We start from the raw sequence: 55,011 nt of genomic DNA on the forward strand, positions 1-55,011 counted from the left end.
GCCGCAACCGCCCACGCCGCCAGGACGGCAAGTCCGGTCCAGGGGCCGAGAGTTCCCGACGGATTCTCGTGGAGCACCAGCTGTCCCGCCCGGTCCGGCAGGAACTCCGCGGCGCCGCTCGCGACGTCCCCGACCACGAAGGACACGATGAGCGTGAACGGGACGAGGATGCTCAGTACGGCGATCCCGCTGCGCAGCACCATGGTCAGGCCCGCGGCGAGCAGCGCCATGAGCGCGAGGTAGACACCGCCGCCGACGCACGCCCGTACGGCACCGTCATGGCCGAGGCCGATGGCGTAGTCCCCCATGAAGGCCTGACCGGCCAGGAAGCCCACGAAGCTGGTGAGGATCCCCACGCCGAGCGCCAGGGCGCCCACCACCGCGACCTTGGCCCCGTAGAAGAGCCCTCTGCGCGGCACCGCGGAGAGCGAGATCCGCAGCGCGCCGTTCAGGTACTCGGACGACATCGCCGTCGTACCGAAGCTGATGGCGGCGATCTGGCCGAAGTTGAGGGCGTAGAAGGCGCCGAAGAGCGGTTCGTAGTCGGCGTTGTCCGCCTCCGCCGTGCCGACCGCGGCGAACGCGAGCACGGTGATGGCGACGGTGGCCACGAAGACGGCGATGAGCGAACCGAGGCTCGCGCGCACCGACTTGACCTTGATCCACTCCGAGCGGAGTACGGCAGCTGTCGACATGGTCAGGCCTCCTGGCGGGACGTCGGGGTGACGGCGGCGAACTCGGTTTCGTCGGCCGTGAGGGCGAGATAGGCCTGCTCCAGGGAGGCCTGCTCGTCGGAGAGTTCGAGAAGTGGGATGCCGTGACCTGCGGCGATGGGCCCGATCTCGTCGGCCTGCGCGCCGTCCACCGTCCAGCGGCCGTCGTCCCCCGCGGCCATCGCGTACCCCTTGTCCGTCAAGAGGGCCCGCAGCCGACCGCTCTCCGGTGTGCGCAGCCGGACGCGCGGACTGCTGTGCGCCGCGATGAAGTCCGGCATCGAGGTGTCCGCGAGCAGCCTGCCCCGGCCGAGGACCACCAAGTGGTCGGCGAACGTTGCCGTCTCGGTCATGAGGTGGCTGGACACGAGGACCGTCCGGCCCTCGCGGGCGAGGCGCCGAAGGAGTTCGCGGATCCAGATGATGCCTTCGGGGTCGAGGCCGTTGGACGGCTCGTCCAGCATGACGACGCGCGGGTCACCGAGCAGCGCCGCCGCGATTCCCAGGCGCTGCCGCATGCCGAGCGAGAACGTCTTGATCCGGCGCCCCGCGACTGAGGCGAGCCCGGCCTCTTCGAGGACCTCGTCCACGCGGCGCGCGGGGATACGGTTGCTGACGGCGAGGGCCAGGAGGTGGTTCCGTGCGGTACGCGAACCGTGCGCGGCCTGGGCGTCGAGCAGGGCTCCCACGTGGCGCAGGGGTTCGTCGATGGCCGCGTAGGGCCTGCCGCCCACCGTCGCGGTGCCGGAAGTGGGCCGGTCGAGGCCGAGCACGAGCCGCATGGTGGTGGACTTGCCGGCGCCGTTGGGGCCGAGGAACCCGGTGACCTTCCCCGGGCGGACGGTGAAGGTCAGTCCGTCCACCGCGCGGGTGGTGCCGTACTCCTTGGTGAGGTCTTGCACGTCGATGCTGGTCATGGGTTCAGCCTCGCGGCCAGGGGTGCGGTGGGTCTTCCCCCGCCCGGGGAGTCCCTCTCCCCCTCACGGGGGAGCCGTGCGGGCCCGCCCTGCTGGCACGATGACGTGATGCCCCGCTTCCTCCGGCCGCTGACGCACGCGGTGACCTATACGCGTTGGCTTCACATGCTCATAGGCGTGGTCGTCGCGTTGGTCGTCGCGTCGGTCTACCCCGGGCTGTACAAGCCGTCGTTCACCGACTGGGTACTGGTGTTGATCATGCCCATTCCCTTGGTGGTGGCCGCGGCCATGCTGCCGTCCATGCGCCGGGCGGAAGGGCTGCAGGCACGGCTGATGCTGTTTCCCGGGCGGCACGCGCGCGTGCCGGGCCACGACGAGGACCCCGGCATCTCCGTCGCGCCCTCCGCGTCGTGGCGGGACCGGGGCAGGACCGCCGTGTGGTTGGTGCTCCGCCTTGAGGTCGGCTGCGCGGCGGCCTTCGTGTCGGTTCAGTGCCTGGGCACCGCGCTCGCCCTGGTGGGAGCGGCGTCGTCGGACGGTGAGGAACCCGGACTGCTTCTTCCCCTGCCGGGGCCGAACCCTGCGAACGCGCTGCTCGTGCCGATCCCCATCCTGATACTCCTGGGGGTGATGGTGGTCGGGGGTCAGCTGATGACCTCGGCCGCCCGGCATCTGCTCGGCCCCTCCCCCAAAGAACGCCTGGCCGCCCTGGAGGAGCGCACCGAGCAACTCCTCGAACGCACCCGCATCGCGCGGGAACTGCACGACTCCATAGGGCACGCGCTGACAGTGGCCGTCGTCCAGGCGGGCGCCGCCCGTGCCGTGGCCGACGCGGAGTTCACCGACCGCGCCCTGGGAGCCATCGAGGAGACCGGCAGGGCCGCCCTCGAAGACCTGGAGCGTGTGCTGCGGGTGCTGCGCGAGGACGAGCGGCCCGCGAGCCGTCGCCCTACTCTCGCCGATGCCGACCGCCTCCTGGAGTCCGCGCGCGCGTCGGGAGCGAAGGTCGACACCGAGGTGACGGGCCCTCTGGAGAGCCTCCCGGGACCGGTGTCCCGCGAGGGCTACCGCATGCTCCAGGAGTCGCTCACCAATGTGCTGCGCCACTCCGGGCCGGTCCCGGTGCGGGTGCGGATCACGGTCGGCGACGGCCTGCTCGGCATGGAGGTGCGCAACCCCCTGCCCCAGGGGACGCAGCCGACCAGTCGCGGCGGCAGCGGCCTGCGCGGCATCCGGGAACGGGCCACGCTGCTCGGCGGCCGGGCCTCCACGGGGCCGCGCGACGGCGAGTGGCGGGTGCACGTCGAGCTGCCCCTGGGGTGATCCCCTGGGGTGATCTACGCTGACCGGATGCCGGTCACTGTCCTGCTCGTCGACGACGAACCCCTCGTACGCGCCGGTCTGCGCGCCGTCCTTGAGGCGCAGCCCGACATCGAGGTGGTCGGCGAGGCGGCCGACGGCGCCGCCGTCATTCCGCTCGTGCGCCAACTGCGGCCCGACGTGGTCGCGATGGACGTACGCATGCCCCTCCTCGACGGCATCGAGGCCACGCGTGCCGTCCTGCGCACCGTGCAGGACCCGCCGAAGATCGTCGTTGTGACGACCTTCGAGAACGACGAGTACGTGTACGAGGCGCTGCGCGCGGGTGCCGACGGTTTCTTGCTGAAGCGCGCCCGTCCCGCGGAGATCGTGAACGCCGTGCGCCTTGTCGCGGAGGGCGAGTCGCTGCTGTTCCCCGCGGCGGTACGGCAGCTGGCGGGCGCGTACGGGCGCCAGCCGGGCAACGCGGAGGCCAGGGCCGCCCTCGACCGGGCCGCCCTCACCGAGCGTGAGGCGGACGTGCTGCGCCTCATGACGCGCGGTCTGTCGAATGCGGAGATCGCGGCAGAGCTGATCGTCGGCGCCGAGACCGTCAAATCCCATGTGAGTGCCGTGCTCGCGAAGCTGGGGGCCCGCGACCGGACGCAGGCGGTGATCGCCGCGTACGAATCCGGTTTCGTCGCTCCGGGATGAGCGCGGCCGATCGGCACTCTGCGTCACAGGTGGGCCCGGCACTCGCAGCGATCGGCCGCTGCGAGTACGATCCGCCCATCATGCGCACGAGCTGGGAGGACGGACGTTGGGGCGGCTGACCGGCGGGGATCCCTCTCTGCTGCGGCGGATCAACTCCGCTGTGGTGCTGCACGCTCTGCGTGGGGCGGACTTCGCGACACTCACCGAGGTCACCCGGGTGACCGGGCTCTCACGGCCGACCGTCGAGGGCGTGGTCGAGGGGCTCATCGATGCCGGACTCGTGGTGGAGACCGCCGCCGAGGAGGGCGCGGCAAGACGCCAGGGACGGCCCGCCCGGAGGTTCCGTTTCCGGGCCGAGGCGGGGCATCTGCTCGGCCTGGAGATCGGCCCGCACCGGGTGGCGGCCGTGCTCTCGGACCTGGACGGCCGGGTGCTCGGCACGACGGCCAAGGACGTGTCCGAGACTGCACCTGCCGACGAACGCATCGAGCGCCTTCGCACGGCGGTCGCCGATCTGCTGCGCCGTGGCGGGATCGCCCGCAGCTCACTGCGCGCGGTCGGTGTCGGCAGCCCCGGCATCGTGGAGGCGGACGGCACGGTCCGGCTCGGGACCGCACTGCCGGAGTGGACGGGGCTGCCGCTCGGCGAGCGCCTGCGCAGGTCCTTCAAGTGCCCGGTCCTGGTGGAGAACGACGCGAACACGGCGGCCGTGGCCGAGCACTGGAAGGGCGCAGCGACCGACTCGGACGACGTGGTGATGGTCCTCGCCGGGCTCAGCCCGGGGGCCGGGGCGCTGATCGGCGGGCGGCTGCACCGTGGCTACGGCGGCGCCGCCGGGGAGATCGGCGCCCTGCATCTCCTTGGCCGTGACGTGACCCCCGAGACGCTCCTTTCGACCACGGACGAGCCGCTGCACCCGCTGGACGAGCAGGCGGTGGCGGAGGTGTTCGCCCATGCGCGCGAGGGCGACGAGCGGGCGCGGCAGGCCGTCGAGCGGTTCATTCAGCGCCTGGTGCACGACGTGGCGGCGCTGGTTCTCGCCCTGGACCCCGAGCTGGTCGTCGTGGGCGGCTGGGCGGCCGGTCTGGACGGCGTACTGGAGCCGCTGCGCCGCGAGTTGGCCCGTTACTGCCTGCGGCCGCCCCGGGTGGCCCTGTCGGTGCTCGGCGAGGCGGCCATCGCGACGGGCGCGCTGCGTCTTGCCCTCGACCACGTCGAGGAGCAGCTGTTCGCGGTCGAGGGAACGGTGACGGCCCGGCGCTGAGGCGCCGGGCCGGACATGGGATCAGGAAGCGGTTGTCCTGCGGGAAGCGGGTGTCAGGAGGCCTGGCGCTCCGGGCCGTGGTGGATCTCGACGCCGCCCGCGTCACCGAACGTGAGGCGGCAGGTGTCCGCGCGATACGTCGCCACGGACACCGCGACGGTGCGTCCCTCGGCGAAGAAGCGGGTCGTCACGACGAGGACCGGGGCTCCGGGGAGCCGGTCGAGCGCCTTGGCGTCGTCCGCGCGGGCCGAGCCGAGCTCGACGGCGCGGTCCTGTCCTTCGAGGCCGAGCCGGTGCAGCTCGCGCAGCACGCCACGCGCGCGTGAGGCTCCGGACGGGGCGTCGATCGCGGAGAGTTCGGAGACGGCCGACATCGCCACGTACAGCAGCTCGGCGGCCACGGGCTGGCCGTGCGAGACGCGTGTGCGGCGCACCACGTGCACCTGCTCGCCGGGGTCGGCCGCCAGCATGCGGGCCACCTCGGCGGGCGGTTGCGCCGGTGCGCAGTCGACGGGCTGCCATGCGTCGCCGACCTCGCCGGGCCATGTGCCCTGCTCGGATCCGACGGCCACGCCCATCCGCGGCGGGGCGACGGTCGTGCCGACCCCGCGGCGGCGCTGCAGCCTGCCTTCCAGCTCCAGCTGCTCGAGTGCCTGACGGAGCGTGGCACGGGCCACACCGAAGCGGGCCGCGAGATCACGCTCGTTGGGCAGGATCTCGCCGACGGCGAACTCTGAATCGAGTGCCTCGCTGAGCACGGTCTTGAGGTGCCAGTACTTCGGCTCCGGTGCCGCTTCCAGCTGCGTGGTCCCCACCCTGTCCTCCGCAATCGCCGTGTGCCGGCGGCTTTTCAGCGCCTTGTTTATTAAAGGTCCTTGCACTATCTCTGCGACGATAGAGCGGCGCCCAACCTTGGTCAAGACCAATCCTCGATCCGTTACAGCCCGCACAGGGACGATGCCACAGAGCATTCACGTGTTGTTGGCGTCGGTCCACGCGCGCGTAGCGAACAAGACAGAACCCCCGCCCTGGGTGGACGGGGGTCTGTCATCTGGGGTCTAGGAGGCGAACCCGATCAGCTTGTCCGGGTTGCGGATGATGTAGACGTCGGTGATCCGTCCGTCGACGACGGCCAGTTGGAAGAGGGAGTCCGGCTTGCCGTCGACCAGGACAAGGACGGAGTCGGCGCCGTTGATCTCCAGGAACCGGACCCCGAGCTCCGCTCCCTCCGGTACGCCCGCGCGGGCCGCGCCGATGAGGAAACGGCCCACCTTGTCCGCCGCCTCGATGACGCGCAGCGGCGCCTTGGCCTTGCCGCCGCTGTCGCCGACCAGGCGTACGTCCGGGGCGAGCAGGGACATCAGACCGTCCAGGTCACCGCTGGTGGCCGCGGCGAGGAACCGCTCGGTCAGGTCGCGGCGCTCGCCCGGATCCACCGCGTAGCGCGGCCTTTTCTCGTCCACGTGCTTGCGGGCCCGCGCCGCGAGCTGCCGCACGGCCGGTTCGCCGCGGTCCAGCGTGAGGGCGATGTCCGAGAACGGGAACCCGAAGGCTTCCCGCAGCACGAACACCGCGCGCTCCAGGGGCGAGAGGGACTCCAGGACGACCAGGACCGCGAAGGACACGGAGTCGGCGAGCACGGCCTGCTCGGCGGTGTCGGGGACGGTCGGCCCGTAGTCGGTGACCAGTGGTTCGGGCAGCCACGGTCCTACGTAGGACTCGCGGCGTGACTGCACGTGGCGCAGCCGGTCGATGGCGAGGCGCGTGGTGACGCGCACCAGGTAGGCGCGCGGTTCGCGCACGCGCTCCTGGTCGGCCGCCGACCAGCGCAGCCAGGACTCCTGCACGACGTCCTCCGCGTCGGCCACCCGGCCGAGCATGCGGTAGGCCACGCCCATCAGGACGGCCCTGTGCTCTTCGAAGACGTCGGTCACGGAGTCGTTCGCCACTCCTCCATCCCAGCCGACGGATCACCCGCTGTCCAGGCGAAGCAGGTGCGTCACACCCCACAGCGGCCAGGAGGCGGCCCCGTCCACCCTCTTGAACTGGAGGCTACTGAGCGGTAATTGTTGCTGACAAGGTGTCTAAGGTGTCTGAAGACCGTCGCCAGGCGGCGGGGACTGGAGCAGCAATGGCCGCAGAGGTGTCCTTCAGCGTCGAATCGCCCGGCGGTCCGCGATCGATGTCACTCACGTACGAACGCGCGGGCGAGGGGGAGCCGCTGCTCCTGCTCCACGGCATCGGCCACCACCGCCAGGCGTGGGACCCGGTGTTCGCCATCCTGGCCACCGAGTACGACGTGATAGCCGTGGACCTGCCGGGCTTCGGGGAGTCCCCCGCGCTCCCCGACGGGCTGCCCTACGACATCACCACGGTGGTCTCCGTGCTCGGCGCGCTGTGCGAGGCCCTGGAGATCGAACGTCCGCACGTGGCGGGCAACTCGCTGGGCGGTCTGCTCGCCCTGGAGCTGGGCCGGGAGAAGCTCGTGCGCTCGGTCACCGCCCTGTCCCCGGCGGGCTTCTGGACGCCCGGGGAGCGGCGGTACGCGTTCAACACGCTGCTCGCGATGCGGCACGGCGCACGGCTCCTTCCCTTGCCGCTGATCGAGCGGCTCTCCCGGACCGCCGCGGGGCGCGCGGCGCTCACCAGCACCATCTACGCCCACCCCGGCCGCCGTTCACCCGAGGCCGTCGTCGCCGAGACCCTCGCGCTGCGCGACGCCAAGGGGTTCGAGCAGACCCTCGCCGCCGGGCGTGACGTGCTCTTCAGTGACGACGTGCCCGGACTCGCGGTCACCGTCGCGTGGGGCGCGCGCGACCGCATCCTGCTGCGCCGCCAGGGGATCCGCGCCAAGCACGCCGTCCCCGAGGCCCGTCTGGTGCGCCTTCCCGGCTGCGGGCACGTCCCGATGAACGACGATCCGGCGCTCGTCTCGCGCGTCGTCCTCGACACGTGCCGCCGTGCGCCCGCCGCCTAGCACGCCGGAGCCCAGGGCCACCCCGGCACCGACGAGCGCACTGCCCACGGCCTGCGGGGCTCCGTAGGCGCCCGTGCCGACCAAGGGCGCGGTGAAGGCCGCCGCGACGGGAATGAGACCGGAGAAGAGGGTGGCGCGCTCGGCGCCGATGCGCTGGATGCCCGAGTACCAGCAGACGAACCCGATGACGGTGACGATCGCCGCCTGCCACAACAGGGCCGCCGCCTCGGTGGTGTCGGGCGCCCGCAGCCAGTCCCCGCCGTCGGCCACCGCGCCGATGGCGGCGGACTCGACGGCGGCGATCCCGCACACCGTGGCGGAGAGCAGCTTCGGACCGAGCGGCCGCAGCACGGGAACGGCGACGACCGCGAACCCGACCTCGCCCGCGAGCGCGCACACGGAGTAGAGGATGCCGATCGCGTCCGTACGGCCCCATCCCTGCACGGTGAAGGCTCCGGCGGCGACGATCAACGCCCCGTACAGGACGCGTCGCTGCGGCTTCCGCCCCTCGATCAGCGGCACGACGACCGCCACGATCACCGGGGCACATCCTACGAAGACACCCGGTACGGCAGGTTCCGCCGTACGTTCGGCGGCGAGGATCGCCAGGTTGAAGCCGACCATGCCGACGGCGGCGAGGACCGCGAGGCGCCCCCACTGGCGCCGTGTCAGGCGACGGAGCGGTGCCGTGCCGCCCCGCCCGAGCAGCGGCAGGAGCAGCAGGCAGGCCAGGCCGTAGCGCAGGAACTGGCCGCCCGCGTACGGGTAGTCGCCGAGGAGACTGTTGGCGGTGAAGGAGCCGCCGACGAGGAGGCAGGCGAGGGCGGCGAGCAGGGACCCGCGTGTGAGGTTCGCGTTCATGCCCCTGACGCTAGGAAGAGACGCGGACCGGTTTAAGGTCCACTTCCAGGGCTGGTTCGGGGACCACTTCCTCCCTTCTCAGGAGGCGCGTCCGGTGACATCTCAGGAGGCGGGTCCGGTGGCATCAGGATCCGGGCAAGGATCGGGGCACGGATCGGGGCAAGGGTCGGGACAGGCACCCGGCACCGCCGCCTGGGAGCTGCTGCTCCCCGCCGTGTCCGCCCCCGCCCGCAGCCGTGGCCGCAGCCTCAGGTCGGCGCTGCGCGATGCGGTCAGGTCAGGGCGCCTCGCGCCGGGGACGCGGCTGCCGTCAAGCCGTGAGCTCGCCGCCGATCTGGGTGTCTCGCGGGGGCTCGTCACGGAGGCGTACGAGCAGTTGACCGCCGAGGGCTATCTGCGCAGCGACCGGGGCGCGGGGACCTGGGTGGGCGGCGCGGCCCGGACGGCCGCACGAGGAACACATGACCTGGCGCCGCGTCCCGTGCACGCGCGCGTGGACTTCATCGCGGGAACGCCCGACCTCTCCCTGTTCCCGCGCGCCGCGTGGGCGGCGGCGCACCGCGGCGTCCTGGCCGAACTGCCCCACCATGTACTCGGCTACCCGGATCCGCGGGGCCTGCCCCGGCTGCGTACCGCCCTCGCCGAACTGCTCGTACGCCGCCGGGGCGTCGTCGCGGACCCGGAGGGCGTCGTCGTCTGCTCCGGAGTGGCGCAGGCCATGGCGCTCGTCGGCTTCGTGCTCCACGCGCGCGGGGTGCGTGCCGTCGGCGTCGAGGACCCCGGAAGCCCCCAGCACAGCGAGTTGTTCGCATCGGCCGATGTCGCCACGGTGCCGGTCCCCCTCGACGACGAGGGCGTCGTCACCGGCGTACTGAAGGAACGGGATCTGCGGGCGGTCGTCACCACGCCCGCCCATCAGTTCCCCCTGGGCATCGGCTATTCACCGCGAAGGCGCACCGAACTCCTCGACTGGGCCCGGTCCGTGGACGGTCTGATCATCGAGGACGACTACGACGGCGACTTCCGCTACGACCGTGCCCCGGTGGGCGCACTGCAAGGACTCGACCCCGAACACGTCGCTTACACGGGATCGGTCAGCAAGTCGCTCGCTCCGGGCCTTCGCCTGGGCTGGCTGCTCGTGCCGGAGTCGATGACCGATGAGGTCGTCGCCCGCAAGCGCATGATGGACCTGGGCAATCCGGCGCTGGATCAGGCGCTGCTCGCGCGCTTCGTCGAACGCGGTGACTACGACCGCCAGTTGCGCCGCTGCCAGCGCGCCTACCGTGAGCGCAGGGACGCGCTCGCCGCCGCGCTCGACGAGCACTTTCCCGGTACGGAGGTGACCGGTATCGCGGCCGGGCTGCATGTCATCGCGCGGCTGCCCGGCCGATGGGGGCCGCAGGATTCCTTCCTGCGGCGGGCATCGGCGGCCGGGGTGGCGGTCCGGCCGCTGAGCGACTACAGACTGAGCGACCACGGCTCGGCGGCAGGCCCGGGCGTGCGCCTTGTGCTCGGTTACGCCCATCTGACGCCCGCGAAGATCGCCGAGGGGGTGCGGCTCCTCGCCGAGGCGGCTCAGGAGGTCGAGAAGGCTCAGGATTTGGACCACGCGCGCGTGCGGAGCACCAGGCGGTAGCCGTCGGGGTCCTCGACGGTGACGCCCCACTCGTTCCAGTACGGGTGCGGGCCTGCGTCCCGAGACGTACATCAGACGTACATCTCGGGGCCGGTGACCGGGCATCCAGGGGCCGGTGACCGGGGATGTGGACGACATACCGTTCGCACACCGGTTCCCCTGAAGGCGTGGGCAGTTGTTCACTTGTGGTTTGTGTGTGCGCCGCCGCGCACTACTAGTTGTAGCCCTGCACACTGGTCCGACCTGTCACTGGAGGCGCATTCATGTCACACCCTCAGCCGAGCTCGTCCCCTCGCCGCCGCAGTGTGCTGCGCGGCTCGCTCGCCGTCCCGGCGGCGCTCGCCGTGCCGGCTCTCTCCGGGGCCGCTCCGGCGCTCGCCCTCTCGGGGCGCCCGCGGGCCGAGTGGGGCGTGCAGGCCGGTGACGTGACGGCGCACGCGGGCCTGGTGTGGGTGCGCTCCGACCGTCCCGCCCGCATGATCGTGGAGACGTCCGCCACGGAGTCGTTCCGCGATCCCACCCGCTGGAAAGGCCCGCTGCTCGGCCCGGACACCGACTTCACGGGGACGACACGGCTGCGCGGGCTGCCCGCGGGCGAGCAGATCCACTACCGCGTGCTCCTGGCCGACCCCGACGACCCCCGACGGGCGGGTGAGCCGGTCACCGGAACGTTCCGTACGAGCCCGAAGGGGCGCAGGGAAGGCGTACGTTTCCTGTGGTCGGGCGATATCGCGGGCCAGGGGTGGGGCATCAACCCGGACCGCGGCGGTTGGCGGATCTTCGACGAGATGCGCCGCAGGGACCCGGACTTCTTCCTGTGCAGCGGCGACAACATCTACGCCGACGGGCCCATCCTGCCGAGCGTCACCCTGCCCGACGGCAGCGTGTGGCGGAACGTGACCACGGAGGAGAAGTCGAAGGTCGCCGAGACGCTCGCGGAGTTCCGCGGCGCCTTCCGCTACAACCTCCTCGACGAGAACCTGCGGCGCTTCAACGCGCAGGTGCCCTCCATCGTCCAGTGGGACGACCACGAGGTGAAGAACAACTGGTATCCGGGGCAGATCCTGACCGACGCCCGCTACACGGAGAAGAACGTGGACGTCCTCGCCGGGCGCTCCCTGCGGGCGTTCAGCGAGTACTTCCCGGTCTCCACGCTCCCGCCGGGCGACGAGGACGGGCGGGTGTACCGCGTCCTGCGGCACGGACCGCTCCTCGACGTGTTCGTCCTGGACATGCGCTCCTACCGCAACGCCAACTCCCCCGGCAAGCAGCCCGACGACACCACCGGCATCCTGGGCGCCCGGCAGCTGAGCTGGCTCAAGCGCGAGCTGTCGCGTTCGCGTGCCACCTGGAAGGTCATCGCGTCCGACATGCCGCTCGGCCTCGTCGTACCCGACGGCTCGGCGAACTTCGAGGCCGTCGCGCAGGGTGATCCCGGCGCACCGCTGGGCCGCGAACTGCAGATCGCCGAACTGCTGCGGCACATCAAGCACCGCAAGGTCACCGGAACGGTGTGGCTGACCACCGACGTGCACTACACGTCCGCGCAGCACTACGACCCCTCACGCGCGGCGTTCAAGGACTTCGCGCCGTTCTACGAGTTCATCTCGGGTCCACTTGCCGCCGGCGGCTTCCAGGCCCTCAAGCTCGACGGCACGTTCGGCCCCGAGCAGCGCTTCATCAAGGCGCCGAACCGCGCCAACACCTCACCGGCCGAAACTCCGCAGTACTTCGGAGAGGTCGACATCGACGGTGACAGCGGCGAGCTGACCGTGCGGCTGCGGCAGGAGGGTGGCGGGGTGCTGTTCACGCAGGTCCTGCAGCCGGGCCGGGTGGGACAGCAGTGATTCGGCCACCGAACGCTCAGCGAGCTGTCACGCCCGGATACCAAGAGCAGGCAAAGAGGAATTAAACGGGCAGAAGGTATCTTAACTCGTCAGTCACAGAACGTTCGTGATCACGCAACACCCTTCCTCCACAGTGGCTGTATGAGTGCTGACATGTCTGATGTGACGCGAACCAAACATGGCCGTCCCGTTCACCACTGGCGGCGGGATCTGGTGGAGCTCGCCGCCCTCTTCACGGCTGTGGCCGTGGCGGACGCGGTGGCGAACATGATCGGGCACGGCCCCGACGGTCCCGCCCTCCTGGTGATCTCGGCCGTGGCACTGCTCGCCACGGTCGGGTTCCACACATGGTGGGCACGCCGCCACGAGCACGCACCGCCGACGGTGGACGATACCGGCGCCCGGCCACTCGCCGCCGGGCAGCGGACCGGGCTCCGGACCGGGCAGCAGACCGGCCCCATGACGGCCATGGAGCAGGCCGGGGCCACCGCCACGGAGTCGTCCGCAGGGGCGACGACGCTGTGGCGGATGCGCACCACGGTGCGGGACGAGCCGGGATCGCTCGCCGCCCTGTGCACGACGCTCGCCCACGGCAAGGTCGACATCCTGAGCCTCCAGGCGCACCCGCTGGCCGAAGGCACCGTCGACGAGTTCCTGCTGCGCGCCCCCGCCGATCTGCCCGCGGCCGAGATCACCCGCGGCGTCTCGCACGCGGGCGGCTCGGGCACCTGGATCGAGCGGGCCGACGCCCACGACCTGGTGGACGCCCCCACCCGCATCCTGGGCCTTGCCACCCGCACCGCCCTCGACGCCGCCGAACTGCCGCTCGCGCTGCGCCAGTTGCTGGGTCGCTGCACCATCCGTTCGCTGCCCGCGAAGACACAGACCGCGTCCGGAACCCTGGCGGACCAGCCCGTCGAGGGCGCGCTGGAAGGGACCGTACTGCGACTGCAGGCACCGGAGGGTGAAGTGATCACCGTGGAGCGGCCGTATCTGCCGTTCACGCCCACCGAGTTCGCCCGCGCGCGTGCCCTGGTCGAGCTCGACACCCGGCTCGGCCCGCGCATCCCGCACAGCAAGGACGTACTGACGCTCGCCGAGGGCAGCTCCATCACCGTGCGCCGGGCCGACACCACCGACGTGGACGCGGCCAAGGCCATGCACGAGCGCTGCTCACAGCGCACCCTGGGCATGCGCTACCACGGCCCGGTGCGGGACGCCGACCGGTATCTGGGCCACCTGCTCAGCCCGCGGTTCGGCCGGACCCTCGCGGTGCAGACCGCCTCCGGGCGCATCGTCGGCATCGGCCATCTGCTCTGGGACGGCGACGAGACGGAGATCGCGCTGCTCGTCGAGGACGACTGGCAGCGCCGCGGCATCGGCGGTGAACTCCTCGGCCGCCTCGTGACGATGGCGGTCGAGGCGGGCTGCGAGAGCGTGTACGCCGTGACGCAGGCGTCCAACACGGGCATGGTCGCGGCGATGCGCGGCCTGGGGCTCCCCCTCGACTACCAGATCGAGGAGGGCACGCTGGTCATCACCGCCCGGCTTGAAGCCACGCCGGTGAGCTCGCAACTGCCGTACGACCAGCCGCAGGGACGGGCGGAGCAGCACTGATCCGGGGCACCGCGGCGACCTCGGTGCCCGACGGCTGAGGGCCGAGGGCTTGGTCGAGGTCCTGCCACAGGTCCTCGACGTCCTCAAGCCCGGCCGAAAGACGCAGCAGGCTGTCGCTCACGCCGGACGAGCGCCGGTCCGCCGCGTCCACGACGCGGTGGCTGATGGACGCCGGATGCTGGATGAGGGTGTCGACGCTGCCGAGGCTGACCGCCGGGGTGATCAACCGCACCCCGGCGGTCACCGCGTGCGGATCCCCCCTGACCTCGAAGGCGACCATCGCGCCGCCGAGCCGCGGATAGTGCACGCGGCGCACCCGCGGGTCGGCTGCCAGGCGCCGCGCCAGTTCCGCCGCGTTAGCGGAGGCCGCCCGTACGCGCACCGGCAGGGTGGACAGGCCCCGCAGGAGCAGATATCCGGCCAGCGGATGCAGCACCCCGCCGGTGGCGAAGCGGACCTTCCGCAGCTGCCGTGCGAACTCCTCGTCGCACGCGACGACTCCGCCGAGGACGTCCCCGTGCCCGCCCAGGTACTTGGTGGCGCTGTGCAGCACGAGCCGCGCCCCGCTCTCGACCGGCCGTTGCAGGACGGGCGTCGCGAAGGTGTTGTCGGCCAGGAGCGGCACCGTGCCGCAGGCGTGGGCCACCGCGCGCAGATCCAGTTCGGCGAGAGTCGGATTGGCGGGCGACTCGACGAGGACCAGGCCCGTGTCGTGGCGGATGGCGTCCGCGATCCCGGCCGGGTCGACCCAGGTGACCTCGGAGCCGAGCAGCCCCGCCGTCAGCAGGTGGTCGCTGCACCCGTACAGCGGGCGCACCGCCACGACATGGCGCAGACCGGCCGCTCCTCGTGCGAGAAGGACCGCGGTCAGCGCCGCCATGCCGCTCGCGAACGCGACCGCGCTCTCCGTTCCTTCGAGCCGGGCCAGGGCGGTCTCGAAACGGGCGACGGTCGGGTTCGCGAGGCGGGCGTAGACGGGCGGTCCGTCATCGAGGGCGCCGTCGGCGGCGAAGGCGTCGATGCGCGCCGCCTCGCCACGGGTGTCGTGGGAGGGGTAGGTGGTGGACAGGTCGATCGGCGCGGCGTGCAGGCCGAGCCCGGCGAGGTCGTCACGTCCGGCGTGCACGGCCTCCGTGGCGAGGGCGCGCGGTACTGGTGTGCGGGCCGGGTGGCCGGATCCGGTGCGGGATTCCGTGTTCGTGTCCATGCCCGACAGCCTGAACAAAGGCCCGTGTCCAGTGGTTGAACCCCGTGCTACGTTCGGCGGGTGGCTGAATCTGTCGTACTGGACCCGGTGGATCTCCGAATACTGCGGCTGCTGCAGAACGATGCCCGGATCACCTACCGCGATCTCGCGGCCCAGGTGGGCGTCGCGCCGTCGACCTGTCTGGACCGGATCACCCGGCTCCGCCGCTCCGGCGTGATCCTCGGGCACCAGCTGCGGCTCGATCCGGCGAAGCTCGGGCGCGGTCTGGAAGCGCTGCTCTCCGTGCAGGTGCGGCCGCACCGTCGGGAGCTCGTCGGGCCGTTCGTGGAACGGATCAGGGTGCTGCCGGAGTCCCGGTCGGTGTTTCATCTGGCGGGGCCCGACGACTATCTGGTGCATGTGGCGGTGGCCGACACGGCGGACCTCCAGCGGCTCGTCCTCGACGAGTTCACGTCGCGGCGCGAAGTGGCACGCGTGGAGACCCGGTTGATCTTCCAGCAGTGGGAGTGCGGACCGCTCCTGCCGCCGGGCCCGGGGGCCGATGACCAAGGGGAGAGCTCCGGCCAATCCTGATGACGCGGGTGTGTCCCGCGTACGAGGATGTCCGCATGTCAGACACGAAGATCCCGAACCCGGACACGGGCGGGAGCAGCGGCCCGCTGCCTCGCCAGGTCGCCGATACCTACGTCGACGAGCTCATCGCCCTCGACCCCATCAACGGCACGTATCTCGGCGTCAAGGAGAGCCACAGCAAGCTCCCCGACACCTCACCGGCGGGCCAGGACGCCGTCGCGGAGCTTGCCCGCACGACGCTCGCCCGGCTCGACGCCGCGGAGCGTCTGCCCGGCGCCGACAGCGACGCCGAGCGCCGGTGCGGGCGGCTCCTGCGGGAGCGGCTCACCGCCGAACTCGCCGTGCACGAGGCCGATGAGGGGCTGCGCTCGGTCGGCAACCTGCACACGATCCCGCACGCGGTGCGCGAGATCTTCACGGTCACGCCGGCGGAGACGGCCGAGGACTGGGCCGCGATCGCCGAACGGCTGCGGGCCGTGCCCGCCGCGTACGAGGGGTATCGCGCCTCGCTCGAACTCGGCCTGGAACGCAAGCTGTTCGCGCCTCCCCGCCCGACGGCCACCTTCATCGACCAGCTCGGCGAGTGGGCGGGGCCCGGCGGCGGCGAGGGCCGCGGCTGGTTCGAGGAGTTCGCGTCGGAAGGGCCTGACGCACTCCGTGCCGAACTGGACGCCGCGGCACGCGCCGCCACCGCGTCGGTCGTGGCGCTGCGCGACTGGATGCGGGACGTGTACGCGCCCGCGATCGAGGGCGCTCCCGACACGGTGGGGCGCGAGCGCTACGCCCGTTGGTCGCGCTACTTCAACGGCGCCGATCTGGACCTCGACGAGGCGTACGCGTACGGCTGGTCCGAGTTCCACCGGCTGCTCGGCGAGATGCGCGCCGAGGCCGAGAAGATCCTGCCCGGCGCGGCCACGCCGTGGGTGGCGCTCGCCCACCTCGACGAGCACGGCACGCACATCGAGGGCGTGGAAGAGGTGCGGGTCTGGCTCCAGGAGCTGATGGACGAGGCGATCGAGGCGCTTGACGGCACGCACTTCGAACTCGCCGAGCGGGTACGCGTGGTGGAGTCCCGCATCGCCCCGCCGGGCGGCGCCGCGGCCCCGTACTACACGGGCCCTTCGGAGGACTTCTCGCGCCCGGGACGGACCTGGCTGCCGACGATGGGCGAGACCCGTTTCCCGGTGTACGACCTGGTCTCGACCTGGTACCACGAGGGCGTGCCCGGTCATCACCTCCAGCTGGCGCAGTGGGCGCACGTCGCGGAGAACCTCTCCCGCTACCAGGCGACGATCGGCATCGTCAGCGCCAACGCGGAGGGCTGGGCGCTGTACGCGGAGCGGCTCATGGACGAGCTCGGCTTCCTCACGGACGCCGAGCGCAGGCTCGGCTATCTGGACGCTCAGATGATGCGGGCGCTGCGCGTCATCGTCGACATCGGCATGCACCTGGAACTGGAGATCCCGGCGGACGCGCCCTTCCACCCGGGCGAGCGCTGGACCCCTGACCTGGCGCAGGAGTTCTACGACGCGCACTGCAGCCGTCCCACGGAGTACGTGGCGAGCGAGATGACCCGCTACCTCTCCATCCCCGGCCAGGCCATCGGCTACAAGCTGGGCGAGCGGGCCTGGCTGCTCGGCCGCGAGAACGCACAGCGCCGTCTCGGCGCGGCCTTCGACGCGAAGGCGTGGCACATGGCCGCGTTGTCACAGGGATCGCTGGGGCTCGACGATCTGGTGGACGAGTTGTCGGCACTCTGAGGGTGGGGGCGGGCCCGCATCACTTGCGGGACCCGCCCGCGTCGCCGGCGGCAGCCGCAGGGCTCATGACGGTCATCGCTTCTGTGTTCCTCGCTGTGTTCCTCGCTGTGTTCCTCGCTGTGCTCATGGCCAGAAATCCACGGGCGGAGCCGCGCCCCCTGAAGAGCCGATCACCGGCGTACCCCTTGATCAGCCGGGGATTCCCCTGTTACCTCTCATGGATGACCGGTTATTCCACGGACGCCACCGACTGGCGCATCCTCGATGTCCTCCAGCGTGAGGGCCGCGCCAGCTACGCCGAGCTGGCGCGCGCCGTCGCCATGTCCCCGAGCGCCGTCACCGAGCGGGTCCGCCGCCTGGAGGAGGCGGGCGTGATCCAGGGGTACGCGGCCGTGGTCGATCCGGACCGGCTCGGTCTGCCCATCCTGGCGTTCGTGCGGCTGCGCTACCCGAACGGCCATGACAAGCCGTTCCACGATCTGGTCGAGACGACCCCCGAGATGCTCGAAGCGCATCACGTCACCGGCGACGACTGCTTCGTGATCAAGGTGGCGGCGCGTTCGATGAGTCACCTGGAGGAGGTCGCGGGGAAGATCGGCGCGCTGGGGTCCGTGACGACGAGCATCGTCTACTCCTCTCCCCTGCCGAGGCGCCCGTTGGGCCGCTGACCCCGGCTGCCCCTCACACTCCGCCCCGCTGCCGTACGACCGAGCCCGCACGGCCCTTCTCGACCTCGAGCTGAGCGTGGACGCGGCGCCGCAGATCCGCGACGTGGCTCACGATGCCGACGCTGCGGTCCCGCTCGCGCAGCGAGTCCAGGACGTCGAGCACCTCGTCGAGCGTCTGGTCGTCGAGGCTGCCGAAGCCCTCGTCGATGAAGAGCGTGTCGAGCCGTACGCCGCCGGCCTCGTCGGTGACGACGTCCGCGAGGCCGAGCGCGAGGGCGAGGGAGGCGAAGAAGGTCTCGCCGCCCGAGAGCGTGGACGTGTCGCGCTCGCGGCCCGTCCACGCGTCGACCACGTGCAGGCCCAGGCCCGAACGGCCGCGCCCCGTACGGTCGTCGGAGTGGACCAGGGTGTAGCGGCCTGACGACATGCGCCGCAGCCGTGCGGTCGCGGCGGCCGCGACCTGTTCGAGCCGGGCGGCGAGGACGTAGGACTCCAGGCGCATCCTGCGTTCGTTGTCAGCCGATGTCCCCGCGGCGAGTCCCGCGAGGCGCGCCACGCGGTCGTACTCGTCACGCAGGGGCGCGAGCCGCCTGGCTCCGGCGGCCGACCGGTCGGAGAGCCGGTCGAGTTCGGCGCAGCGCCGCGTGGCCGCGTCGAGTGCGGAGGCACTGGCACGGGCCTGCCGGTCGGCGTCTTCGGCGGCTTCCTGGGCGGCTCGCAGGTCGGCCCGCGGCTGCTCGGCGGCGGCAGCCGCGTCCGGCTCGGCGAGGAGGGAACGTACCGCCGCCTCCTCGTTCTGCCACTCGTCGATACGGTGCTGCAACTCCCGGTGGCGGGCGTCGTCGAGCAGGGCTTCGGCCGCGTCCCCCGGCGTGTCGAACCCGGCGCGGAAGGCGGCGTCGGCGAGTCGCGCGTCGGCGTCCTTGAGCCGCTGGGCGGTGTCGGCGGCGACGCGTGCGGCTTCCGCCGCCTCGGTCAGGAGCGCGGCCTGCCGCTCCAGCTGGGCGGCGCGCGCCGCGACGCTTTCGCTCGCACCCCGCGCGCGGGCCAACTCGACGTCCAGACCTGCCTGTTCGCGGTCGAGACTGTCCCGCATGGTCGTACGCGACGCGGCCCGCACTGCCGCCTCCTGCCGGACGGCGACCCTGCGGTCGTGCTCGCGCTCGGCCTGGGCAAGGGCTTCCCTGGCAGCGTGCAGACCGGAGGCACAGCCGCGCGCCTCGGCGTGTTCACCGCGCAGCTTCTCGACAATTGCGGCGAGTTGCTCGACGGACGGCCCCTCCGGGACGGCCTCCGCGTCTTCGGAGGCGGTGTCCCCGGCGGGCGACCCGAGCGCCGCCGCCCCAGCCACCGCCAACGACTCGCGCAACTCGCCGAGGTGCCGCTCCTGCTCGGTGCGCCGCTCCTCCGCCTGCCGGTACGCGGCGAGCGCCGACTCCTCCGTGGCACGGTCGACGTGACCTGCGCCCTTCGGGGCGAGCGCGGGGTGTTCGGTGGCTCCGCAGACCGCGCAGGGGGCGCCGTCGGTCAGACCCGCGGCCAGTTCCGCCGCGATGCCGGTGAGACGCTGCTCCTTCAGGACCAGCCAGCGCTCGTGGGCCGCGGTGGCACGCTCACGGGCCGCGAGGGCGCTTTCATGCGCGGTGGACACTTCCCGGGCGAGGCGGTCTCGACGGCGCGCCGCGTCCAACCTGACCTGTGCGGGCTCCAGTTGGCCCGCGATCTGCTCCGTGCGCGTGGCCGCCTCCTGGGCGGACTCGATGCGCTCCTGGAGTGCGGCCCGGGTCGTCTCCCAGCCGTCGAGCCAGCCCGCGGCCTCGCGCGAAAGTTCGTCGTCGGCGCGCTCCTCGCGCTCCAACGACACGCGTTCCGTGCCGAGTTCGGCCAGGCGCTGCTCGGCGCGCCGGGCGGATTCGAGGCCGCCGAGTTCCTCGGAGACCTTGCGCGCGGCGGTGGCGAGCCCCGACGCGCCCAAGTCCGCGAACGTGGCGGGCAGCCGTCCACGCGCGTGCGCCTCGTCGGCGGTCGCGCGGCGGTGCTCCTCCTCGGTGGCCCGGCGCAGGCCGAGCGCGGGCGCGACCGTCTCGGCCTTGCGACCCCTCTCCAAGCGGGCCTGCCGCTGCCGGTGCTCGTCCGCACGCTCCTGAAGGCGCCGGGACCGCTCCCGCGCCTGGTCGAACCGCCTTTGCAGCCGGTCGAGTTCGCGTACGTCGTCGAGAGCGCGCCCCGCTGCGGCCTGGACGGACTCGGCGGCCGTGAGAGCGCACCGGGCGATCGTGCGCCGCTCTCGCGCGCTGGTGCGGGCGAGAGCGGCCCAGGTCAGTACGGACTCGGCAAGGCCGGGATCGCCGGGCTTCAGCTCGGCCAGTGGCGACGGGACGTCCCCGATGACGTCCCCGGCGGCCTGCTCCATGCGATGCGCGTCGGCGAGAAGTTCTCCGTCGCCTCCCCGCACCGCGCCCTCGGCATCGCGCCGCTGCTCGGCGAGCCGCTGCTCGACCGCGGCGAACCTGCGCGTGTCGAAGAGCCGCCCGAGCAGCTTGCCGCGGGCCTCCGCGTCGGCCCGCAGGAAGCGCGCGAAGTCGCCCTGAGGCAGGAGCACCACCTGGCAGAACTGCTCCTTGCTCATGCCGAGCAGCTGCGTGACCTCCTCGCCGATCTCCTGGTGGGAGCGGCTGAGTTCCTTCCACCCGCCACCGTTCGGGGCTTCCCCGGCCTCGTACTCACGCAGCCAGCTCTGCGCCTTCTCCATGGTCGTGCCGGTGCCGCGCTTCTTCGGACGCTCCCACGGCGGCTGCCGGGTCACCTCCAACCGCCGCCCCGCGACGGTGAGTTCGAGGCACACCTCCGTCCGCGTACCGGGCTGCGCGTGGTCGCTGCGCAGCGTCACCCCTTGGCCGCTGCCCTGCCGGGGCCCCGGCACCGAGCCGTACAGGCCGTAGCAGACGGCGTCCAGGACGGACGTCTTGCCCGCGCCGGTCGGTCCGTGCAGCAGGAAGAGCCCGGCGGCGGAGAGGTCGTCGAAGTCGATGTCCTGGGTGGTGCCGAACGGGCCGAACGCGGTGATCCGCAGCCGATGCAGCCTCATCGGGCCACCTCGCGCAGCGTGTCGTCGGTGCGGACGGTGTCGAACGCCGCACTCAGCACCGCCTGCTCGCGCCCGTCGGGCCCCGTGCCCCGCACATGGGTCACGAAGTCCTCCGCGATCTGCTGGTCACTGCGGCCCTTGAGGCGCTGGGAGTACGAGACGTCCGGGTCCTCGGGTGCGCGCTCCGGGTCGAAGACGAGGCTGAGGGTGTGCGGGAAGCGCTCGCAGAGGCGGGCCATGGGGTCGTCGGGGCGCACCGGGTCGGTGAGCGTCGCCTCGACCCAGGCGTCCTCGTGGCGGGCGAGCTCCGGGTCGGCGAGCAGCGTCTCGATGTCTCCCCGGACGCGGGCGAGCGCACGCGGCACCGGGCAGTCGATCCGCTCCGCCTCGATCTCCCCCGTCGCGCCGAGGTCGATGAGCCACATGCTCTTGCGGTGCGCGGACTCCGAGAACGAGTACGGCAGCGGGGAGCCCGAGTAGCGCACGCGCTCGCTGATGGCCTGGCTGCCGTGCAGGTGACCGAGCGCGACGTAGTCGACGCCGTCGAAGACCCCGGAGGGCACGGCGGCCACCCCGCCGATCGTGATGTCCCGCTCACTGTCGCTGGCCTCGCCGCCGGTGACGAAGGCGTGGGCGAGGACGACGGAACGGGTGCCCGGCGTCCGGGTGGCCAGGTCGGCGCGCACCCGCTCCATGGCGGCGCCGAGCACCGCCTCATGGCCTGCTCGCGCCACGTTGAGCTCATCCTTGACCAGCGCCGGTTCGAGATAGGGCAGGCCGTAGAACGCCACGTCCCCGTGGCCGTCGGCCAGGATCACGGGCTCCCCGCAGGCGGCGGGAGCGGTGCGCAGGTGGATGCCCGCGCGGCCGATGAGTCCCGCGCCGACACCGAGGCGGCGCGCCGAGTCGTGGTTGCCGGAGATCATCACCGTCGGGACGCCGAGGTCCGCGAGCCGGTGCAGCGCGTCGTCGAAGAGCTCGACGGCGGCGAGCGGCGGCACCGCCCTGTCGTACACGTCACCGGACACGACGACGGCGTCCACCTCGCGCTCACGCACCGTGGCGACGAGGTGACCGATGAAATCGGCCTGGGCGCCGAGCATGTTCACGCGGTGAAAGGCCCGGCCCAGATGCCAGTCGGACGTGTGCAGAATTCTCAAGACGCCGCTCCGGCCCGCATGCTCACTCAACCCCTCCTGTGCCCGGATCGAGGACCGCCCCGGCACGGGCCCCGCCGACAGCACCCACCACGCTAGCGCCTGTCGGCACCTGCTCGACCACGAACCCCGATCTGCCCCCTTGCGAACATCCCGCCCGGCGTCAGGCGTCCCCGTACGCCTCTCCCCCGAGCTCGAAGACCGCGCTGCCCGCCGTCGCGTCCGCGAGCCAGGCCGTGAAGGCCTCGACGTCGGCGTCGGGAAGGCCGATCTCGATGGTCACCGCGTCCCCGTAACGCACGTCACGCACCTCTCGTCCCGCCGACCGCAGATCGTTCTGGATCTTGCCCGCGCGCTGGTGGTCGACCGTGACGGTGGCGAGCCTGAAGCGCCTGCGGGTCAGGGTGCCGACGGCGTCGAGGGCCTCGCCGACCGCTCCTCCGTAGGCCCTGATCAGTCCGCCGGCGCCGAGCTTGACCCCGCCGTAATAGCGGGTCACGACGGCGACGACGTAGCGCATGTCACGGCGCAGGAGCATCTGGAGCATCGGCACACCCGCGGTGCCCCCGGGCTCCCCGTCGTCACTCGCCTTCTGCACTCCGGCGTCGGCCCCGATGACGTACGCGAAGCAGTTGTGCGAGGCGGACGGGTGCTCCTTGCGGATGCGCGCGACGAAGTCCTGGGCCTCCCGCTCGGTGGCCGCGGGGGCGAGGGCGCACAGGAAGCGCGAGCGGTTGATCTCGGTCTCGTGCACGGCCTCACGGGCCACTGTGCGGTACTCGTCGTGCATCCCGCCAGAGTAGGCCCCCGCGCACGCCACGGCCCCGGTACGGTGATCCATTGTGACGTCACCTACGAATCGCGCACGCCAGGTCCACAGCGGTACGGACGCGCAAGTCCCCGGCGACATCGACGTGTTGGATTCGCTGCTCGCCGCCGCGCCCGTCACCGTCGTGGAGACCACCCGGGACGAACCGGTCGAACCTTTCCTGTTCCCCGAGGAGGCGGACGTCGTCGCGCGGGCCGTGGACAAGCGGCGCCGCGAGTTCGCCACGGTCCGCCGGTGTGCCCGCGCCGCCCTCGCCGAGCTCGGCGTGCCGCCCGTGCCGATCCTGCCCGGGCCCAAGGGCGCGCCGCGCTGGCCGGACGGCATCGTCGGCAGCATGACGCACTGCGCGGGCTACCGCGCCGCCGTCGTGGCCCGCGACTCTGCGGTCCTCTCCGTCGGCGTCGACGCGGAGCCGGCCGCCCCGCTCCCCGACCCCGGCGTCCTGGAACTTGTCGCGGACGAGGCGGAGCGCGCGGCCCTGGCCGAGCTCGGCGTCCGGCATCCGGACGTCCCCTGGGACCGGCTCCTGTTCAGCGCCAAGGAGTCCGTCTACAAGACGTGGTTCCCGCTGACCGGGCGCTGGCTCGGCTTCGAGGAGGCGCGGATGGACCTGAGGCCGGACGGCACGTTCGCCGCGACGCTCCTGGTCCCCGGGCCGAAGGTGGCGGGGCGCGAGCTGACGGGCTTCCGGGGCAACTGGCTGATACGTGACGGCATAGCCGTCACCGCCATCGTCCTGCCGCTCACTCCTCCCGTTCCTCCCGTTCCTCCCGTTCCCGGTACGTAGGGGCTCCGCCGAGCCACGTGCCGAGCACCCGCACATGCCGGATGGCCATCGGGTCCACGGTGCGCGGGTCGGCGGAGAGCCGGACCAGGTCCGCGGACGCGCCGGGCACGAGCGCGGTGCGGTCGTCCGCGCCCGCCTGGTGGGCGACACCGCTGGTGGCCGCCGTGAGCGCCTGCTCCACGGTGAGGCGCTGGTGCGGGGTCCAACCGCCCTCCGGAAGGCCGTCGAACGTACGCCTGGTGACCGCGACCTGGATGCCCTCGAGCGGTTCGTACGAGCTGACGGGCCAGTCGCTGCCGAAGGAGAGCCGCACCCCGTCGCGCACCAACTCCCCCATCGGGTACTGCAGATCGGATCTTTCGGCGCCGATCCGGGGCATCGACAGATCGGTCTGGACCGGGTCCGGCTGCGCCCACAGGGGCTCGAAGTTGGCGATGACGCCGAGCGCGGCGAAGCGCGGCAGGTCGGCCGGGTCGACGAGCTGGACGTGGGTGATCACGGGCCGCCGGTCCCAGGCCGGATTGGCGTGGACGGCGGACTCCACCGCGTCGAGGGCCGCCCGTACGCCCGCGTCACCGATGGCGTGGATGTGCGTCCTGAAACCGTCGGCGTCGAACGCGCACACCGCTTCGGCGAGCGCGCGCGGCTCCCACACGGGCATACCGCAGCTGTGCGGCGCGTCCAGATAGGGGGCGAGCAGCGCGGCCGTACCGCCCTCGATCACGCCGTCGCTGAAGAACTTGACCGTGCGCGCCGACAGGAGCGGGCCGCCATCGGCTGCCACGCGCCCGCGCGTCGCGTCGAACTGTTCGCGCTGCTCGCGCCAGCGGTCGGGGTCCGCGCGCTGGGCCAGGTCGACGCGGACGCTCAGCGCGCCGTGCCGGGCCGCCGCGAGATAGGCCTCCACCATCTCCGGCTCGACCCAGGCGTCCTGCACCCAGGTGATGCCCGCTCGCGCGTACGCCTGTCCCGCGCGGCGCACGGCTTCGACGAGTTCGGCCTCTTCGCGCGCAGGCACCTGGTCGAGCACCAGGTCGCAGGCGTGCCACTCGCGCAGCGTGCCGAGGGCCGAGCCGTCGGGGCGCCGGACGATCCAGCCGAGGCGCGGGTCCGGCGTCGTGTCCCGCACTCCGGCCCGGCGCAGGGCCTGTGTGTTGCACCACACCGTGTGGTAGTCGTACGCCCGCAGGACGACGGGCCGGTCCGGCACCGCGGCGTCCAGCCACCGGGCGTCGAACTCGCCGTCGGGCGCGAGCGCGGGGTCGTAGGAGGCGCCGACGATCCACTCCGCGTCCGGGTGCGCGGCGGCCCACCGTCCGACCTCCGTGACGATCGCGTCGACGGAGGTGAGGTCCTTGATCTGCGGGCCGAAGCTCTCCAGGCCCCCGAAGAGCGGGTGCGCGTGGCCGTCACCGAAGGCGGCGATGAGCAGTCCTTCGCCCAACTCGACCACGTCGTCCGCCTCTTCGGCGAGCGCGCGGGCCTCGTCGCCGAGAGCGACGACGCGTCCGCCTCGTACGGCCAGTGCCGTGGTGTCCGCGTGGATGTCGCTTCCGGTGCGGACCGCACCCAGGAAGACCCGAGTCACCGTCTCGTCCGCCATGCCGCTCGGCCCCTCCATGCTGCTCCGCCCCTCCATCACACGCTCTCCGCTTCCACTGTCGTCAGCCGTTCGTACGCCCTCGGCGCGCGCCGCCGGATCCGCAGGGCAAGCGCCGCTCCCGCCACGAACAGCACGGGCAGTGGAGCGATGAGGGCCGCGTTGACGCCGCCCGAAGCGCCCGTCAGGAGATCGAGGTTGGCACACACCAGGGCGATCAGTACCGCGAGGCCCGCGCAGGCGGTCAGCGGGGCCGCGACCACCCGCCAGGCGGGCATGCCCCTGCGCTCGCGCCGGAAGAATCCGTACACCGCGAGCGCGGCGAGCGCCTGCATCAGCATCACGCCGAGGATGCCGGAGCCGTTGCTCCACAGGAAGGTGACGGTGTACGGATCCGCGCCGCTGACGACGGTCACGCCGACCACGGCGAGCGCGAGGGCCGACTGCGTCACGACCGCCGCGGCGGGTGCCCGGGTCCTGGGGGAAACGGAGCCGAGGCGGCGCGGCAGCAGGCCCTCGCGGCCCAGGGCGTAGCAGTAGCGGGCGGCGCCGTTGTGGAAGGCGAGCGTCGCCGCGAAGGCGCTGGTGATGATCAGTACGTGCATGGAGTCGGCGGCCCAGGCTCCCGCGAACCGCTCGGTCGCCGTGAAGACCATGTCGGCGCCGCCCTCCCCCTCGGCGACGGCCTGGGCGCGGTCGGGCCCGTACGCGTTGATGATCGTCCACACCGTGAAGGTGTAGAAGAGCGCGAGGAACGCCACGGCGATGTACGTGGCGCGCGGCACCGTACGTTCCGGTTCGCGCGCCTCCTCCGCGTAGATGGCCGTCGCCTCGAACCCGACGAAGGCGCCGACGGCGAGCACGAACATGCCGCCCACCCCCGTGCCGCCCAGGTGTTCCGGAGAGAGCGTGCCCAGGTCGAGGCCCTGCGGCCCGCCGCCGTGCGCGAGCAGCCCGGCCTCGAAGACCAGGAGCACGAGGACTTCGAGGACCAGCGCGACGCCGAGGACCTTGGCGCTGAACGTGACCTTCAGATAGCCGAGCACACCGATGGCGACGAGCCCGGCGAGCGCCCAGATCCACCAGGCCACACGGACCCCGGTCAGGTCCTCGAACCCGGACTCGGTGAACCATCCGAAGGCGACGAGCAGTCCGACCTCGATGGCGTTGTAGGAGAAGAGCGCGACGTACGCGGCTCCCGCTCCAGCCGGGCGTCCGAGCCCTCGGCCGATGTAGGCGTAGAAGGCGCCCGCGTTGCGGACGAAGCGGCTCATCGCGGTGAATCCGGCCGCGAAGACGATGAGCAGCAGCCCCGATACCAGGTAGCCGAGCGGCGCCGCCCGGCCCGCCATGCCGATGGACAGGGGGGCCACTCCGGCCATCACGGTCAGCGGCGCGGCGGCGGCCACGACGAAGAAGACGAGGTCGCCGGTGCCGACGGCGCCGCCGCTCAGGCCCTTGCCGGTGGGAGAGGCGGGGGAGGTGGGTGCGGTCACGCGGGTACTCCCGAGAGCAGGTTCCGGGTGGAGCGCGGAGCGGCGACTGTGCGGTCCGTGTCATCGTCCGCCCTCTCCGCCTCAGGCGGACCTCTCGGCCCGGTCCGCCTGCTAGTTTCTACACTGCTGTAGAAACAAAAAACCGACATACGGAGCTCTCATGGCCCTGTGGGACCGCGTCAAGGAATCCGCATCGACGATGCAGACCCAGCTCATGGCGAAGAAGAACGACCTCAAGAGCGGCGCCTTCCGCGACTCCAGTATGGCGATGTGCGCCCTCGTGGCGGCGGCGGACGGCACCATCGACCCGTCCGAACGCCAGCGCGTGGCCCAGCTCATCGCCACCAACGAGGTGCTGCAGAACTTCCCCGCCGACGAGTTGCGGCGCCGCTTCGACGAATACGTCGACAAGCTGACCGCCGACTTCGCGTTCGGCAAGGTCAGCGTGTTGCAGGAGGTCGCCAAGGCGAAGAAGAAGCCCGCCGAGGCGCGTGCCGTGATCCAGATCGGCATCGTCATCGGCGGCGCGGACGGCGACTTCGACCAGACGGAGCGGGCCGTCGTGCGGGAGGCGTGCTTCGCGCTCGACCTGCCCCCGCACGAGTTCGACCTCTGAGGCTCTGAGGTCTTCATACCTTGTGACGCCGGTGAACCAGGTGAATCCGGTGAATCCGGTGAACCAGTAGGGGGGGGGGGGGGGGGGGGGGGGAAAACCCCCCCCCCCCCCCCCCCCCCCCCCCCCCCCCCCCCCCCCCCCCCCCCCCCCCCCCCCCCCCCCCCCCTACGCCGTACCCCTACGCCACGCCCTCCCTACGCCGTCTACGCTGTGTCCGCCGACGCCAGGAGTCCCCGCAGCATCTGCTCGTCGTCGGGCGACAGCGTGGTGACGAAACTGGCGAGCACGGCGCCGCGGTCGCTCTCGCCGTCGAGCACCTTGCGCATCCGCAGCGCGGCGAGCCCCGCCTCACCCACCGTCGAGCGCCACACGAACGACCGGCCCGCGCGCTCGCGCGTGACGGTGTCCTTGGCGAGCAGCCGGGTCAGGATCGTCATCACCGTGGTGTACGCGAGGTCGCCGCCGATACGTTCCTGCACCCAGGCCGCGTTCACGGGTCCCGGCGCGCCGTGCACCGTCGCGAGCACCATCGCCTCCAGCTCGCCCTGCCCGCGCCGCCCTGGGCGGGGCTGCCGCGCTTCGCGTTCATGCCGCTCCATGCCCGTGTCCCTCCTGGGTGCCTGCCGACAGTCGTCCCGGCGCTGTCTTGACAGCTCTCTTGACGGCCCCTTGAGGAGCCCCACATCGTAACGGGACATGGTGTCGGCCCACGACACTCCGTCTACTTCTACAGTGTTGTAGTTTTTAGGTCCGGCCCTGACCACGGCCGGTACGCACATCACCTCAGGACCTCAGGAGGACATCGTGGGAGTTTCCCTGGCCAAGGGCGGCAATGTCTCGCTCAGCAAGGAGGCCCCCGGCCTCACCGCCGTCCTGGTCGGCCTGGGCTGGGACGTCCGCACGACCACCGGCACGGACTACGACCTGGACGCCAGCGCGCTGCTCTGTGACGACTCGGGGAAGGTCGTCTCCGACCAGCACTTCATCTTCTACAACCAGCTCAAGAGCCCCGACGGCTCGGTCGAGCACACCGGCGACAACCTCACCGGCGAGGGCGAGGGCGACGACGAGGCCGTCAAGGTGAACCTCGCCGCCGTGCCCGCCACGATCACGAAGATCGTCTTCCCGGTCTCCATCCACGACGCCGAGAACCGCGGCCAGAGCTTCGGCCAGGTCCGCAACGCCTTCATCCGCGTGGTCAACCAGGCCGACAACGCGGAGATCGCCCGCTACGACCTCTCCGAGGACGCCTCGACCGAGACCGCCATGGTCTTCGGCGAGCTCTACCGTCACGGCACGGAGTGGAAATTCCGCGCGGTCGGCCAGGGTTATGCGAGTGGACTGCGCGGAATCGCGTCGGACTTCGGCGTGAATGTCTGACGTACGCGTCTGACGTACGCGTCTGACGTGTATGTATGACGCGCCGCGAGGACTTCGGTCGTCGCGCAGTCATCCGACCATCGGCGGCAGAAGGAGCGGGACGTGTACGGCGATCCGGCAACAGTGCGCAAGATCCTGACGGAGCTCGGAGACACCTGGGCGGTCGTGGGCCTGTCCACGAACGAGGGACGGGCCGCGTACGGGGTCGCGAGCGTCCTGCAGCGTCACGGAAAGCGCATCGTCCCGATCCACCCGAAGGCCGAGACGGTGCACGGCGAGAAGGGCTACCCCTCCCTCTCCGCCGTGCCCTTCAAGATCGACGTCGTCGATGTCTTCCTCAACAGCGACCTGGCGGGCCAGGCCGCCGATGACGCCGTCGCGATCGGCGCGCAGGCGGTCTGGTTCCAGCTGGGGGTCATCGACGAGGCGGCGTACGAGCGGACGCGGGCAGCGGGCCTGGAGATGGTGATGGACCGCTGCCCGGCGATCGAACTGCCGATGTTGCGCTAGGCACCCGGCCCTCGGGGGACCTCCGGAGATCTTCGGAGATCCCCCCGAGATCTTCGGAGATCTTCGGGAAGGCGCTGGGGCGGTCGGCTATCCGACCCTCCGCAGCGCCCTCTCCCGTCGCTCCGCCACGCTGGAGCCCGACTCCCCGCGTGCCATGCGGCGCAGGACGACCGGGGCCACGAGCAGGCCGAGCACGGCCCAGGCCCCGAGCACCCCGGCCGTCTCCCAGTGCCGCCAGGAGTCGGCGATCTCGATGCCGACCGCGCTGTCCGGCAGCAGGGCCGAGCGCATGCCGAGGCCGAGCCAGTAGATGGGGAACACCTGGGCGGTCCATTGCAGCCAGTCCGGCATCGCGGTGATCGGGTAGAAAATGCCGGAGATCGCGATCATGCCCAGGATCGGCAGCTGGATCAGGCCCTGGGTGCGCGCGCTGGTGAACACCGAGCCAAGGACCGCCCCGATGGGCAGGGTCGCGACCATGCCGAGGGCGAGAACCCAGATCAGTGTCAGCCAGGAGCCCGGGCCGCCGATCGCGAGACCGCCGACGATGAAGATGCCGGGGATCAGCAGGATCGCGAGGTCGACGAGCAGGCCGCCCGCCACGGAGACGACCTTGCCGATGAGGTAGCCCGGCATCCCGTTGGGCGTCGCCTTGGCGCGCAGCAGGGTGCCGTCCTCACGTTCGGCGGTGAGCGCCTGGCTCATGCTGACCATGCCCATCGCCGCGTTCATGCCCAGGACGCTCGGCAGGGCGAGGGTGCCGAGCAGGAGTCCGCTCGTGCCGAACGCCGTGTCCCGCAGGAAGAACATGACGGTCAGCATCAGCACCGGCCAGAGCAGATGGGACAGCACGTCACCACCGTTGGTGAACGACTGCCGCAGTTCGATCAGGCCACGGTCCCAGCCCGCGCGGATCGCCGCGCCCGTCGTGTTCACAGGACCACCGCCGTACCGGCCTCGTGCGTCCCGGCTTCGTGCGTCCCTGCTTCGTGCGTCCCGGCTTCGCGCGTCCCCGCCTCGCCCTGGCGTCGTACCAGCGCCAGGTAGGTGTCCTCCAACGAGGCCCGGCGGACCTCCAGTTCACCCACGGCCTCGCCGTACTCACCGAACAACCCGCGGACGAACGCCGTCGATTCGGCCGTCGACTTCACGAACTGCCGTCCGCCGTACGTCCAGCGCACCTCGTCGTCCCCCGCGATCCGCCGCGCCAGATCGTCCGCCGAACCGTCCGCGATGATCCGCCCCCCGGACAGGATCATGATGCGGTCGGCGAGCTTGTCCGCCTCGTTCAGGTCGTGCGTGGTGAGCAGGATCGTGGTCTCGTGATCGTCGGCGAGGCGGTGGACGAGTTCGTGGAACTCCTGCCGGGCCTCCGGGTCGAACCCCGCGGTGGGCTCGTCGAGGAACAGCAGTTCCGGGCGGCCCACGATGCCGATGGCCACGTCCAGCCTGCGCCGCTGGCCGCCGGAGAGTGTCTTGACCTTCTTGCCCGCGTGCCCGGTCAGGCCGACCGCCGCCATGAGCTCGTCGGTGTCCCACGGCCGCCGGATCGTGCCGGTGGAGTAGGGGGCGTAGTACGTCCCGAGGTGCGCGAGCAGCTCACGCACCCGCCACTTGCCGTGGTCGCGCCAGGACTGCAGGACGACGCCGATCCGCGCACGCCATGCCTCGGTGCCCAGCGCCGGGTCCGTGCCGAGCACTTGGACCCGGCCCGCCGAGCGCATGCGGAACCCTTCCATGATCTCGATGGTGGTGGTCTTGCCCGCCCCGTTCGGCCCGAGCAGGGCGAGCACTTCGCCGTGCCGCGCCTGAAAGGTCACGTCGCGCAGCACGTCGGCCGTGCCGTAGCGCATACGCAGTCCCTCGACATCGAGCACGAGGTCCCCCTCGCTCGTGGTCGTCACGTCAACTCCTCGCCGTATGCCTTCAGATAGCGGCGAAGCTACGTTGCGTTCAGTACGCCATCAATGAATAACTGGCCGAACACCCCTCTCCAGTAAGGGATTTCGGGGATTCATTGCAATGGACTTGCCGATGAACGCAAGGATGAACACGAGGAGGCCCCGCGGATGCCGGGAGGCAGGCTGACCCACCAGGACCGCCGGCACATCGGCGCGGGCCTCGCCGAGGGGCTCGGGTACGCCGAGATCGCCCGGCGCCTCGACAGACCGACATCGACCGTCAGCCGCGAGGTGACCCGCAACGGCGGGCCCGAGGGCTACCGCGTCGACCACGCCCACCTCGCTACCGAACGGCGCGCACGGCGGCGCGGGAAGATCCCGCACCGCGAACCGGCCACGCCCACCGACGCGTACGGACGCGACCCCGACGCCGTACGCGACTTCGCCGAGCAGCTCGCGGCGCTCATGGTCAGGACCGGGGTGCCCCGCATGGCCGCGCGGGTGCTCGCCCGCCTGATCACCGACGACTCCGGCAGCCTCACCGCCGCGGATCTCGTCCAACGGTTGCGGGTCAGCCCCGCGTCGGTGTCCAAGGCCGTGGGCTATCTGGCGGACCTTGAGGTGATCCGCCGCGTACGGGTGCCCGGCCACCGTCGCGAGCGGTACGTCATCGACGACGACGTCTGGCTCCGGGCGTGGATGACGAGCGCTCAGAAGCACGCCCTGTGGGCGCGGACGGCACAGCGGGGAGTCGACGTGCTCGACGCGGCGACGCCCGCGGGGGCCCGGCTCACCCACATGAGCCAGTTCTTCGCGACCCTCAGCGACGACATGAGCGGAGACGGCCAGGAAGCCGTCGACGACGCGCTGACCGTACTGGCCGCACTGCGGCACGCGGGCGCGCCTCTCCCGGAGGACCACCTGGCCACGGCACTTGGCTGGCCCTCGGAACGCGTGGCCGACGCCCTGCGCCACGCCGGACAGGACCGCCTGACTCCGGAACAGCTCAGGGCCTTGGCAGCGGCGTGACGGGTCCAGCGGGGCAGAGGGAGGCGTACGGCCGCCCGGCGTCGGGACCGGGCAGCCGTACGCCGCGTCAGGCCGCGGCGCCCATGAGTGCGGGGCGCTCGGCCTCCCGCAGCCGCTCCATCAGCGCGCTGCGCGCCCGCGCCACACGCGAGCGGACCGTGCCCACCGGACAGCCGGTGAGCAGCGCGGCCTCCGCGTAGGGCAGCCCCAGGAGCTGGGTGAGGACGAAGGCCTCACGCCGCTCGTCGGGCAGCGTCGCGAGCAGGTCGGCGAGGACCACGCCGTCGTCGAAGCCCGGCAGGCCCCTCGGCTGAGCCCGCTCGGCGGCCAACTGCCAGTCGTCCGTGTCACAGAGACGGGGCCGGGCGGCGGCGTACCGCAGGCTGTCGATCACCGCGCGCCGGGCGATGGAGAGCAGCCAGGCACGGGCGGACGAGCGCCCCTCGAAACGGTGCAGGCTGCCGAGGGCCCGCAGGAACGTGTCCTGTGTCAGGTCGTCGGCGGCCTGTGGGTCGCCGCCGAGGTACGTCACGTACCGGCGGACGTCCCGGTGCAGCGCGCGTACGAAGTGCTCGACCGCTTCGGGGTCACCGGCGCGGGCTGCGAGCGCCCAGGCCGTTATCGACTCGTCGGGTGAGCTGGGCAGGGCAGGATTGATCACCTGGTGTCCTTCTCGGGATTTCCGGGACCCGGACACGCCGTGCGTGCGTGCACATGCGGGCCTGCACATGTGGGCGTGCGTCCGGGGGGCCGGTGAGGGGGTACGGCCGCGCGGGAGTGCGTACGACCGATGCCCGAGCCGTCAGGCCGCGCGACATGGCGCGCGGGCACGGCGTCGGGGAACCAGCTGTCAGGCGACAGCGGTACCGGCGGGCGGGCCCCGAGAAGTGAGGGTGTGCACGAGGAGCAACTCCCGTGGCCGGCCCGCCGAACGGTGGCGTCGGGGCCGGATACGGGGACGGTGTGCGGGCGCGGGCAGCGCGAGAGGCACGCGCAGCGGGGCGATGATCCACCCGGCGAAGGCACGCGCGATACGGAAGGCCGCGCGTTCGCCGTGCGCGAGCCAGAGGCCGCAGAGGAGCGCGGCGAGAAGGTGGGCGGCGAGCATGCCGGTCGGCGACATGCCGCCCATGTCGTGGCCGCCGCCCATGTGATCCATGTGCTCCATGTGTTCCATGGGGGACCCTGGAGAGGGCACGCCTGGCATGGGTGTCGCTCCCGACCCGGGCATCGGCGCTGACATCGCCGAGCCCTGGCCCCCGCCCATCGCGTCGGCACCCATCGGCGCCGCGCAGAGCATGTGCCGTACCCATTGCCGTACGAGAGGCTCTCCGGCCGAGGGCTGCGCGGCGGCCTGTGCCAGGGAGAACCCCGAGTGCAGGGCGGCCTGGACCAGCACCGTCACGCAGACGACGAGGGGCAGCCCCCGCTCACGCCCGGCGAGCGCCCACCCCGTGCCGCCGACTGCGACGGCTGCGGCGCCCAGCGTCCACCAGGGCACCGGAGTCCCCGACATCAGCACGTGGCCCAGGGCAGCGAGCAGCACACAGGCTGCCGCGAACACCGCAGCCCGCACCGCGCGAGAACACCACCCAGCAGTCATGGCGGGGTCATCTTTGCATTCGCGCTCCGCCCCGCATAGGTGCTCCGCTCCGCATAGGCGAGGAGGAGCCTGGCCCTAGCGCGCCGAGTCCTCGAGCAGCTTCAGGGCCAGCGCCTGCGTCCGCGCGTCGGCCTTCTCGGGGCTTCCGGTGTCGTACGGCGGGTCCGGGTCGTACTCGACGGCGAGCTGCATCGCCTCTCCGACCTTCTCGTCGGAGAGGCGGGACGCGAGGTGCAGGCCCATGTCGATGCCCGCGGAGACGCCTGCCGCCGTAATGATCTTCCCGGTCTCGACGAAGCGGCCGGGGGTGTAGACGGCGCCGACCTTCTCCAAGTACGGGCGCGATGCCCAGTAGGTGGTGGCCGGGAGTCCGCGCAGCAGGCCCGCCGAGCCGAGGATGAGGGAGCCGGTGCACACCGAGGTGGTCCATGTGGAGCGGCGGTGGATGCGGCGGATCCACCGGTGGACGTCGGCGTCCTCCATCATCGCGACGACCCCGCGATTGCCGCCGCCGGGCACCAGCAGCACGTCGGCCGCGCTGACATCGCTCATGGCCCGCTCGGCCACCAGCGTCAGTTCGCCGGTGTCGGTGCGGACCGGGCCCGCCGTCCGGGCGACCGTCGACACGCGCACGCCCGGTACGCGACACAGCACTTCGTACGGGCCGACGGCGTCCAGGGCGGTGAATCCGTCGTACAGGAGAACGGCGATGTTCAGCATTCCTTCGTCGTCCTGGCCGGATGGGTGACCACCGGCCGCGTGCGCCGGGTGGTCCGACGCGGCGGCGAGACCGACCGCGCCCAGCGTCCCGGCCACCGCGCCCCGCAGCAGCCGACGACGGCCCGCACCGGCCGCGAGTTCAGCCGCGCTCATCTCGTCTCTCAACTCTCCTCCTGGTCATGCCTGTCGGCCGGTCGGCCGGTCGGCCGCTCCTGCGGCACGCCCTAGGAGTCGGTCGCGGCGGAGTCCGAGTTCCCGCAACCCACGTCACACTTGACCTCAACCATGCTTCAGGGACGAGCCTTGGCCCATGAACCGGACTTCAGGAGCAACAGCGGTCGAAGCGGCGGTCGACTGGCTGAACCAGCACGCCCACCCCGTCAACACCTCTGATACACATGCCGAGTTGGATGACCTGCGCCCCCTGGCCGGTGCGGTGGCGGGCGCCGAGATCGTCGCGCTCGGCGTGGGATCCCGTGCGACACACGAGCTGTCCGTCCTCCAGCACCGGATGCTGCGCTTCCTGGTCGAGGAAGAAGGGTTTCGTTCTCTCGTTCTCGAAGGGGACGATCCCGCACGGCTCGGGCTCGACGCCTATGTCCTGACCGGGGCGGGCGATCCGGAAGCGATGCTCTCCGAAGCCCGCTCCTTCTGGCGCACCGGGGAGATCCTCGACGTACTGCGCTGGATGCGCGCCCACAACGAACGCAACCCGCACGACCCCGTTCAACTGGCCGCGCTGCCCACGCAGTCGGCGCCGCCCGGTGTCGGACTCGCGGAGATCGAGCGGGCCCTGGCCGACGACGCCGTCCGGTGGCACGAGCGCACCGGGCAGAAGACCGTCTACTGGGGAGGCCTCACCCACACGGCCGTCGGCGCCCCCCCGTACGGTGTCATCACCCGCGCCCCAGACCCACCGCAACGCGGGCGGCCACCTGCGCGAGCGCTTCGGCAACGGTTACGCGTCCGTCGCGCTGACCTTCCACCACGGCATGGACTATCCGGTGCCGCCCGCGGAGTTCGCCGAGGCGGTGCTCGGCGCGGCCGACCTGCCCGCGCACTTCGTCGACCTGCGCGCACCGCACCCCGCGCCCGTCGACGCCTACTTCAACGCCCCCGCAAGGACCCGCGTCGTCGGCCCCTTCTACGACGCGCGCGAGGACGCCGCCCATCACCTGTCCGGCAGTTCCCTCGCGGAGTGGTTCGACGCGGTGGCGCATGTCCGCGAGGTGACGCCGGCCAGGGCTCTGGAGGGTTAGGGGGGAGGTCAGGGGTGAAGGTCAGGGGGCGGTGACGTGACGCCCCCGCAGTCCGCGCAACCTGCGTACCGCCTCGACCCCGGCGACGGCCGAAAGGGCCAGGCCGAAGGCGAGCCCGAGGCCCTTCACCGGTTCGTCGCCGAAGCTCGCCCCGCCGATGAGCCCGATGGCCGTACTGCTGACCGCCCAGAGCACCGCCCCCGCGGTGTCCAGGGCGGCGAAGCGGCGGAAGGGGAAGCCCATGCTGCCGGTGGACAGGCCGGAGGCCACCCGCCCGCCGGGCAGGAAGCGCGCCGCGACCACAAGGGCCGTGGCGTGCCGTTCGACCATGGCGCGCCCCCACGCGTAGCGGCGCCTGCCGTGCTCGCCCCGCATCAGGCGCGTCACCGTCCGCGGCCCGAGCCACCGCCCCACGCCGAAACTGAGACAGTCACCGCACAGGGCGCCCGCCGCGGCGACGGCGGCGAGCAGGGCGAGGCGCGGGAGATCCGGGCCGATGAGCACCGCCGTCATCACGACGGTCGTCTCGCTCGGCATCAGGGGCACCAGTGCGTCGAGGCCGGCCACGAGGAAGACAATCAGCCAGATCCAGGGTGAGTCGAGCCTGGTCTGCAGCGCGTCGGCCAGGCGGCCGAGCAGTTCAGACATGAGCGGGCATCTCATGGGCGCCGACGGCCGCTTGGGCCGCCGCGGCCAGCTCGCGCCGGTCGGAGCCGTGCAGCGGCGCGTGCGCGGTGACCCGCACGGTCAGCGCCCGGGCGCGGGCGACGCGGTGCAGCGAGGCCCCGAAGGTCTCGTCACCCAGGAAGGCGGCCGTGGTGCTGCGGGCGCCGTGCTGGTAGTAGCGGATGGTCACCGGACGCACGGGCGCGCCCGCGTCGGCCGCCGCCTGGAAGGTGGCCCGGCGGAACCGGCCGCCGGGGACCGAACACCAGGTCGTCGCCTGGGGAAAGACGAGGACGGAGCGCCCCGAGCGCAGGGTCGACGCCAACTTTGCTACGACGTGCGGTAGTTGACGTAGCCCGTCGCGGTCGATGAACTGCGTACCGGCTCGACGGGCGAGCGCACCGATCACCGGCCACCCGCCCACCTCCCGCTTGGCGAGAACCGTCACCGGCTCGACGGCGAGCAGGCTGACGACGTCGAGCCAGGAGATGTGGTTGGCGACGATCAGAGTGCCGGGGCCGGTCCGGCGGGCCCCGTCCGCCGTCAGCCGCCGCGGCCCCTCCTCAAGGCGTACGCCGAGCGCGCCCAGGATCCCCCGAGCCCGCGCCCGCAGCGCGCGGGGCTCGGCGAGGCGCTCGCCCTGAGCCACGCCCAGGCCGATCTCGTACGCCAACGCCGCGTACCGGCGGGCGATCTCGGCCGACGGCACACGTGGCGCCGAGCGTGCGACGCAGGCCGGGGTGCACAGCGCGGGCGCGGCTCCCCCGGGGCTCATCGCGTCTCCCCCAGGAAATAGCGGCGGTAGCGGTCGCCGAGCCGGTCCATGTCGAGGAGGACGTAGAAATCGGCGACCCCGAACTCGGGGTCGTGCGCGGGCGCCCCGCACATCCACGCCCCGAGTCGGAGGTAGCCCCTCAGCAGCGGGGGCAGGTCGGCGTAGGCGGGCCGCTCCACCGTGGGCACGGTGGGTACCCAGGGGCGCCGGGGGTGCACGCGCAGGTCGGGCGGCGACGCGTGCTTGGACGTGCCGAGCAGCCAGGCGCTGGACGCCGCCTTGCCGCCGTCGGCGAGCGGCACCGAAGCGCAGCCCGCCAGATAGCGGTGGCCGGAGAGCAGGACATAGCGGGCGAGCGCCGACCACATCAGGTTGATCACGGCACCGGAACGGTGGTCGGGGTGCACGCAGGAGCGGCCCGCCTCGATCGTGGAGGACCGCAGCTCCCCCAGTGCGCACAGGTCGAACTCGGCGTCCGAGTAGGTCCGTTCGGCCCTGCCTGGCGGCAGGAGCCGGTAGGTGCCGACGACCTCGCCGGTGGTGGTGTCGGTGACGATCAGGTGGTCCACGAGGCCGTCGTAGGCGTCCACGTCGTGGCCGGGCAGGGAGGTGTGGAGCGTGGCGCCCATCTCCTCGCCGAAGACCCGGTACCGCAGCCGCTGCGCGGCCCGTATCTGCTCCTCGGAGTCGGCGATGGAGGTGACGTACAAGCTGGGGGCGGCGGGGCTGGTGGAGGTGGCGGGGGCGGCGGGGGCGGTGGAGAGGGCAGCGGGTGTACGGGCAGCCGATGTCGAGGGCATGACAGTTCCGGTCTCCGTTCGGGGAGGGGCGGTCGTGACGGGAGGGCGGCTCAGGCGTCGCGGCGCCGGAGGATCGCCGTGGCCAGGGTCAGGGAGGCGGCCGTCCAGGCGGCGAGGAGCAGCAGCCCGGTGGCGGGACCGTAGAGATCCGCGTCGCCCGTGAGGAACTGCGTGCCCGCCGCCTGGGGCAGGAACTGCGCCAGGTTCGTGAGGAAGTCGAGGGGAATCGATTGAAGGATCGTCGGCACGATGAGCAGCAGCACGAACAGCACGGTGATGGCCCCGGCTGAACTGCGCACGATGGCCGCGAGGCCGATGGTCAGGACACTCATGAGCATCAGGTGAACGGCGATGGCAAACACCCGGCCCGCCACGTGTGCGAAGTCGAACGTCGACGCGTCCATGGCCGCCGTGCCCGCCACCACACCGAGCGCGGCGAGCACGATCCCGGCGCCGAACGCCACGACCCCGACGGTGAGACTCTTGGCGATCAGCAGGCGCGCGCGGTCCGGCACGCACTGGAGGGTGTTGGTGATGCTCCCGGTGGCGTACTCGCCGGTGACGCACAGCATGGCGAGCCCGGCGACGATGAACTCGACGCCGTAGACGGTGGCGAGCGTCGCCGGGTCGGCGGCCGAGGCTTCCGCGTCATGGGTGACCGCACCGACGCACGCGGCCGTCACCCCCATCACGGCGGCCGCCGTCAGGAGGAAGTACCAGGTCGAGCGGAGCGAGAACAGCTTGGTCCGCTCGGCGGCCACGGCCCCGCGCAGACCGCCCCCGGCCGTCCGCTGCGGTGTACGGCGCTGATCGGAGATCTGGGTGCTCACAGCCGTGCCTCCCCGAACTCGACGCTTCCGGCGGTCAGTTCCATGTATGCCTCTTCCAGTGACGCCTCGACGGCGCGCAGTTCATGCAGTCGTACGTGTGCCTCGTGGGCCAGATCGCCGACGCGCTCCGGCGTCAGGCCCGTCACCACCAGCTCGTGCGCCGACACCCGCTGGACGTCGTGGGCCTCCGGCGCGAGCCGTTCCGCCAGGGCGTGCAGGCCGTCCGGCTCGGGCCCGCGCACGCGGACCGCGTTGCGGGAGCCGCGTGCGAGGATGTCCCGCATCGGCGCGTCCGCGATGAGCCGTCCCTTGCCGATCACGATCAGCCGGTCCGCGGTGACCTCCATCTCGCTCATCAGATGGCTGGAGACGAACACCGTCCTGCCCTGCTCGGCGAGCGACCGCAGAAAGCGACGGATCCAGAGCACGCCGTCCGGGTCGAGGCCGTTGACCGGCTCGTCGAGCATCAGCACCTCCGGATCGCCGAGCAGCGCCCCCGCGATGCCCAGGCGCTGCCCCATGCCCAGCGAGAAGGAGCCCGCCTGCTTGCCCGCCACGTCGCCGAGCCCCGTGGCGTCGAGCACCTCGTCGACACGGCGGGCGGGGATGCCGTGGCTGCGCGCCATCGCGAGGAGGTGCTTGTACGCGCTGCGACGGGGGTGCACGGCCTTGGCGTCCAGGAGCGCGCCGACCTCCCGCAGGGGGTGCGCGTGGTCGGCGTACCGTCTGCCCTTGATGAGAGCGGTGCCGGATGTGGGGTGGTCGAGGCCCAGGATCATGCGCATCGTGGTGGACTTGCCCGCGCCGTTCGGCCCGAGGAACCCGGTGATCTTCCCGGGTGCCACTTCCAGGGACAGCGCGTCGACGGCGGTCTTCTCGCCGTATCTCTTGGTCAGGTTCCGCAGTGTGAGCATCGTTCCCCAAGTCCCTCTCGGTGACCGCGCCTTCAGTACCCGCGCCTTCGGTGGCACAGGCGGCGACAACAGGAACGCTATGAAGCGACGGGGCACGGAACAGGGGACCTTGGTCAGCACCTGCCCTGCACTTTCGTAAGGTCCGAGGTCCGCGGCGGCCGGGTAGCGTGCTCGCATGATCCGAGTACTGCTTGCCGACGACGAGGCGATGATCCGGGCCGGGGTGCGGGCGATCCTCGGCACCGCCGAGGGCATCGAGGTCGTCGCCGAGGCGGCCGACGGGCGTGAGGCGGTCGACCTCGCGCTGAGGCACCGCCCGGACGTCGCACTCCTCGACATCCGGATGCCCCGGCTCGACGGCCTCCAGGCGGCGGCCGAACTGAGCCGGGTCTCGCCCGGCACGGCCGTGGCGATGCTCACCACGTTCTCCGAGGACGAGTACATCGCGAGCGCGCTCGGCTCGGGCGCGGCCGGTTTTCTCCTCAAGTCCGGCAACCCGCGCGAGCTGATCGCCGGGGTACAGGCCGTCGCCGAGGGCGGCGCGTATCTCTCCCCCTCGATCGCGCGGCGGGTGATCTCCCACCTCGGCGCGGGGCAGCTCGGCAAGCAGGCCACCGCCCGGACCCGCATCGAAGGGCTGACGGCACGCGAGCGCGAGGTGCTCGCGCTGGTCGGCGCAGGTCTCTCGAACGCGGAGATCGCCCAGCGGTTGCACGTCGTCGAGGGCACGGTGAAGGCGTACGTCAGCCAGGTCCTCGCCCGTCTCGGCTTCAAGAACCGGGTGCAGGCCGCGATCCTCGCGTACGAGGCGGGACTCGTCGGCGAGGAGTGAGCGCTCGCGCTCCGGGGCGCCCCGCTCCTTCACGGCTCCTCCCCTTTCACGACTCCTCCCCCTTCGCGGCGCCTCCCCCTTCGCGACCCCTTACTTTGCGGCCCCTTACTTTCGTCGGGGGCGCGGGCAGGGGGTGATCGGCGATCCTTGGCGGATGCGCGGCAGACACGACTGGCTTCCCCGGCTCTTCGACATCGGGCTGTGGCTTGTGGTGTGCGCGCCGCCGGTCTCGGCCGCCATCGGTCTCGACGGACATGACGCGGTCGTGGCGGCCGTGGGCGTCCCGCTGCTCGGGGGCGCTGTGGCCTTCAGCAGGCGGTGGCCGCTCGTGGCACTTGCCGTGCCGGTCGCGCTGAGTCTGCTGACGGACGCCGAGATGCTGACGCCCGTGTACTGGGCGGCGCTCGCCCTCTTCGGATATCTCGCGGGCAGCCGCAGTGTCACGGTGCGTCCCGCGCTGTGGCTCTTCGGGGCGGCAGCCGCTGCCGGGCTCGTGCTGTGCGCGGTCGTGTCGAGCGATCTGTGGGGCTGGCCCACGATGCTCCTGACGTTGCTGATCGGCGTGGTGCTGCCGTGGCTGCTCGGCCGCTACCGCCGCCAGTACGCCGACCTGATGGCCGCCGGATGGCGGCTCGCCGAGCGCATGGAGCACGAGCAGCAGGCCGTCGCCGACCGCACCCGCATCCGCGAACGGGCCAGGATCGCGGGCGACATGCACGACTCGCTCGGCCACGACCTGACGCTCATCGCGGTCCAGGCGGGCGTCCTGGAGGTCGACCCCACGCTCGACGCCCGCCAGCAGGCTGCCGTCGGCGAGCTGCGCGAGGCGGCGGGCGCGGCGACCGAACGGCTGCGGGAGATCATCGGCGTCCTGCGGGCCGACGACGAAGCGCCGCCGCGTGCGCCGTCTCAGGAGAGCGCGGACGCCGTGGTCGAGCGCGCGCGGGCCTCCGGGGTCGAGGTCACACTCGAACGGTCGGGCCGTACGGAGGACCTGCCGCCGATGGTCGCTCTCGCCGTGCACCGCGTACTCCAGGAGTCCCTGACGAACGCCGCCAAGCATGCCCCCGGCGCGGCGGTCCGGGCCCGCCTCGTGCGAGAGCTCGTACGAGAGGACGACACGCTGCGCCTGACGGTGGTGAACGACGCGGCTCCGGCGGGGCGCCTGCCCGGCGTCGCTTCGGGCGGCAGCGGACTCGTCGGCCTCGATGAGCGGGTGCGCCTTGCGGGCGGGACACTGCGGGCGGAGCCCACCGGCGACGGCGGCTTCGCGGTGGACGCCGAGCTGCCCGCGGCGGGAGCGGCCCCGCGCGCCGCCGACGCGCCCCGGCCGACCACCTCCGCCCGTGAACTGGAGCTGGCCAGACGGCAGATCAGGCGGCGGCTCACCCAGGCGGTCCTCGCGCCGCTCGCGGTGCTCGCCGGGATCCTGCTGCTCATGATCCCCCTCAGCCTGATCAGCTCGGTCTGGTCGGTCCTCGACCGGGACGTGTACGACGGCCTGACGACCGGGGAGCCGCGCGGCGAGGTGGAGTCCCGGCTGCCGCGGTTCACCAGGGACGGCCCACCGGACGGCGCACCCGCGACGCCGCGCGGCCAGGACTGCACGTACTACAGCACGCACGTCATGTCGTCGGACGGCTACCGCCTCTGTTTCGCCGACGGACGACTGGTGTCCAAGTCGGTCGTGGGCGACGACGAATGACGGGGCGCCCTGTGTGACCGTACAGACTCAGGCAGGACCAGGCAGGGTCAGGCAGAACCAGTACAGGATCAGGCAGCACCCGCGAACGAGAGGCAGTCATGGCGACGACGCAGCACGATCCGGCCGGACGGCTCCCCCTGGAGGGCATCACCGTCGTCAGCCTCGAACAGGCCGTCGCCGCCCCCTTCGCCACCCGTCAGCTGGCCGACCTCGGTGCCCGCGTGATCAAGGTCGAGCGCCCCGGCGGCGGTGACTTCGCCCGCCGCTACGACACCACGGTGCACGGCCAGGCCAGTTACTTCGTCTGGCTCAACCGCTCCAAGGAGTCCCTCACCCTGGATCTCAAGTCCGATGAGGGCAGGGCGATCCTGCACGAACTCCTCGTGGGCGCTGATGTGTTCGTGCAGAACCTCGCCCCCGGAGCGGCTGACCGCCTCGGCCTCGGCGCGGACGAACTCCAAGCCAGCTACCCCTCGTTGATCCCGTGCACCCTCACCGGGTACGGGACCAGCGGCACTTGGGCGGACCGGAAGGCGTACGACCTCCTTGTGCAGTGCCAGACCGGGCTGCTCTCGCTGACCGGCACCCCCGACGAGGCCGTGCGGGCGGGCATCTCCGTCGCGGACATCGCAGGCGGGATGTACGCCTACACCGGCATCCTCACCGCGCTCTTCACCCGGGCGACCACAGGGCGCGCACCGGCCGTCGACGTCTCCCTCTTCGACGCGCTCGCCGAGTGGATGAGCCAGCCCGCGTACTACACGCGCTACGGCGGCACGCAGCCGCCACGCGTCGGCGCCCGGCATGCCACGGTCGCGCCCTACGGGCCTTTCACCGCGTCCGACGGCAAGGACGTCCTGCTGTCCGTGCAGAACGAACGCGAGTGGGCCGCCCTGTGCGAGCAGGTCATCGGCCGGCCCGAGCTGACCGACGATCCGCGGTTCGCCACCGGCTCCGACCGTGTCGCGCACCGCGACGAACTCGACGCGATCATCTCCGCGCGCTTCGCCGGACTCGGCAGCGAGGAGGCGATGGAGCTGCTGGACCGCGCCAACATCGCCAACGCGGGCGTCAATTCGGTCGCCGAGTTCCTCGACCACCCCGCGCTCACCGAGCGCGAGCGCTGGCGGGAGGTCGCGGTCCCGGGCAGCTCGTCCCCCGTACAGGCGCTGTTGCCGCCCGCGAATCTGAGCGGCGTCGATCCGCGCATGGATCCCGTACCGGCCGCGGGTGAGCACACCGAGCGGATCCTCGGGGAGCTGGGGCGCGACCCGGACGACATCGCCCGGCTGCGCGAGTCGGGGGTGTGCGGATGAGGGGTGTGCGGATGAGGGGTGGGTCAATGGGGAGCGTGCGGACGCACGCGGGGTGAGGCCCGCCCGCGTCAGGCGACGCCGAGCCCTTCGAGCACCACGGCGTTCGGCAGCTCGGCGAACGCCTTGCCCGGCACGATGAGCTTGCCCCGGCGCCCTCCACTGCCGACCAGGACGTACGGCAGGTCGACGACGGCGGCGTCCACGAGCAGCGGCCATTCGGCGGGCAGGCCGATCGGGGTGATGCCGCCGTACTCCATGCCGGTCTCGCCGGTCGCCGTGTCCATCGGGGCGAACGAGGCCTTGCGGGCACCGAGTTGGCGGCGCACGACGCCGTTCACGTCGACCCGCGTCGTGGAGAGGACCAGACACGCGGCGAGCGAGGCCTCGCCACCGCGCTTGCCCGCGACGACGACGCAGTTCGCGGACTGCTCCAGGATGTCCTGGCCGTAGTGCTCCACGAAGGTGGCGGTGTCGGCCCACAGCGGGTCGGTGTCGACGTGGAGCACCTGCTCGGCGGGGACGCTCCCGCTCCAGCCGCGCACGGCGTCGGCGACGGGCGCCACCAGGAGGTCGAGCGCCTCGGGCGCGGTGCGGACGTCGTCGAAACTGCCCATGGGTGCACGCATGGCCGCACGCTAACAAACCCGGCGCGACTCAGTACGAGGAGGCGTGCGCCGGCGGCACCGACACCGACATGGTCATCTCCACCGGCTCGGCCCCCTTGTTGTGGTAGCCGTGCGGAACGTTCGCCTCGAACGACGCGGCCGACCCGGCGGGCACGAGGTGTTCCACGCCGTCCACGAGGAGCGTCAGTTCGCCCGCCGAGACGTGCAGCAGCTCCATGGTCCCCGGCGGGTGCGCGTCGGAGTCGCTGCCGTCGCCGGGCATCAGCTGCCACGCCCACAGCTCGAAGGGCCCGCGCGCCTCGGTCCCGACAAGGAGGGTCGTGCTGCTGCCCGCCTCCGTCGACCACATCCGCACCGCCTGTTCCGGTGGCACGAGTCGGACGTGGGAGCCCTGTTCGTAGTCGAGGAGGGTGGTGATGCTGACGCCCAGGGCGTCGGCGAGCTTCACCGTGATGCCCACGCTGGGGTTGGTCCTGGCCTGCTCGATCTGGATGATCATGCCGCGGCTGACGCCCGCGCGGGCCGCGAGCGCGTCGAGCGTGAAGCCGCGTTCCGAGCGCCAGCGCTTGAGGTTGCGCGCGAGCGACTGAGTGAGCTGGTCGAGGTCCGACACATTCCGTCCAATATTATGGATGACAGAGTTCACGATACTGAACTACGGTGTGGTGCACCTGAAGGTTCACCACACTGTACTGCGAGGATCCCCGATGACAGCACTGTTCGCCTTGGCCACCAGCCTGCTGTACGGCCTCGCCGACTTCGGCGGCGGGCTGCTGACCCGGCGGATCCCCGCGCTCACCGTGGTGGTCGCCTCGCAGACCATCGCCGTGACCGTCCTCGGCGTGATCGTGGTCGCCACGGGCGGCTGGACCCAGTGGGGCCCGCAGCTGTGGTTCGCGGTGGCCGCGGGGCTCCTCGGCCCGGTGGCGATGCTCGCCTTCTACAAGGCCCTGGCCATCGGCCCGATGAGCGTGGTCTCACCGCTCGCCTCCGTGGGCGTCGTCGTACCGGTGGCGGTGGGTCTCTTCCTGGGCGAGCGGCCCGGGGTCCCGCAGTTCGCCGGGCTCGCCGTCGCCATCGTGGGCATCGTGCTCGCGGGCGGCCCGGAGCTGCGCGGCGCCCCCGTGCAACGGCAGGCCGTCCTGCTCACCCTGCTCGCGGCCTTCGGCTTCGGCGCGGTCCTCGCGCTCATCTCCGAGGCGTCGAGCAGCCTCACCGGCCTGTTCCTCGCCCTGTTCGTGCAGCGCGTGACGAACGTGGCCGCGGGCGGGACCGCGCTGTTCGTGTCGGTGAAGCGTGGCGGCGTCGCGCTGCCCGAGGGCACGGGCATGGGGTTGATCTGGGCGGCACTCCCGGCGCTCGCCTTCGTCGGCCTGGCCGATGTCGCGGCCAACGGAACGTACTCACTGGCCGCCCAGAACGGCCCGGTCACCCTGGCCGCGGTGCTCTCCTCGACGTACCCGGTGATCACCGCGCTGGCGGCACGAGCGGTACTGAAGGAACGACTGCGCGGGGTGCAGGCGGCAGGCGCAGGCCTGGCACTGGTGGGCACGGTCCTGCTGGCCAGCTGAGCGAGGCCGCTGAGGGGCGCCCCTAAGAGGCGCGGGGAACTGCGCGACAAGCCCCCACGCACCCGCGCGGACGAGGAGAGCAGCGAACTACCCCTCCAGCTCCCCCAGCGCAAGCAACTGCTCCGGCGTAACCCCATCAGGAATAGGAACAGGAGCGGGCGTCCGCAAGGGCGGCTGCCAACCGGCCTCCGGGTCCCAACTGCGCACGACACGGGCGGGGGCTCCCGCGACCACCGCGTGGTCGGGGACGTCACCGCGGACGACCGCCCCCGCGGCCACCACGACATTGCGCCCGATCCGCGCCCCGGGGAGGATCACCGCGTTCGTACCGATCCAGCAGCCGGGGCCGATCTCGACGGGCTCCATGCGCGGCCACTGCTTGCCGATGGGCGTGTGCGGATCGTCGTACGAGTGGTTCGTGGACGTCACATAGACGGTGGGCCCGAAGTAGCAGTCGTCGCCGATCGTCACCGTCGTGTCGGCGATGACATGGCTGCCGCGGCCGAGCACGACGCCGTTGCCGATGCGCAGGATCGGGTCGGGGCCGAGATCCAGGTCGGGCATCATCCCGGCGGTGAGAGTGACCTGCTCGCCGATGATGCAGTGGTCGCCGATGCGGATCCACGGCTCACCGAAGACGGTCCCCTGGGGGAAGGCGAGCCTCGTGCCCTCGCCCAGCGCGCCGAACCGCAGCCGCCCGGGCCGCCGCGCGGTCACGGCCCCCGTCTCCCGCACCCACGCCCAGCCCGCGTGGACGGCGCGCTGGGTCGCGCGGCGCCGCCAGTCGGCGACCGCGGATGAGAACGTGTTCCTGTTCTTCGGCACGCGCTCACGTTACTCAGCCGCACGGGCCCCGGTGAGCCCGGACCCCTGTGATCTTCACCCCACACGGCTGCGCGCCCACCCGCGTCCCGTACGGTTCCGCCAGGCGCGAGACACGTACGAATGGAGAATCCGATGAGCCACGAGGCACTCATCACCGGGATCGGCGGCAAGAACCCGAAGATCGATCAGGACGCCTTCACCGCGCCCACCTCGGTCGTCATCGGCGAGGTGACGCTGCACGCCGGTGCGAGCGCCTGGTACGGGGCGGTTCTCCGCGCGGACAGCGGGCCGATCGTCGTCGGCGCCGACAGCAACATCCAGGACAACTGCAGCCTCCACGTCGACCTGGGCTTCCCGATGATGATCGGCGAGCGGGTCTCGGTCGGCCACAACGCCGTTCTGCACGGCTGCACCGTCGAGGACGACTGCCTGATCGGCATGGGCGCGACGGTACTCAACGGCGCGGTGATCGGCGCCGGTTCGCTGGTCGCGGCGCAGGCCCTGGTGCCGCAGGGGATGATCGTGCCGCCCGGCTCACTCGTCGCGGGCGTACCGGCCAAGGTGCGCCGCACGCTCACCGACGAGGAGCGCGCGGGCGTCACCCTCAACGGCACGATGTACGTCGAGCTGGCCAAGGCCCACCGGGACGCCCACGCCGAGTGAGGCGCGTGAGGTCAGTGAGATGGGTCGGCGGCCGGAACGGATACCGAATCGGCCGCCGTCGACTGCGACTCCCCGCCGTTCTCGGCCTCGCGCGCCGCCGCTGACTTCTTGGCGCGGCGCTTGACGAGCAGCATGGAGCCGACGCCGATGAGGACGGCGATGGCAAGACCGAAGTACGAGAACCGCTTGAGCCAGTCCTCGGCGACGACGCCGATGTAGTAGATGACGGCGGTGGTGCCGCCCGCCCAGATGATGCCGCCCAGGACGTTGGCGATGAGGAACTTCCAGTACGGCATGCGAAGGACGCCCGCGAGCGGTCCCGCGAAGATCCGCAGCAGGGCGACGAAGCGGCCGAAGAAGACCGCCCACATGCCCCACTTCTGGAAGGACTGCTCGGCGCTGCCGACGTTCGCCGCGCTGAAATGCTTGGGGAACTTCCGTTCCAGCCAGGCCAGAAGTGGCCGGCCGCCCTTGCGTCCGATCGCGTATCCGATGGAGTCGCCGATGATGGCGCCCGCGGTGGCGCAGATCCCGAGGACGACGGGGTTGAGCTCACCGTGCTGCGAGGAGAGCAGCGCCGCGGAGACGAGGACGATCTCACCCGGCAGCGGAATGCCCAGGCTCTCCAGTCCGATGACCACGCCCACCAGCGCGTAGATACTGACGGCCGGTACGGTCTCCAGCCATTCCTGGACGTGCAACGCCGGTTCCTCCTGTGCTGGTGTGCCTGTACCCGGCGTGCGCGATCCCCCCGGAGCGCGCACGCCGGGCAGCCTACCCGCTCACCCGGCGTCGGCCGGGGCGGAGCCCTCTCGGTCCCCGAGGTCCCAGAGATCGCAGCGGTGCTCACGGGCCACCGCGGTGCTCAGCTCGTTCCCGCCGGCGGACGCGGTGCGCAGCGACAGCACCTGGCCGGGCCGCGTGCGCTGGTCGGGCGCGGTGGGCTGGCCGTGGGCGCGGGGCGGACCGCCGTGGATGAAGGAACCCCAGTACTGGACCATCTGCCGCGCCAGGCCCCGCTGTTCCGCGTCGAGCGGCGTCGCGAGCCCGAAGTGCTTGAAGAGGTACTGCACTTCGTTGACGTGGGTCGCCCCGAAGTCGAACGTCTTGCCCGCCTCGCGGATCGAGGCGAAGGGCGGCGAGGTGCGGTCGGCGAACTCGTAGGCGTAGACGGGGCCGCGGCCCGCGAGCGCCTTGTCCATGCGCAGTGCCGGGCAGGCGAACAACTGGTCGCCGAAGGCGGCCGCGTACGCGTGCGTCGGTGAGGCGTGCCCGGCCACCGGGTAGCGCTTGAGGACCTTGGCGCCAAGGTCCGCGCCGTACGCCTGGGTGAGCGCGCCCGGATACTGCTCCTCGGTGAGCGGCTTGCCCTGCCCGTCGAACTGCCCGTAGGCGAAGAGCCGCCCTTCGTCGCTGTTCGCGCCGTTCAGGACGGGCACGCGTGAGGCGCTCCCGTTCTTGTACGCCTGCTCCGGCTGGACCGGCAGGAAGTCGCCGCCCGCCACCGGACCCCAGTCGAATCCGGCCTGCGCCGCGAGGATCTTCTCGGCGGGCTTCTCGCGCAGACAGGCGGGGGCGGTCGCCGGATCGGGGCAGCCCGCCTTCTTCGCGAAGGCCGCGCCCTGTGTGAGCGCCTCCTTGCGCTCGCGGGCCGCGCAGTCCCCGTACGCGCCGCTCTCCACGATGGCCGCGCGGTAGAGGCCCTTGGCGGCGGGCGAGGCGAGCTGGGTGCAGACGGAACGGCCGCCCGCGGACTCGCCCGCGACGGTGACGCGCTGCCGGTCGCCGCCGAACGAGCCGATGTTGGCGCGCACCCAGCGAAGGGCGGCCTGCTGGTCGAGCATGCCGTAGTTGCCCGAGACGTGGTCGGACGCCTCCGTGTCGAGCCCCTCTCCGGCGAGGAACCCCATGGCGCCGAGGCGGTAGTTGACGGTCACGACCACGGTGCCGGTGCTGCGGGCGAAGGCGTCGGGCACGATGTCCTCGCCCGCGCCCGCGGTGAGTCCGCCGCCGTGCAGCCAGACCAGGACGGGACGCTGCTTGTACTGCCCCTTGGGCGCGTAGACATTGAGGTCGAGGCAGTCCTCGGTGTGGCTGGGATTCTCGTAGCCGGGATCCCAACTGGACGTCTGCACACAGCGGTTGCCGAACGAGTCCGCGTCGCGCACGCCCTGCCAGGACTTGGCAGGCCGGGGTTCCTTCCAGCGGAGGTCGCCGACGGGTTGCCGAGCGTAGGGGATACCGAGGAACTGCCGCCCCTCAGCGTCGGCTTGGCCTCGCAGCCAGCCTCCTTCCGTACGGACGAGCGTGCCACCGCCCGTCCGGGGTGCGTCCTGCGGCGCGTCCTGCGCGGCGTGCGCGGCGTACGGGGTGAGCAGGGCCGCGGCGGCGGCCATGACGACGAAGGCGGACGCGTTTCGTCCCGTTCTTCTCCTGCGGCTCATGCGGCGACTCCCCTGGATGACGTCGACCCACTGGCGGCGGGAAAACTATGACGGTCGTTGACTCGTGTCAATAAGGTGAACGGAAGACCAGGGAAACGAGGAAGAAGAAGTCACAAGAAAGCCCGCCACAAGAAGGCCCGCAGGAAGCCCGCAGGAGGCCCGCCGCACTCAGAGAGAACGGCGCCTCGCCGGCCGGCACCCCCGTGTCCCTGCCGACGTGACGCCGCCGTGTTCAACGAACGTACGGAAGTGAACGCCCGTACGCGACTCAGTTATTGGGACGCAGCGTCCAGACCACGGTCATCTCGCCGGTCACGGCCCCGTCCTCGCGCTGGATCGCGATCGACACCGGGAACTCGGGACGCTGACCCGCGTCCAGCTCGGCGACGACCTCGGCGGCCGGACGCCCGAGGGTCGCGGTGGCGGTCACCGGCCCCATGGCGAGCTTCTTGTACGCGATGTCGGCGCGGACGGCCAGGGGCACGGCCCGCGAGAGCTGCTCCCCGAACGCGGCGAGCACGATCGCGCCGCTCGCCGACTCCCCCAGCGTGAACATGGCACCGGCGTGCGGCCCGCCGACGTGGTTGTGGAAGTCACCCTGATCGGGCAGGGCGACCACGGCCTTCTCGGGCGTGGTCTCGCGAAACTCGAGGTTCAGGGTCCGGGCCATCGGCACGGTGGCGGCGAGCATCTCGCCTATCGACATCTGGTCAGCGCTCATGGCGTGATGTTACCCACGGGTAGCGTTCTTTGGCCAGGAGCCTGCCCGACGTAGATCGCGGTCGCCTATGGTTGCTGCGCATGTGGCCAGGAGAGCAGCAGCCCGGGGGCGGGCAGAGCCAGCAGCCGAATCCGTATCAGCAGCCGGGATACCAGCAATCGGGGTACCAGCAGCCGGGGTACCAGCAACCCGCGCCCTGGAACGCGCCCACCGCGCCCGGGGGCACACCCCAGGCTCCACAGGGCAGCGGCGGGGGCGACGGCAACAGGACCAAGGTCATCGCCATCGTCGCCGCGGCCGCGGTCGTGGTGGCCGCCGGTGTCACGGGCTTCCTGGTCCTGGGCGGCGACAAGGACGACGACGCGAAGCCGGGCCCCACGCGGTCTTCCGCGTCCAAGTCTCCGAGCTCGGCCGGGTCCAAGGACACCGAGCGCGGTGTCGGCGGCGGGCCGAAACCGACGATCGCGGGCTGGACGACGGCCGTGAACGTCGAGCGCGGCATCGCCTTCGACGCACCCCCGCAGTATGAGCTCAGGTCGCGCGACTGGGTCACGGCCCGCGGGGAGGCCGACGACCCCGACAGCCTCCTGATCGGAATGGGGGGATCTGCCGTGCTCAAGAAACAGTGGTGCCAGAGCGATCCCGACCGGGACGGCGTCAAGGACAACACGCCGCTCGCGGAGGCCGGAAGCAGGGGCAACCGCGACGCGAAGAGCACCGAACAGATCGCCAAGGAGAACTCGGCGATGTGGGTGTACAGCGCGTACTCCCAGCCCGACCGGAAGATCATCAAGACCAGCGCCGTGGAGCCGTACACCACTGCGTCCGGCATCAAGGGCAACCTGGCCACGTCCTCGTCCTCCGGCGTCAAGAACAAGGACAAGTGCCGGACGGACGGGAAGGCGACCACCTTCGGATTCAAGGACTCCAAGGGGAAGTTGGTCTCGTGGTCGTTCTTCGGCGCCAAGGGCGTGAGCGAAGAAGTGCCGGACGCGACGGTCAAGAAGATGCTCAGCACGGTGCGTGAGTACGACAGCGGGTCCTGAGCAACCGCACCGTCACGGCCTCCGCGACCTGACGTCGCCGCGCTGTTCCCTCTCCACGACCCCGTATCGATTCCGGCCATGTGGCCAGGACAGCAGCCGCCCGGGGGCGAGCAGAACCCGCAGGACCAGAATCCCGATCCGTACCAGCAGCCGAATCCGTATCAGCAGCCGGGATATCAGCAGCCCGGCGGCGACGGAGGCGGTGGTCACGGGGGCGATGGCACCAAGGGCGCGAACGGCGCGAAGAGCGCCAACGAGGTCGCGGTCAACCAAGTGCCGTGGTGGGTCTTCGGCGGGTACACACAGCCGGACAAGAAGAGCCTCACCTTCGCCAAGAAGGCGGAGCCGTTCACCACGAAGACCGGCATCAAGGGCAGCATCGCGCGCGCCCATTCGACGAACACGCCGCAGAAGGGCAAGTGCGACTCGGACGGCAAGGCGATCACCTCGTCTGAATCGTTTCGTACGGCGGTGGGGCTTGTGACCCGATGTGCCGACGCCCCGGCGGGGGCAGCGATGACATCCGGCCACAAGCCCCTCTATGGTTACTGCCCATGTGGCCAGGACAGCAGCCGCCCGGGGGCGAGCAGAACCCGCAGGACCAGAATCCCAATCCGTACCAGCAGCCGGGGTACCAGCAGCCGAACCCGTATCAGCAGCCGGGATACCAGCAGCAGCCTCACTCGGGCGCCTTCTCGCAGCCCGAGCAGCCGCAGTGGGCGGCGCCCACACCACCGCCCATGCCGCCCCAGCCGGGCGGCGGCGGTCAGGGCGGGGGCGGAAACAAGACGAAGGTCACCGCGATCGCCGCGGCGCTCGCCGTCCTGGTGGCCGCCGGTGTCACCGGCTTCCTCGTATTCGGTGGTGACAAGGACGACGAGGCGAACGGGAAGCCGGGGAACGCTCCCGCCAAGTCCGCGTCCCCGAAGCCGAAGCCCAGCCCCACCGACGACGACGGCGGCACCGAGCGCGGCACGGGCGGCGGCCCGAAGCCGACGATCAAGGGCTGGCAGGTCGTCGTGAACCCCAAGTGGGGCACCGCCTTCGACGTCCCGGCCGACTGGGAGGTGCAGACGGGCGACACCTTCATCGGCTTCGAGGACAACGAGAAGGGTGACGGCAGCGTGCTCATCGGCATGTCCGCGCCCGCGTACTACAAGTCGAAGTGGTGCTCCTCCGACGACGACAAGGACGGCACGGCCAGCGACGTCGCCCTCGGCGCCGTCGGCACCAAGGGCCAGAACGGCGCCAAGAACACCAAGGACGTCGCCCGCAACGACTCCGCGTGGTGGGTCTTCGCCGGCTACACGGGCCAGAAGAAGGCCGACAAGAAGAAGATCAAGATCGGCAAGGCGGAGTCGTTCACCACCACGTCGGGCATCAAGGGCACCGTCGTGACCTCCACCACGTCCGGCGTCGTCAAGGAAGACAAGTGCGACTCGAACGGCAAGGCCACGACGTTCGCCTTCATGAACTCCGAGGGTGAGTACGTCGCGTGGTCGATGTACGGCGCCAAGGACGTCAAGGACGAGATCCCGGACGCGACGGTCCAGAAGATCCTGAAGACGGTACGGCTGAACGGCGACGGCGACGATTCCTGAGACGGGTACGGGTCCTGAGCCGCTGACGGGGTCCCGCCCCGTCAGCCCGTAGGCCTCATCCCGTATGCGTCCAAGCCCGTCCCGTATGCCTCCAAGCCCGTAGTGAAACGGTTTGGCAAGTCGGTGTTCCGGCGGCGATAGTCCCCTGGTGACTCATCCCGCCGCCGTGCGCCGCCCCTCCTGGGCCGGGCGCAACTACAGCCTGCTGACCGCCGCCGCGATCGTGACCAACCTGGGCAGCCACGGCGCCCTGATCGCGGCGGCGTTCGCTGTGCTCGACTCCGGCGGCGACGGCGGGGACGTCGGTCTGGTGGCGGCGGCGCGCACGCTGCCGCTCGTGCTGTTCCTGCTCATCGGCGGCGCCGTCGCCGACCGGCTGCCGCGCCACCACGTGATGGTCGCGGCCAACGCGCTCAACTGCCTCTCGCAGGCGGTCTTCGCGGTGCTCGTCATCTCCGGCACACCTCCGCTGTGGTCGATGATGCTGCTCACCGCGCTCGGCGGCACCGGCCAGGCGTTCTTCGGCCCGGCCGCCGAGGGCATGCTGATGTCGACCGTCAGCGGCGAGCAGGTGAGCCGCGCCTTCGCCCTGTACCGCATGGCGATGCAGGGCGCCGGGCTCGGCGGCGCGGCGCTCGGCGGTCTGATGGTCGCCGCGATCGGTCCCGGCTGGGTGCTCGCCGTGGACGCGGCGGCGTTCGCGGTGGCCGCGGCCCTGCGCTCGTTCCTGGACGTGAGCCACATACCGGCGCGCAAGCCCGGCGACGGGCTGCTCTCCGACCTGCGGGAGGGCTGGCGGGAATTCATCGGCCGCCCGTGGCTGTGGGCCATCGTCGCGCAGTTCTCCGTGGTGGTGGCGGTGGTCGGTGCGGCCGAAGCCGTCTTCGGACCCCTGGTCGCCCGGGACGAGCTGGGCGGCGCCGGACCCTGGGGCCTGGCGCTCGGCGCGTTCGGCGCGGGCACGGTCGGCGGCGCGTTCCTGATGATGCGGTGGAAGCCGCGGCGCCTGCTGCTCGCGGGCACCCTCTGCGTCTTCCCGCTCGCCATGCCGTCGGCGGCGCTCGCGGTGCCGTTGTCGGTAGGGGGTCTGGCGGCGGTGATGTTCGTCAGCGGCGTCGCGATCGAGGTGTTCGGCGTCTCCTGGATGACGGCGATGCATCAGGAGATCCCCGAGGAGAAACTGTCGCGGGTCGCCGCGTACGACTGGTTCGGCTCGGTCGCGATGGTCCCGCTCGCCACGGCGCTCGCGGGCCCCGCGGAGCTCGCCTTCGGCCGTTCGGCCTCGCTGTGGGGCTGCGCGGCGCTCGTGGTCGTGGTGACGGCGCTCGTGCTGTTCGTCCCTGACGTACGCAATCTGACGCGGCGCACGGCGTCGACGGAGGTCGCGAAGGCGACCGCTTCTCCCACCGCTCCCCCGGTCGAGCCGTCAGCCGATGCTGAAGGCCCCGTCGGGCGGCTCGGGTGACGCGACCGCGTCCTCGTCCCGCACCGGCTTCGCGTCACCCATGAACAGGCGCAGCGCCGCCCCGTGCTCGACACGCGCCGGAAAGACGTCGGCCGCCGCACGGCGGGCCAGCGCCTCGACCTCGATCTCCTCGCGCGAGGCGACGAGCACCGCGTTGCCGAAGCGGCGTCCGCGCAGCACGGT

The 55,011-nt window shown here is 71.8% G+C and carries 53 protein-coding genes and 4 pseudogenes (2 of these 57 only partly in view); 26 read left to right on the forward strand and 31 right to left on the reverse strand.

The window, feature by feature from the left end; translation table 11 throughout:
- Together ACZ5CR_RS25175 and ACZ5CR_RS25180 are read right to left on the reverse strand one after the other, a co-directional pair.
- Window positions 1–695, reverse strand: partial view of an ABC transporter permease gene (locus ACZ5CR_RS25175; RefSeq protein WP_468861115.1) — the 5' portion only. 43 nt of this gene lie to the left of the window's left edge; 695 of the gene's 738 nt are visible here — the first part of the coding sequence; the start codon lies at window positions 693–695; its stop codon lies beyond the left edge, outside the window.
- 2 nt (window positions 696–697) lie between these two features.
- Window positions 698–1,630, reverse strand: coding sequence for an ABC transporter ATP-binding protein (locus ACZ5CR_RS25180; RefSeq protein WP_468861117.1), 933 nt, complete (start codon window positions 1,628–1,630; stop codon window positions 698–700).
- A gap of 108 nt (window positions 1,631–1,738) precedes the next feature.
- Between ACZ5CR_RS25180 and ACZ5CR_RS25185 the strand changes: the two genes are divergently transcribed.
- From ACZ5CR_RS25185 to ACZ5CR_RS25195, 3 genes are all read left to right on the forward strand, one after another.
- Window positions 1,739–2,953 carry a sensor histidine kinase gene (locus ACZ5CR_RS25185; protein ID WP_468861120.1) on the forward strand — a complete coding sequence of 405 codons (1,215 nt, stop codon included), beginning with the start codon at window positions 1,739–1,741 and terminating at the stop codon, window positions 2,951–2,953.
- A gap of 27 nt (window positions 2,954–2,980) precedes the next feature.
- Window positions 2,981–3,643: a response regulator gene (locus tag ACZ5CR_RS25190; protein ID WP_468861122.1), complete on the forward strand. Its 663-nt coding sequence runs from the start codon at window positions 2,981–2,983 to the stop codon at window positions 3,641–3,643.
- A 106-nt stretch (window positions 3,644–3,749) separates the two neighbouring features.
- Entirely contained in the window at window positions 3,750–4,907 is a 1,158-nt protein-coding gene (locus ACZ5CR_RS25195) for an ROK family transcriptional regulator (RefSeq protein ID WP_468861124.1), read from the forward strand.
- Window positions 4,908–4,960: 53 nt separating this feature from the next.
- Here ACZ5CR_RS25195 and ACZ5CR_RS25200 read toward each other — a convergent pair whose 3' ends face one another.
- The gene (locus ACZ5CR_RS25200) at window positions 4,961–5,722 is read right to left on the reverse strand and encodes a GntR family transcriptional regulator (protein WP_468861126.1); all 762 of its coding nucleotides are present in this window, start codon (window positions 5,720–5,722) and stop codon (window positions 4,961–4,963) included.
- Between the two features lie 243 nt (window positions 5,723–5,965).
- Window positions 5,966–6,856, reverse strand: coding sequence for an RNA polymerase sigma factor SigJ (gene sigJ / locus ACZ5CR_RS25205; protein WP_468861129.1), 891 nt, complete (start codon window positions 6,854–6,856; stop codon window positions 5,966–5,968).
- Between the two features lie 182 nt (window positions 6,857–7,038).
- On the opposite strand from sigJ, the gene ACZ5CR_RS25210 reads away from it, so the two are divergent.
- Window positions 7,039–7,884 (forward strand): alpha/beta fold hydrolase, encoded by an 846-nt coding sequence (locus ACZ5CR_RS25210; RefSeq protein WP_468861275.1) that lies wholly within the window; start codon window positions 7,039–7,041, stop codon window positions 7,882–7,884.
- 72 nt (window positions 7,885–7,956) lie between these two features.
- Here the strand turns inward: ACZ5CR_RS25210 and ACZ5CR_RS25215 are convergent.
- Window positions 7,957–8,745: pseudogene (locus tag ACZ5CR_RS25215) on the reverse strand (DMT family transporter); the annotation flags it as partial.
- Between the two features lie 214 nt (window positions 8,746–8,959).
- Here ACZ5CR_RS25215 and pdxR point away from each other — a divergent pair.
- The gene (pdxR, locus tag ACZ5CR_RS25220) at window positions 8,960–10,381 is read left to right on the forward strand and encodes a MocR-like pyridoxine biosynthesis transcription factor PdxR (RefSeq protein ID WP_468861277.1); all 1,422 of its coding nucleotides are present in this window, start codon (window positions 8,960–8,962) and stop codon (window positions 10,379–10,381) included.
- On the opposite strand, the pseudogene ACZ5CR_RS25225 reads toward pdxR, so the two are convergent.
- Window positions 10,339–10,443, reverse strand: a pseudogene (locus tag ACZ5CR_RS25225) (VOC family protein); the annotation flags it as partial. The gene pdxR and the pseudogene ACZ5CR_RS25225 overlap by 43 nt on opposite strands.
- Window positions 10,444–10,644: 201 nt before the next feature.
- Between ACZ5CR_RS25225 and ACZ5CR_RS25230 the strand changes: the two are divergent.
- Window positions 10,645–12,228: an alkaline phosphatase D family protein gene (locus ACZ5CR_RS25230; protein WP_468861131.1), complete on the forward strand. Its 1,584-nt coding sequence runs from the start codon at window positions 10,645–10,647 to the stop codon at window positions 12,226–12,228.
- A 153-nt stretch (window positions 12,229–12,381) separates the two neighbouring features.
- Complete coding sequence (locus tag ACZ5CR_RS25235; RefSeq protein ID WP_468861133.1) at window positions 12,382–13,845, forward strand: GNAT family N-acetyltransferase; 1,464 nt, start codon at window positions 12,382–12,384, stop codon at window positions 13,843–13,845.
- On the opposite strand, the gene ACZ5CR_RS25240 is transcribed toward ACZ5CR_RS25235, so the two are convergent.
- The gene (locus ACZ5CR_RS25240) at window positions 13,766–15,052 is read right to left on the reverse strand and encodes a trans-sulfuration enzyme family protein (RefSeq protein ID WP_468861135.1); all 1,287 of its coding nucleotides are present in this window, start codon (window positions 15,050–15,052) and stop codon (window positions 13,766–13,768) included. The two genes, ACZ5CR_RS25235 and ACZ5CR_RS25240, sit on opposite strands and share 80 nt — an antisense overlap.
- Before the next feature lie 60 nt (window positions 15,053–15,112).
- On the opposite strand from ACZ5CR_RS25240, the gene ACZ5CR_RS25245 reads away from it, so the two are divergent.
- From ACZ5CR_RS25245 to ACZ5CR_RS25255, 3 genes are all read left to right on the forward strand, one after another.
- Complete coding sequence (locus ACZ5CR_RS25245) at window positions 15,113–15,625, forward strand: Lrp/AsnC family transcriptional regulator (RefSeq protein WP_468861136.1); 513 nt, start codon at window positions 15,113–15,115, stop codon at window positions 15,623–15,625.
- Window positions 15,626–15,660: 35 nt separating this feature from the next.
- Window positions 15,661–17,385, forward strand: a complete 1,725-nt coding sequence (locus ACZ5CR_RS25250; RefSeq protein ID WP_468861138.1) for a DUF885 domain-containing protein — start codon at window positions 15,661–15,663, stop codon at window positions 17,383–17,385.
- Between the two features lie 221 nt (window positions 17,386–17,606).
- Window positions 17,607–18,053: an Lrp/AsnC family transcriptional regulator gene (locus ACZ5CR_RS25255; RefSeq protein WP_468861140.1), complete on the forward strand. Its 447-nt coding sequence runs from the start codon at window positions 17,607–17,609 to the stop codon at window positions 18,051–18,053.
- Between the two features lie 13 nt (window positions 18,054–18,066).
- Here the strand turns inward: ACZ5CR_RS25255 and ACZ5CR_RS25260 are convergent, their stop codons facing one another.
- From ACZ5CR_RS25260 to ACZ5CR_RS25270, 3 genes are all read right to left on the reverse strand, one after another.
- Window positions 18,067–21,141 carry an AAA family ATPase gene (locus ACZ5CR_RS25260; protein WP_468861142.1) on the reverse strand — a complete coding sequence of 1,025 codons (3,075 nt, stop codon included), beginning with the start codon at window positions 21,139–21,141 and terminating at the stop codon, window positions 18,067–18,069.
- Window positions 21,138–22,301: an exonuclease SbcCD subunit D gene (locus tag ACZ5CR_RS25265; RefSeq protein ID WP_468861145.1), complete on the reverse strand. Its 1,164-nt coding sequence runs from the start codon at window positions 22,299–22,301 to the stop codon at window positions 21,138–21,140. Before ACZ5CR_RS25265 ends, ACZ5CR_RS25260 begins: the two co-directional genes overlap by 4 nt.
- A gap of 160 nt (window positions 22,302–22,461) precedes the next feature.
- Window positions 22,462–23,088, reverse strand: coding sequence for a YigZ family protein (locus ACZ5CR_RS25270; protein WP_468861148.1), 627 nt, complete (start codon window positions 23,086–23,088; stop codon window positions 22,462–22,464).
- A 124-nt stretch (window positions 23,089–23,212) separates the two neighbouring features.
- Here ACZ5CR_RS25270 and ACZ5CR_RS25275 point away from each other — a divergent pair, with 124 nt between their 5' ends.
- Window positions 23,213–23,914 (forward strand): 4'-phosphopantetheinyl transferase family protein, encoded by a 702-nt coding sequence (locus ACZ5CR_RS25275; protein WP_468861280.1) that lies wholly within the window; start codon window positions 23,213–23,215, stop codon window positions 23,912–23,914.
- On the opposite strand, the gene ACZ5CR_RS25280 is transcribed toward ACZ5CR_RS25275, so the two are convergent.
- The gene (locus tag ACZ5CR_RS25280) at window positions 23,871–25,535 is read right to left on the reverse strand and encodes an amidohydrolase (protein WP_468861149.1); all 1,665 of its coding nucleotides are present in this window, start codon (window positions 25,533–25,535) and stop codon (window positions 23,871–23,873) included. The genes ACZ5CR_RS25275 and ACZ5CR_RS25280 overlap by 44 nt on opposite strands.
- Window positions 25,536–25,552: 17 nt before the next feature.
- Window positions 25,553–27,010 carry an APC family permease gene (locus ACZ5CR_RS25285; protein WP_468861151.1) on the reverse strand — a complete coding sequence of 486 codons (1,458 nt, stop codon included), beginning with the start codon at window positions 27,008–27,010 and terminating at the stop codon, window positions 25,553–25,555.
- A 160-nt stretch (window positions 27,011–27,170) separates the two neighbouring features.
- Between ACZ5CR_RS25285 and ACZ5CR_RS25290 the strand changes: the two genes are divergently transcribed.
- A complete protein-coding gene (locus ACZ5CR_RS25290) occupies window positions 27,171–27,626 on the forward strand; it encodes a tellurite resistance TerB family protein (RefSeq protein WP_468861154.1) in 456 nt (151 codons plus the stop codon).
- 203 nt (window positions 27,627–27,829) lie between these two features.
- On the opposite strand, the gene ACZ5CR_RS25295 is transcribed toward ACZ5CR_RS25290, so the two are convergent.
- Window positions 27,830–28,225, reverse strand: coding sequence for a BlaI/MecI/CopY family transcriptional regulator (locus ACZ5CR_RS25295; RefSeq protein ID WP_468861157.1), 396 nt, complete (start codon window positions 28,223–28,225; stop codon window positions 27,830–27,832).
- Window positions 28,226–28,430: 205 nt separating this feature from the next.
- Here ACZ5CR_RS25295 and ACZ5CR_RS25300 point away from each other — a divergent pair, with 205 nt between their 5' ends.
- A complete protein-coding gene (locus ACZ5CR_RS25300) occupies window positions 28,431–29,006 on the forward strand; it encodes a TerD family protein (protein WP_361843358.1) in 576 nt (191 codons plus the stop codon).
- Window positions 29,007–29,108: 102 nt separating this feature from the next.
- Window positions 29,109–29,516, forward strand: coding sequence for a CoA-binding protein (locus tag ACZ5CR_RS25305; RefSeq protein ID WP_468861160.1), 408 nt, complete (start codon window positions 29,109–29,111; stop codon window positions 29,514–29,516).
- 87 nt (window positions 29,517–29,603) lie between these two features.
- Here the strand turns inward: ACZ5CR_RS25305 and ACZ5CR_RS25310 are convergent, their stop codons facing one another.
- Complete coding sequence (locus ACZ5CR_RS25310) at window positions 29,604–30,452, reverse strand: ABC transporter permease (RefSeq protein WP_468861162.1); 849 nt, start codon at window positions 30,450–30,452, stop codon at window positions 29,604–29,606.
- Entirely contained in the window at window positions 30,449–31,369 is a 921-nt protein-coding gene (locus ACZ5CR_RS25315; RefSeq protein ID WP_468861282.1) for an ABC transporter ATP-binding protein, read from the reverse strand. Before ACZ5CR_RS25315 ends, ACZ5CR_RS25310 begins: the two co-directional genes overlap by 4 nt.
- Before the next feature lie 216 nt (window positions 31,370–31,585).
- Between ACZ5CR_RS25315 and ACZ5CR_RS25320 the strand changes: the two genes are divergently transcribed.
- Entirely contained in the window at window positions 31,586–32,446 is an 861-nt protein-coding gene (locus tag ACZ5CR_RS25320) for a GbsR/MarR family transcriptional regulator (RefSeq protein ID WP_468861165.1), read from the forward strand.
- A gap of 67 nt (window positions 32,447–32,513) precedes the next feature.
- On the opposite strand, the gene ACZ5CR_RS25325 is transcribed toward ACZ5CR_RS25320, so the two are convergent.
- The 3 genes from ACZ5CR_RS25325 to ACZ5CR_RS25335 all read right to left on the reverse strand — a co-directional run bounded on the left by ACZ5CR_RS25325 (window position 32,514) and on the right by ACZ5CR_RS25335 (window position 34,922).
- On the reverse strand, window positions 32,514–33,107 hold the full coding sequence (locus ACZ5CR_RS25325) for a sigma-70 family RNA polymerase sigma factor (RefSeq protein ID WP_468861167.1): 594 nt from the start codon (window positions 33,105–33,107) through the stop codon (window positions 32,514–32,516).
- Window positions 33,108–33,296: 189 nt separating this feature from the next.
- Window positions 33,297–34,049 carry a hypothetical protein gene (locus tag ACZ5CR_RS25330; RefSeq protein WP_468861169.1) on the reverse strand — a complete coding sequence of 251 codons (753 nt, stop codon included), beginning with the start codon at window positions 34,047–34,049 and terminating at the stop codon, window positions 33,297–33,299.
- 75 nt (window positions 34,050–34,124) lie between these two features.
- On the reverse strand, window positions 34,125–34,922 hold the full coding sequence (locus ACZ5CR_RS25335) for a DJ-1/PfpI family protein (protein ID WP_468861172.1): 798 nt from the start codon (window positions 34,920–34,922) through the stop codon (window positions 34,125–34,127).
- 358 nt (window positions 34,923–35,280) lie between these two features.
- On the opposite strand from ACZ5CR_RS25335, the pseudogene ACZ5CR_RS25340 reads away from it, so the two are divergent.
- Together ACZ5CR_RS25340 and ACZ5CR_RS25345 are read left to right on the forward strand one after the other, a co-directional pair.
- Window positions 35,281–35,442 (forward strand): annotated as a pseudogene (locus tag ACZ5CR_RS25340) (erythromycin esterase family protein); the annotation flags it as partial.
- A gap of 217 nt (window positions 35,443–35,659) precedes the next feature.
- Window positions 35,660–36,028, forward strand: a complete 369-nt coding sequence (locus ACZ5CR_RS25345) for an erythromycin esterase family protein (RefSeq protein WP_468861175.1) — start codon at window positions 35,660–35,662, stop codon at window positions 36,026–36,028.
- A gap of 21 nt (window positions 36,029–36,049) precedes the next feature.
- Here the strand turns inward: ACZ5CR_RS25345 and ACZ5CR_RS25350 are convergent, their stop codons facing one another.
- Genes ACZ5CR_RS25350 through ACZ5CR_RS25370 form a run of 5 tightly spaced genes read right to left on the reverse strand, consistent with a single transcriptional unit; the run spans window position 36,050 to window position 40,013 of the window.
- Window positions 36,050–36,676 (reverse strand): DedA family protein, encoded by a 627-nt coding sequence (locus ACZ5CR_RS25350; protein WP_468861177.1) that lies wholly within the window; start codon window positions 36,674–36,676, stop codon window positions 36,050–36,052.
- Window positions 36,669–37,469, reverse strand: a complete 801-nt coding sequence (locus tag ACZ5CR_RS25355; protein ID WP_468861179.1) for a lysophospholipid acyltransferase family protein — start codon at window positions 37,467–37,469, stop codon at window positions 36,669–36,671. Before ACZ5CR_RS25355 ends, ACZ5CR_RS25350 begins: the two co-directional genes overlap by 8 nt.
- Entirely contained in the window at window positions 37,466–38,269 is an 804-nt protein-coding gene (locus ACZ5CR_RS25360; protein ID WP_468861181.1) for a GNAT family N-acetyltransferase, read from the reverse strand. Before ACZ5CR_RS25360 ends, ACZ5CR_RS25355 begins: the two co-directional genes overlap by 4 nt.
- Window positions 38,270–38,319: 50 nt before the next feature.
- Window positions 38,320–39,099: an ABC transporter permease gene (locus ACZ5CR_RS25365; protein WP_468861183.1), complete on the reverse strand. Its 780-nt coding sequence runs from the start codon at window positions 39,097–39,099 to the stop codon at window positions 38,320–38,322.
- Window positions 39,096–40,013, reverse strand: a complete 918-nt coding sequence (locus ACZ5CR_RS25370; RefSeq protein WP_468861185.1) for an ABC transporter ATP-binding protein — start codon at window positions 40,011–40,013, stop codon at window positions 39,096–39,098. Before ACZ5CR_RS25370 ends, ACZ5CR_RS25365 begins: the two co-directional genes overlap by 4 nt.
- A 175-nt stretch (window positions 40,014–40,188) precedes the next feature.
- Here ACZ5CR_RS25370 and ACZ5CR_RS25375 point away from each other — a divergent pair, with 175 nt between their 5' ends.
- From ACZ5CR_RS25375 to ACZ5CR_RS25385, 3 genes are all read left to right on the forward strand, one after another.
- Window positions 40,189–40,845, forward strand: a complete 657-nt coding sequence (locus ACZ5CR_RS25375) for a response regulator (protein WP_468861187.1) — start codon at window positions 40,189–40,191, stop codon at window positions 40,843–40,845.
- Window positions 40,846–40,999: 154 nt separating this feature from the next.
- Window positions 41,000–42,550 (forward strand): sensor histidine kinase, encoded by a 1,551-nt coding sequence (locus ACZ5CR_RS25380; protein ID WP_468861190.1) that lies wholly within the window; start codon window positions 41,000–41,002, stop codon window positions 42,548–42,550.
- Window positions 42,551–42,648: 98 nt separating this feature from the next.
- Window positions 42,649–43,866, forward strand: coding sequence for a CaiB/BaiF CoA transferase family protein (locus ACZ5CR_RS25385; RefSeq protein WP_468861192.1), 1,218 nt, complete (start codon window positions 42,649–42,651; stop codon window positions 43,864–43,866).
- 68 nt (window positions 43,867–43,934) lie between these two features.
- On the opposite strand, the gene ACZ5CR_RS25390 is transcribed toward ACZ5CR_RS25385, so the two are convergent.
- Together ACZ5CR_RS25390 and ACZ5CR_RS25395 are read right to left on the reverse strand one after the other, a co-directional pair.
- On the reverse strand, window positions 43,935–44,492 hold the full coding sequence (locus ACZ5CR_RS25390) for a YbaK/EbsC family protein (protein WP_468861195.1): 558 nt from the start codon (window positions 44,490–44,492) through the stop codon (window positions 43,935–43,937).
- 28 nt (window positions 44,493–44,520) lie between these two features.
- Window positions 44,521–45,105: a helix-turn-helix domain-containing protein gene (locus ACZ5CR_RS25395; protein WP_468861283.1), complete on the reverse strand. Its 585-nt coding sequence runs from the start codon at window positions 45,103–45,105 to the stop codon at window positions 44,521–44,523.
- Between the two features lie 94 nt (window positions 45,106–45,199).
- Between ACZ5CR_RS25395 and ACZ5CR_RS25400 the strand changes: the two genes are divergently transcribed.
- Window positions 45,200–46,063: an EamA family transporter gene (locus ACZ5CR_RS25400; protein WP_468861197.1), complete on the forward strand. Its 864-nt coding sequence runs from the start codon at window positions 45,200–45,202 to the stop codon at window positions 46,061–46,063.
- 87 nt (window positions 46,064–46,150) lie between these two features.
- Here the strand turns inward: ACZ5CR_RS25400 and ACZ5CR_RS25405 are convergent, their stop codons facing one another.
- Window positions 46,151–46,888: an acyltransferase gene (locus tag ACZ5CR_RS25405; protein WP_468861200.1), complete on the reverse strand. Its 738-nt coding sequence runs from the start codon at window positions 46,886–46,888 to the stop codon at window positions 46,151–46,153.
- Window positions 46,889–47,020: 132 nt separating this feature from the next.
- Between ACZ5CR_RS25405 and ACZ5CR_RS25410 the strand changes: the two genes are divergently transcribed.
- Window positions 47,021–47,551 carry a gamma carbonic anhydrase family protein gene (locus ACZ5CR_RS25410; protein WP_468861202.1) on the forward strand — a complete coding sequence of 177 codons (531 nt, stop codon included), beginning with the start codon at window positions 47,021–47,023 and terminating at the stop codon, window positions 47,549–47,551.
- An 11-nt stretch (window positions 47,552–47,562) separates the two neighbouring features.
- On the opposite strand, the gene ACZ5CR_RS25415 is transcribed toward ACZ5CR_RS25410, so the two are convergent.
- The 3 genes from ACZ5CR_RS25415 to ACZ5CR_RS25425 all read right to left on the reverse strand — a co-directional run bounded on the left by ACZ5CR_RS25415 (window position 47,563) and on the right by ACZ5CR_RS25425 (window position 50,701).
- Window positions 47,563–48,252 (reverse strand): DedA family protein, encoded by a 690-nt coding sequence (locus ACZ5CR_RS25415; protein ID WP_468861203.1) that lies wholly within the window; start codon window positions 48,250–48,252, stop codon window positions 47,563–47,565.
- A gap of 81 nt (window positions 48,253–48,333) precedes the next feature.
- Window positions 48,334–49,995, reverse strand: coding sequence for a carboxylesterase/lipase family protein (locus ACZ5CR_RS25420; RefSeq protein ID WP_468861205.1), 1,662 nt, complete (start codon window positions 49,993–49,995; stop codon window positions 48,334–48,336).
- A 268-nt stretch (window positions 49,996–50,263) separates the two neighbouring features.
- Complete coding sequence (locus tag ACZ5CR_RS25425) at window positions 50,264–50,701, reverse strand: DUF4442 domain-containing protein (RefSeq protein ID WP_468861284.1); 438 nt, start codon at window positions 50,699–50,701, stop codon at window positions 50,264–50,266.
- A gap of 95 nt (window positions 50,702–50,796) precedes the next feature.
- Here ACZ5CR_RS25425 and ACZ5CR_RS25430 point away from each other — a divergent pair, with 95 nt between their 5' ends.
- Window positions 50,797–51,762 carry a DUF8017 domain-containing protein gene (locus tag ACZ5CR_RS25430; protein WP_468861208.1) on the forward strand — a complete coding sequence of 322 codons (966 nt, stop codon included), beginning with the start codon at window positions 50,797–50,799 and terminating at the stop codon, window positions 51,760–51,762.
- 12 nt (window positions 51,763–51,774) lie between these two features.
- On the opposite strand, the gene ACZ5CR_RS25435 is transcribed toward ACZ5CR_RS25430, so the two are convergent.
- Window positions 51,775–51,972, reverse strand: a complete 198-nt coding sequence (locus ACZ5CR_RS25435; RefSeq protein ID WP_468861233.1) for a hypothetical protein — start codon at window positions 51,970–51,972, stop codon at window positions 51,775–51,777.
- A 51-nt stretch (window positions 51,973–52,023) separates the two neighbouring features.
- On the opposite strand from ACZ5CR_RS25435, the pseudogene ACZ5CR_RS25440 reads away from it, so the two are divergent.
- The 3 genes and pseudogenes from ACZ5CR_RS25440 to ACZ5CR_RS25450 form a co-directional block, all read left to right on the forward strand.
- Window positions 52,024–52,149 (forward strand): annotated as a pseudogene (locus ACZ5CR_RS25440) (DUF8017 domain-containing protein); the annotation flags it as partial.
- Between the two features lie 167 nt (window positions 52,150–52,316).
- Complete coding sequence (locus tag ACZ5CR_RS25445) at window positions 52,317–53,363, forward strand: DUF8017 domain-containing protein (protein ID WP_468861235.1); 1,047 nt, start codon at window positions 52,317–52,319, stop codon at window positions 53,361–53,363.
- A 145-nt stretch (window positions 53,364–53,508) separates the two neighbouring features.
- Window positions 53,509–54,828 carry an MFS transporter gene (locus ACZ5CR_RS25450; RefSeq protein ID WP_468861285.1) on the forward strand — a complete coding sequence of 440 codons (1,320 nt, stop codon included), beginning with the start codon at window positions 53,509–53,511 and terminating at the stop codon, window positions 54,826–54,828.
- On the opposite strand, the gene ACZ5CR_RS25455 is transcribed toward ACZ5CR_RS25450, so the two are convergent.
- Window positions 54,790–55,011, reverse strand: the 3' portion of a protein-coding gene (locus ACZ5CR_RS25455) for a spermidine synthase (RefSeq protein ID WP_468861287.1). The gene runs 612 nt beyond the window's last position; the window shows 222 of its 834 coding nt (coding positions 613–834); the start codon falls outside the window, past its right edge — the gene reads right to left on this strand; its stop codon occupies window positions 54,790–54,792. The two genes, ACZ5CR_RS25450 and ACZ5CR_RS25455, sit on opposite strands and share 39 nt — an antisense overlap.

The organism is Streptomyces sp. NPDC031274, from assembly GCF_055570235.1.

What these genes read in the sequence shown, in the direction of transcription:
- ACZ5CR_RS25355 (WP_468861179.1), bottom strand. Translation starts at nt 37,469, where the DNA reads ATGAGCCCCGGGGGAGCCGCGCCCGCGCTGTGCACCCCGGCCTGCGTC.
- ACZ5CR_RS25295 (WP_468861157.1), bottom strand. Translation starts at nt 28,225, where the DNA reads ATGGAGCGGCATGAACGCGAAGCGCGGCAGCCCCGCCCAGGGCGGCGC.
- ACZ5CR_RS25180 (WP_468861117.1), bottom strand. Translation starts at nt 1,630, where the DNA reads ATGACCAGCATCGACGTGCAAGACCTCACCAAGGAGTACGGCACCACC.
- ACZ5CR_RS25190 (WP_468861122.1), top strand. Translation starts at nt 2,981, where the DNA reads ATGCCGGTCACTGTCCTGCTCGTCGACGACGAACCCCTCGTACGCGCC.
- ACZ5CR_RS25185 (WP_468861120.1), top strand. Translation starts at nt 1,739, where the DNA reads ATGCCCCGCTTCCTCCGGCCGCTGACGCACGCGGTGACCTATACGCGT.
- ACZ5CR_RS25370 (WP_468861185.1), bottom strand. Translation starts at nt 40,013, where the DNA reads ATGCTCACACTGCGGAACCTGACCAAGAGATACGGCGAGAAGACCGCC.
- ACZ5CR_RS25320 (WP_468861165.1), top strand. Translation starts at nt 31,586, where the DNA reads ATGCCGGGAGGCAGGCTGACCCACCAGGACCGCCGGCACATCGGCGCG.
- ACZ5CR_RS25350 (WP_468861177.1), bottom strand. Translation starts at nt 36,676, where the DNA reads ATGTCTGAACTGCTCGGCCGCCTGGCCGACGCGCTGCAGACCAGGCTC.
- ACZ5CR_RS25210 (WP_468861275.1), top strand. Translation starts at nt 7,039, where the DNA reads ATGGCCGCAGAGGTGTCCTTCAGCGTCGAATCGCCCGGCGGTCCGCGA.
- ACZ5CR_RS25240 (WP_468861135.1), bottom strand. Translation starts at nt 15,052, where the DNA reads ATGGACACGAACACGGAATCCCGCACCGGATCCGGCCACCCGGCCCGC.
- ACZ5CR_RS25330 (WP_468861169.1), bottom strand. Translation starts at nt 34,049, where the DNA reads ATGACTGCTGGGTGGTGTTCTCGCGCGGTGCGGGCTGCGGTGTTCGCG.
- ACZ5CR_RS25290 (WP_468861154.1), top strand. Translation starts at nt 27,171, where the DNA reads ATGGCCCTGTGGGACCGCGTCAAGGAATCCGCATCGACGATGCAGACC.
- ACZ5CR_RS25230 (WP_468861131.1), top strand. Translation starts at nt 10,645, where the DNA reads ATGTCACACCCTCAGCCGAGCTCGTCCCCTCGCCGCCGCAGTGTGCTG.
- ACZ5CR_RS25390 (WP_468861195.1), bottom strand. Translation starts at nt 44,492, where the DNA reads ATGCGTGCACCCATGGGCAGTTTCGACGACGTCCGCACCGCGCCCGAG.
- ACZ5CR_RS25425 (WP_468861284.1), bottom strand. Translation starts at nt 50,701, where the DNA reads ATGTCGATAGGCGAGATGCTCGCCGCCACCGTGCCGATGGCCCGGACC.
- ACZ5CR_RS25260 (WP_468861142.1), bottom strand. Translation starts at nt 21,141, where the DNA reads ATGAGGCTGCATCGGCTGCGGATCACCGCGTTCGGCCCGTTCGGCACC.
- ACZ5CR_RS25430 (WP_468861208.1), top strand. Translation starts at nt 50,797, where the DNA reads ATGTGGCCAGGAGAGCAGCAGCCCGGGGGCGGGCAGAGCCAGCAGCCG.
- ACZ5CR_RS25385 (WP_468861192.1), top strand. Translation starts at nt 42,649, where the DNA reads ATGGCGACGACGCAGCACGATCCGGCCGGACGGCTCCCCCTGGAGGGC.
- ACZ5CR_RS25270 (WP_468861148.1), bottom strand. Translation starts at nt 23,088, where the DNA reads ATGCACGACGAGTACCGCACAGTGGCCCGTGAGGCCGTGCACGAGACC.
- ACZ5CR_RS25360 (WP_468861181.1), bottom strand. Translation starts at nt 38,269, where the DNA reads ATGCCCTCGACATCGGCTGCCCGTACACCCGCTGCCCTCTCCACCGCC.
- ACZ5CR_RS25410 (WP_468861202.1), top strand. Translation starts at nt 47,021, where the DNA reads ATGAGCCACGAGGCACTCATCACCGGGATCGGCGGCAAGAACCCGAAG.
- ACZ5CR_RS25380 (WP_468861190.1), top strand. Translation starts at nt 41,000, where the DNA reads ATGCGCGGCAGACACGACTGGCTTCCCCGGCTCTTCGACATCGGGCTG.
- ACZ5CR_RS25280 (WP_468861149.1), bottom strand. Translation starts at nt 25,535, where the DNA reads ATGGAGGGGCCGAGCGGCATGGCGGACGAGACGGTGACTCGGGTCTTC.
- ACZ5CR_RS25375 (WP_468861187.1), top strand. Translation starts at nt 40,189, where the DNA reads ATGATCCGAGTACTGCTTGCCGACGACGAGGCGATGATCCGGGCCGGG.
- ACZ5CR_RS25400 (WP_468861197.1), top strand. Translation starts at nt 45,200, where the DNA reads ATGACAGCACTGTTCGCCTTGGCCACCAGCCTGCTGTACGGCCTCGCC.
- ACZ5CR_RS25235 (WP_468861133.1), top strand. Translation starts at nt 12,382, where the DNA reads ATGTCTGATGTGACGCGAACCAAACATGGCCGTCCCGTTCACCACTGG.
- ACZ5CR_RS25420 (WP_468861205.1), bottom strand. Translation starts at nt 49,995, where the DNA reads ATGAGCCGCAGGAGAAGAACGGGACGAAACGCGTCCGCCTTCGTCGTC.
- ACZ5CR_RS25315 (WP_468861282.1), bottom strand. Translation starts at nt 31,369, where the DNA reads ATGCGCTACGGCACGGCCGACGTGCTGCGCGACGTGACCTTTCAGGCG.
- ACZ5CR_RS25445 (WP_468861235.1), top strand. Translation starts at nt 52,317, where the DNA reads ATGTGGCCAGGACAGCAGCCGCCCGGGGGCGAGCAGAACCCGCAGGAC.
- ACZ5CR_RS25255 (WP_468861140.1), top strand. Translation starts at nt 17,607, where the DNA reads ATGACCGGTTATTCCACGGACGCCACCGACTGGCGCATCCTCGATGTC.
- ACZ5CR_RS25335 (WP_468861172.1), bottom strand. Translation starts at nt 34,922, where the DNA reads ATGAGCGCGGCTGAACTCGCGGCCGGTGCGGGCCGTCGTCGGCTGCTG.
- ACZ5CR_RS25250 (WP_468861138.1), top strand. Translation starts at nt 15,661, where the DNA reads ATGTCAGACACGAAGATCCCGAACCCGGACACGGGCGGGAGCAGCGGC.